The 57,671-nt window shown below is 57.4% G+C and carries 47 protein-coding genes (1 of these 47 running past the window's edge); 30 read left to right on the top strand and 17 right to left on the bottom strand.

What is annotated here, in order from left to right; translation table 11 throughout:
- Positions 1–155: 155 nt before the first annotated feature.
- Positions 156–1,415: a uracil-xanthine permease family protein gene (locus ACUZ79_RS08560; protein ID WP_192111980.1), complete on the bottom strand. Its 1,260-nt coding sequence runs from the start codon at positions 1,413–1,415 to the stop codon at positions 156–158.
- Between the two features lie 11 nt (positions 1,416–1,426).
- Positions 1,427–2,053 (bottom strand): uracil phosphoribosyltransferase, encoded by a 627-nt coding sequence (upp, locus tag ACUZ79_RS08555; protein WP_240824521.1) that lies wholly within the window; start codon positions 2,051–2,053, stop codon positions 1,427–1,429.
- Between the two features lie 215 nt (positions 2,054–2,268).
- Between upp and ACUZ79_RS08550 the strand changes: the two genes are divergently transcribed.
- The 4 genes from ACUZ79_RS08550 to ACUZ79_RS08535 all read left to right on the top strand — a co-directional run bounded on the left by ACUZ79_RS08550 (position 2,269) and on the right by ACUZ79_RS08535 (position 7,182).
- The gene (locus ACUZ79_RS08550) at positions 2,269–3,366 is read left to right on the top strand and encodes a DUF362 domain-containing protein (RefSeq protein WP_449251324.1); all 1,098 of its coding nucleotides are present in this window, start codon (positions 2,269–2,271) and stop codon (positions 3,364–3,366) included.
- Positions 3,367–4,116: 750 nt separating this feature from the next.
- On the top strand, positions 4,117–5,121 hold the full coding sequence (locus ACUZ79_RS08545; protein WP_449251323.1) for a TRAP transporter substrate-binding protein: 1,005 nt from the start codon (positions 4,117–4,119) through the stop codon (positions 5,119–5,121).
- Between the two features lie 201 nt (positions 5,122–5,322).
- Complete coding sequence (locus ACUZ79_RS08540) at positions 5,323–5,883, top strand: TRAP transporter small permease (protein ID WP_411330570.1); 561 nt, start codon at positions 5,323–5,325, stop codon at positions 5,881–5,883.
- Between the two features lie 9 nt (positions 5,884–5,892).
- Entirely contained in the window at positions 5,893–7,182 is a 1,290-nt protein-coding gene (locus ACUZ79_RS08535) for a TRAP transporter large permease (RefSeq protein ID WP_449251322.1), read from the top strand.
- A gap of 119 nt (positions 7,183–7,301) precedes the next feature.
- Here ACUZ79_RS08535 and ACUZ79_RS08530 read toward each other — a convergent pair whose 3' ends face one another.
- The gene (locus ACUZ79_RS08530) at positions 7,302–8,357 is read right to left on the bottom strand and encodes an NAD(P)-dependent alcohol dehydrogenase (RefSeq protein WP_240824526.1); all 1,056 of its coding nucleotides are present in this window, start codon (positions 8,355–8,357) and stop codon (positions 7,302–7,304) included.
- Positions 8,358–8,868: 511 nt separating this feature from the next.
- Here ACUZ79_RS08530 and ACUZ79_RS08525 point away from each other — a divergent pair.
- On the top strand, positions 8,869–10,677 hold the full coding sequence (locus tag ACUZ79_RS08525) for a methyl-accepting chemotaxis protein (RefSeq protein WP_449251321.1): 1,809 nt from the start codon (positions 8,869–8,871) through the stop codon (positions 10,675–10,677).
- A gap of 350 nt (positions 10,678–11,027) precedes the next feature.
- Entirely contained in the window at positions 11,028–12,785 is a 1,758-nt protein-coding gene (gene ggt, locus ACUZ79_RS08520) for a gamma-glutamyltransferase (RefSeq protein WP_240824528.1), read from the top strand.
- 129 nt (positions 12,786–12,914) lie between these two features.
- Here the strand turns inward: ggt and ACUZ79_RS08515 are convergent, their stop codons facing one another.
- Entirely contained in the window at positions 12,915–13,694 is a 780-nt protein-coding gene (locus ACUZ79_RS08515) for an HAD-IIA family hydrolase (RefSeq protein WP_449251320.1), read from the bottom strand.
- Between the two features lie 283 nt (positions 13,695–13,977).
- On the opposite strand from ACUZ79_RS08515, the gene glpA reads away from it, so the two are divergent.
- The 19 genes from glpA (at position 13,978) to ACUZ79_RS08420 (ending at position 36,483) form a co-directional block, all read left to right on the top strand.
- On the top strand, positions 13,978–15,585 hold the full coding sequence (gene glpA / locus ACUZ79_RS08510) for an anaerobic glycerol-3-phosphate dehydrogenase subunit GlpA (protein WP_240824530.1): 1,608 nt from the start codon (positions 13,978–13,980) through the stop codon (positions 15,583–15,585).
- Positions 15,569–16,858: an anaerobic glycerol-3-phosphate dehydrogenase subunit GlpB gene (gene glpB / locus ACUZ79_RS08505; protein ID WP_449251319.1), complete on the top strand. Its 1,290-nt coding sequence runs from the start codon at positions 15,569–15,571 to the stop codon at positions 16,856–16,858. The genes glpA and glpB overlap by 17 nt, the downstream gene beginning before the upstream one ends.
- On the top strand, positions 16,855–18,066 hold the full coding sequence (locus ACUZ79_RS08500; RefSeq protein ID WP_240824532.1) for an anaerobic glycerol-3-phosphate dehydrogenase subunit C: 1,212 nt from the start codon (positions 16,855–16,857) through the stop codon (positions 18,064–18,066). Before glpB ends, ACUZ79_RS08500 begins: the two co-directional genes overlap by 4 nt.
- Positions 18,067–18,274: 208 nt before the next feature.
- Positions 18,275–19,030, top strand: a complete 756-nt coding sequence (locus ACUZ79_RS08495) for a class I SAM-dependent methyltransferase (RefSeq protein ID WP_449251318.1) — start codon at positions 18,275–18,277, stop codon at positions 19,028–19,030.
- 801 nt (positions 19,031–19,831) lie between these two features.
- The gene (gene nifH, locus ACUZ79_RS08490; protein ID WP_240824534.1) at positions 19,832–20,653 is read left to right on the top strand and encodes a nitrogenase iron protein; all 822 of its coding nucleotides are present in this window, start codon (positions 19,832–19,834) and stop codon (positions 20,651–20,653) included.
- 27 nt (positions 20,654–20,680) lie between these two features.
- On the top strand, positions 20,681–21,004 hold the full coding sequence (locus tag ACUZ79_RS08485; RefSeq protein ID WP_240824535.1) for a P-II family nitrogen regulator: 324 nt from the start codon (positions 20,681–20,683) through the stop codon (positions 21,002–21,004).
- Positions 21,005–21,013: 9 nt separating this feature from the next.
- Positions 21,014–21,391 carry a P-II family nitrogen regulator gene (locus tag ACUZ79_RS08480; protein WP_449251317.1) on the top strand — a complete coding sequence of 126 codons (378 nt, stop codon included), beginning with the start codon at positions 21,014–21,016 and terminating at the stop codon, positions 21,389–21,391.
- A gap of 11 nt (positions 21,392–21,402) precedes the next feature.
- Positions 21,403–22,992, top strand: a complete 1,590-nt coding sequence (gene nifD / locus ACUZ79_RS08475) for a nitrogenase molybdenum-iron protein alpha chain (protein ID WP_240824537.1) — start codon at positions 21,403–21,405, stop codon at positions 22,990–22,992.
- 1 nt (position 22,993) lies between these two features.
- Positions 22,994–24,358: a nitrogenase component 1 gene (locus tag ACUZ79_RS08470; protein WP_449251316.1), complete on the top strand. Its 1,365-nt coding sequence runs from the start codon at positions 22,994–22,996 to the stop codon at positions 24,356–24,358.
- A gap of 63 nt (positions 24,359–24,421) precedes the next feature.
- Complete coding sequence (nifE, locus tag ACUZ79_RS08465; RefSeq protein ID WP_240824539.1) at positions 24,422–25,849, top strand: nitrogenase iron-molybdenum cofactor biosynthesis protein NifE; 1,428 nt, start codon at positions 24,422–24,424, stop codon at positions 25,847–25,849.
- Positions 25,850–25,923: 74 nt separating this feature from the next.
- A complete protein-coding gene (gene nifB, locus ACUZ79_RS08460) occupies positions 25,924–28,635 on the top strand; it encodes a nitrogenase cofactor biosynthesis protein NifB (RefSeq protein WP_449251315.1) in 2,712 nt (903 codons plus the stop codon).
- Positions 28,636–28,716: 81 nt separating this feature from the next.
- Positions 28,717–29,661 (top strand): homocitrate synthase/isopropylmalate synthase family protein, encoded by a 945-nt coding sequence (locus ACUZ79_RS08455; RefSeq protein ID WP_449251314.1) that lies wholly within the window; start codon positions 28,717–28,719, stop codon positions 29,659–29,661.
- A complete protein-coding gene (locus ACUZ79_RS08450; RefSeq protein WP_240824542.1) occupies positions 29,654–30,517 on the top strand; it encodes a hypothetical protein in 864 nt (287 codons plus the stop codon). The genes ACUZ79_RS08455 and ACUZ79_RS08450 overlap by 8 nt, the downstream gene beginning before the upstream one ends.
- 64 nt (positions 30,518–30,581) lie before the next feature.
- Positions 30,582–31,232 (top strand): Fe-only nitrogenase accessory AnfO family protein, encoded by a 651-nt coding sequence (locus ACUZ79_RS08445; protein ID WP_449251313.1) that lies wholly within the window; start codon positions 30,582–30,584, stop codon positions 31,230–31,232.
- A gap of 11 nt (positions 31,233–31,243) precedes the next feature.
- A complete protein-coding gene (locus ACUZ79_RS08440) occupies positions 31,244–32,185 on the top strand; it encodes a hypothetical protein (protein WP_449251312.1) in 942 nt (313 codons plus the stop codon).
- Positions 32,186–32,318: 133 nt separating this feature from the next.
- Positions 32,319–34,337, top strand: a complete 2,019-nt coding sequence (locus ACUZ79_RS08435) for a cation:proton antiporter domain-containing protein (protein WP_449251311.1) — start codon at positions 32,319–32,321, stop codon at positions 34,335–34,337.
- A 230-nt stretch (positions 34,338–34,567) separates the two neighbouring features.
- Positions 34,568–34,993: a CoA-binding protein gene (locus ACUZ79_RS08430; protein ID WP_449251310.1), complete on the top strand. Its 426-nt coding sequence runs from the start codon at positions 34,568–34,570 to the stop codon at positions 34,991–34,993.
- Positions 34,994–35,011: 18 nt separating this feature from the next.
- Entirely contained in the window at positions 35,012–35,464 is a 453-nt protein-coding gene (locus ACUZ79_RS08425) for a YkgJ family cysteine cluster protein (protein WP_449251309.1), read from the top strand.
- Between the two features lie 2 nt (positions 35,465–35,466).
- Positions 35,467–36,483 (top strand): J domain-containing protein, encoded by a 1,017-nt coding sequence (locus ACUZ79_RS08420; protein WP_449251308.1) that lies wholly within the window; start codon positions 35,467–35,469, stop codon positions 36,481–36,483.
- 112 nt (positions 36,484–36,595) lie between these two features.
- Here the strand turns inward: ACUZ79_RS08420 and panD are convergent, their stop codons facing one another.
- Together panD and ACUZ79_RS08410 are read right to left on the bottom strand one after the other, a co-directional pair.
- The gene (panD, locus tag ACUZ79_RS08415) at positions 36,596–37,009 is read right to left on the bottom strand and encodes an aspartate 1-decarboxylase (protein ID WP_022659245.1); all 414 of its coding nucleotides are present in this window, start codon (positions 37,007–37,009) and stop codon (positions 36,596–36,598) included.
- 263 nt (positions 37,010–37,272) lie between these two features.
- Positions 37,273–37,695, bottom strand: coding sequence for a hypothetical protein (locus tag ACUZ79_RS08410; protein WP_027180902.1), 423 nt, complete (start codon positions 37,693–37,695; stop codon positions 37,273–37,275).
- Positions 37,696–37,956: 261 nt separating this feature from the next.
- Between ACUZ79_RS08410 and ACUZ79_RS08405 the strand changes: the two genes are divergently transcribed.
- Both ACUZ79_RS08405 and ACUZ79_RS08400 read left to right on the top strand, forming a co-directional pair.
- Positions 37,957–38,877, top strand: a complete 921-nt coding sequence (locus tag ACUZ79_RS08405; protein WP_449251307.1) for a DMT family transporter — start codon at positions 37,957–37,959, stop codon at positions 38,875–38,877.
- Positions 38,878–39,131: 254 nt separating this feature from the next.
- Positions 39,132–41,447, top strand: a complete 2,316-nt coding sequence (locus ACUZ79_RS08400; protein ID WP_449251306.1) for a methyl-accepting chemotaxis protein — start codon at positions 39,132–39,134, stop codon at positions 41,445–41,447.
- Positions 41,448–41,698: 251 nt separating this feature from the next.
- On the opposite strand, the gene dapB is transcribed toward ACUZ79_RS08400, so the two are convergent.
- From dapB to uvrB, 3 genes are all read right to left on the bottom strand, one after another.
- Entirely contained in the window at positions 41,699–42,487 is a 789-nt protein-coding gene (dapB, locus tag ACUZ79_RS08395; RefSeq protein ID WP_449251305.1) for a 4-hydroxy-tetrahydrodipicolinate reductase, read from the bottom strand.
- A gap of 16 nt (positions 42,488–42,503) precedes the next feature.
- Positions 42,504–44,633 (bottom strand): NAD-dependent DNA ligase LigA, encoded by a 2,130-nt coding sequence (ligA, locus tag ACUZ79_RS08390; RefSeq protein ID WP_449251304.1) that lies wholly within the window; start codon positions 44,631–44,633, stop codon positions 42,504–42,506.
- Positions 44,634–44,722: 89 nt separating this feature from the next.
- Positions 44,723–46,753, bottom strand: coding sequence for an excinuclease ABC subunit UvrB (uvrB, locus tag ACUZ79_RS08385; protein ID WP_449251303.1), 2,031 nt, complete (start codon positions 46,751–46,753; stop codon positions 44,723–44,725).
- 57 nt (positions 46,754–46,810) lie between these two features.
- Here uvrB and ACUZ79_RS08380 point away from each other — a divergent pair, with 57 nt between their 5' ends.
- Positions 46,811–47,302 (top strand): hypothetical protein, encoded by a 492-nt coding sequence (locus ACUZ79_RS08380; protein ID WP_022659238.1) that lies wholly within the window; start codon positions 46,811–46,813, stop codon positions 47,300–47,302.
- Here ACUZ79_RS08380 and aat read toward each other — a convergent pair.
- The 7 genes from aat to ACUZ79_RS08345 all read right to left on the bottom strand — a co-directional run bounded on the left by aat (position 47,266) and on the right by ACUZ79_RS08345 (position 54,848).
- Positions 47,266–48,045 carry a leucyl/phenylalanyl-tRNA--protein transferase gene (aat, locus tag ACUZ79_RS08375; protein ID WP_449251302.1) on the bottom strand — a complete coding sequence of 260 codons (780 nt, stop codon included), beginning with the start codon at positions 48,043–48,045 and terminating at the stop codon, positions 47,266–47,268. The two genes, ACUZ79_RS08380 and aat, sit on opposite strands and share 37 nt — an antisense overlap.
- Before the next feature lie 132 nt (positions 48,046–48,177).
- Positions 48,178–50,490: an ATP-dependent Clp protease ATP-binding subunit ClpA gene (gene clpA / locus ACUZ79_RS08370; protein WP_449251301.1), complete on the bottom strand. Its 2,313-nt coding sequence runs from the start codon at positions 50,488–50,490 to the stop codon at positions 48,178–48,180.
- 9 nt (positions 50,491–50,499) lie between these two features.
- The gene (gene clpS, locus ACUZ79_RS08365; protein ID WP_022659235.1) at positions 50,500–50,820 is read right to left on the bottom strand and encodes an ATP-dependent Clp protease adapter ClpS; all 321 of its coding nucleotides are present in this window, start codon (positions 50,818–50,820) and stop codon (positions 50,500–50,502) included.
- A 19-nt stretch (positions 50,821–50,839) separates the two neighbouring features.
- The gene (locus ACUZ79_RS08360) at positions 50,840–51,481 is read right to left on the bottom strand and encodes a class IV adenylate cyclase (protein ID WP_240824558.1); all 642 of its coding nucleotides are present in this window, start codon (positions 51,479–51,481) and stop codon (positions 50,840–50,842) included.
- A gap of 11 nt (positions 51,482–51,492) precedes the next feature.
- A complete protein-coding gene (radA, locus tag ACUZ79_RS08355) occupies positions 51,493–52,836 on the bottom strand; it encodes a DNA repair protein RadA (protein WP_192112012.1) in 1,344 nt (447 codons plus the stop codon).
- 286 nt (positions 52,837–53,122) lie between these two features.
- Positions 53,123–53,428, bottom strand: a complete 306-nt coding sequence (locus ACUZ79_RS08350; protein WP_449251300.1) for a hypothetical protein — start codon at positions 53,426–53,428, stop codon at positions 53,123–53,125.
- Between the two features lie 217 nt (positions 53,429–53,645).
- Positions 53,646–54,848: a sensor domain-containing diguanylate cyclase gene (locus ACUZ79_RS08345; protein WP_449251299.1), complete on the bottom strand. Its 1,203-nt coding sequence runs from the start codon at positions 54,846–54,848 to the stop codon at positions 53,646–53,648.
- Between the two features lie 136 nt (positions 54,849–54,984).
- On the opposite strand from ACUZ79_RS08345, the gene ACUZ79_RS08340 reads away from it, so the two are divergent.
- Positions 54,985–55,380 carry a hypothetical protein gene (locus ACUZ79_RS08340; RefSeq protein ID WP_449251298.1) on the top strand — a complete coding sequence of 132 codons (396 nt, stop codon included), beginning with the start codon at positions 54,985–54,987 and terminating at the stop codon, positions 55,378–55,380.
- A 238-nt stretch (positions 55,381–55,618) separates the two neighbouring features.
- Here the strand turns inward: ACUZ79_RS08340 and ACUZ79_RS08335 are convergent, their stop codons facing one another.
- Positions 55,619–55,882, bottom strand: a complete 264-nt coding sequence (locus ACUZ79_RS08335; RefSeq protein WP_449251297.1) for a hypothetical protein — start codon at positions 55,880–55,882, stop codon at positions 55,619–55,621.
- A gap of 226 nt (positions 55,883–56,108) precedes the next feature.
- On the opposite strand from ACUZ79_RS08335, the gene ACUZ79_RS08330 reads away from it, so the two are divergent.
- Positions 56,109–57,671, top strand: the 5' portion of a protein-coding gene (locus tag ACUZ79_RS08330) for a hypothetical protein (protein WP_449251296.1). Its footprint extends 1,515 nt past the window's final position; the window shows 1,563 of its 3,078 coding nt (coding positions 1–1,563); its start codon is at positions 56,109–56,111; the stop codon falls past the right edge of the window.

Genomic DNA, 57,671 nt, shown 5'->3' with positions numbered 1-57,671 from the left:
CAAAAAAACAGGGCGGCACGACGAAGTACGCCATGCCGCCCGCAACGGACAAAATCCATCAGCCAAATTGCATAGAAAAGGAATCAGGCAAAATCAGCCATATGCCGCGCCAGATCAGCGCGAACCTTACAAAAATCCGCGCTGAAGATTCTGATCTAGGTGCGGCTTCTGGGCAGCAGCAGGTTGAGCAACACGCCCGTAACTGCCGCAAGGCCGATGCCGCCAAGCTTGAACGAACCGATGCTGAACTGCATGCCGCCCACGCCAAAGATGATGATAAGCGCAACAATGATCATGTTGCGCGGCTCCATCAGATCCTTGCCAGCCCGCACCAGCGTGTTCAGGCCCACAACCATGATCGCGCCGAACAGCAGAATCATGATGCCGCCCATGACAGGCACGGGAATGGAGCCAAGGAACGCGCCGATTTTAGCCACAAACGACAGCAAAATTGAACACATGGCAGCCCAGGTCATCACGGCGGGGTTGAACACCCGCGTAAGGCTCACCGCGCCGATAACCTCGGCATAGGTGGTGCAGGGCGGGCCGCCCACAAAACCGGCAGCCATGGTGGCAACACCATCGCCAAACATGGTGGCGTGAACGCCGGGGTCTTTCAGGTAGTCGCGCCCGGTAATGGAGCTGATGGCCACAACGTCGCCAAAATGCTCAATGGCCGGGGCAAGCGTAATAGGCATGATGAAAAGTATCGGCTCCCAGGCAAACTCTGGGAAGGTGAACGAGGGCATCTGCAACCAGGGTGTTGCGGCAACCTTTGTCCAATCGCCCACACCGAAAAACATCGAAACAATAAAGCCAGCTGCAATGCCGCACAAAATGGGCATGAGGCGCAAAAAGCCCTTGCCGAGGAGCGACACCAGCACGGTAACGGCCAGCGAAGTCATGGAAATCCACAGGGCCGTATTTTCAGGCACCAGCACAACCGCGCCGTCGCCTGTTTTGCCCAGGGCCATGTGCACTGCCACCGGGGCAAGAATAAGGCCGATAACCATAATGACCGGGCCGGTCACAATGGGCGGCAGCACACGCAGCACCACATCCGTGCCGCGCCAGCGGATAAGCCCGCTCAAAAGAAAATACACCAGACCGGAGCAAACAAGCCCGCCAAGGGTTTGCGCCATGCCCCAGGTCTGAACGCCGTAAATGATGGGCGCAATGAAGGCAAAAGACGAAGCAAGAAAAATGGGAACCTTGCCCCGCGTGCAAACCTGAAACAGCAAGGTGCCCACACCAGCGGTAAAAAGAGCCACGTTGCTGTCAAGCCCGGTCAACAGGGGAACAAGAACCAGAGCGCCAAAGGCCACAAAGAGCATCTGCGCGCCTATAAGACAATCCCTGAAGCGAAAATTATAGTCAGTGGGTGCAATCTCGCGCCGCGTACTGGCTGTGCTCATGGGGCCCCTCGCTACTTGGTTCCGAAGATACGGTCGCCGGCATCGCCGAGACCAGGAATGATATAGCCGTTTTCGTTCAGATGGTCGTCAATGGCGGCGGTGTAGATGTCCACATCCGGATGGGCGGCCTTGACCTTGGCAATCCCTTCGGGCGCGCACACAAGGTTGAGGCTGCAAATCTGCTTGCAACCGTGGCGCTTCAGCAGGCTGATGGCGGCAATAAGCGAGCCGCCGGTTGCCAGCATGGGGTCAAGGATGATGGCAAGCCGCTGGTCCATGTCGTTGGCAAGCTTTACGTAATATTCAACAGGTTCAAGGGTTTCTTCGTTGCGGTAGAGGCCCACAACGCTGATCTTGGCGCCGGGTATCATGTCCAGCACGCCATCCATGAGGCCAAGGCCAGCGCGAAGAATGGGAACAACCGTCACCATCTTGCCGGAAATGACCTCAATTTCCACAGGCCCGGCCCAACCCTCAACAGTGTGCTTTTCTGTACGAAAGCCCTTGGTGGCTTCGTAAATGAGCAGACTCGCGATTTCGTTGGAAACAGAACGGAATTCGCGCGTGGAGGTGGCCCCCATGCGCAAAATGCCCAACTTGTGGCGCACAAGAGGATGATCGACGACATAAACGGCCATAACGCCTCCTTAGCTATGCATAACTGGCTGAGTGGAAAAAATTAAAACCGGAATACGCTATTCTTAATGGCGGCTCGTGTCAACGATACTTGCGGACAGCCTTATTGCCTTGGCTGCGCGGCATGAGCTAGTATTTTGAAGCTTTGCACAGGACAGAACCGTGCCGGATTCCCTGCCCTGCCGCACCCTAAACATCCTCACATGGAGGCCACGCCATGCCCGCCACAGTTTATTATGCAGATATGCACTGCCGGTCGCACGAGGACAGCAAAATCTCCAAGGTAGCGCGCCTCTGCGATGCGCTCAATCTGAAAAAAATCATCAAGAAAAAAGAACTTGCCGCCATCAAGCTGCATTTTGGCGAATACGGCAACGACACGCACCTCAACCCCACTCTGGTGCGCCAGGTTGTAAACAAGATCATGGAGGCAGGCGGCAAACCATTTCTGACAGATACAACAACCCTGTATTCAGGCAGCCGCCACAATGCCGTTGACCACATGCAAACGGCATACGCCCACGGCTTTGCGCCTTCGGTGGTGCATGCCCCCATCATTCTGGCCGATGGCCTGTATGGCGAAAATGACGTACCCGTGCGCATCAACGGCAAGCATTTCAAAGACGTGCATATCGCCACAGAGATACGGCGCGCTCCGGCAATGGTGGTGCTGTCGCACTTTAAGGGGCATGAAATGGCGGGATTTGGCGGCGCGATCAAGAATCTCGCCATGGGCGGCGCTGCCGTGCGCGGAAAAAAAGAACAGCACGCCACCCACGTGTCTGTCAGCGAAAAAAAATGCGTTGGCTGCGCCAAGTGCGTCAAGGTGTGTCCTCAGCACGCGCTCAGCATGAAAAGCAAAAAAAGCGTTGTGGACATTGAAAAATGCATAGGCTGCTTTGAATGCATTACTGTTTGCCCCGAAAAAGCAATTAGCATAGACTGGGAAACAGAGATGCAGCCATTTATTGAGCGCATGACAGAATATGCATATGGGGCAATAAAAGGCCGCAAAAAGAGTGTTTGCTACATAAACTTTGTACTCAACGTAACACCTGACTGCGACTGCGCCCCCTGGAGCGACATGCCGCTGGTGCCGGATGTGGGCATTCTGGCCTCTACCGACCCGGTAGCGCTGGATCAAGCCTGTTTTGACCTTGTTTCAAAAGCGCCCTCGCTTGGGCAGGAGGCCTCGCCCCAAACGGTTGCAGACAAATTTTCCGCCCGCTGGCCGCATACCTGCGGACAGGTGCAACTAAGTTATGGCGAATCGCTGGGCCTTGGAAGCCGCGAATACAAGCTCAAAAAAATCTAGCACCCTGCGCATTGCAACATCAGGGCACATGCCGCCCCTGTCAGGCGCCTTGGTGTTGCAATGCGTAGTTGCTGACCAGGATTCTCACTGCCTGCCCGGCTGCCAGTTGCACATAAGCAGATGGCGGGGAGGCCGCCGAAAAACTGAGCCATCAAATTGTCACAAACTTGTAATATATTTGTCACAATAATCACGATTAAGTATGTTATGTTAAATTTTTTATTTATTATTTATACATCAACAATATTTTTTAGTTTATCTTAAAAAATAAAAATAAATTTTTTCCGCAAAAATAATTTGAGACAGGAATTTTTTTCAAAAACTACATCATATTTTTTTGTTTATAATTTTTATGTCCAGTATTTAATAAATTTCAAATAATGTTTTTATATACTATCTAACTTTTATGTAAAAAATTTTTTCATATTTATAAATCAACTGTAGCAGTTGCCATGTTTTCAGCAAAAACAGCAATATTTCAATTTTCTACATTTTTGCAGAAAATAATCATTTCGGCGTGGATTCAGGATATAAGGGCTTCTTCAACTTTTTTTTGCAAATAACAGTTGAATTTTAGGTAGATCGTCACTTAAGTTTGCCTCAGCTTTTGACCCGTCAGAGTCTGACACACCAGAACGTTGAGGGAAACGTGGGCGCGTCAGCTGGTCATAATTGCCCCCCTGCTGTGGACAGGGATAAGTTTTCATTGTCAAACGGCATCTAAGTTTTACTAGCGAGGAGGTTTACAGGATGAAACGTATCGTAGCTCTGCTTGTTGCTCTGGGCCTTGTTTGCGGCATGACCCTTGGTTTTGCCCAGGCTGCCGAAGCCAAGACCATCATCAAGATCGCTGGCATGAAGCCCGAGGGCGAGCCGGAAACCATCGGTATGCACCTTTTCGGCAAGTATCTTGCCGAACTTTCCAATGGCAAATATGAAGTGCAGGTCTTCCCCAACAGCCAGCTTGGCAAGGAAGACGCATACATTGCCGCCACCCGCAAGGGCATCATCCAGATGTGCGCCACCGGCACGCAGACCTCTGCCCTGCACCCTGCCATGGCCATGCTTGAAACGCCCATGCTCTTCGACGATCTGGATCACGCCCGCCGCGCCATGGAAGGCAAGACTTTTGACCTTATCAACGAGGGCTTCACCGAAAAGTCCGGCCTGCGTACCATGAACGCCTTCCCCTTGGGCTTCCGCCACTTCTACACCAAGAAGCCCATTGTCACGGTGGAAGACGTTAAGGGCCTGCGCATGCGCGTACCCAACATTCCCCTGTACACCAACTTTGCCAAGGAATGCGGCATCAGCGGCCAGCCCATGCCCTTTGCCGAAGTGCCCGGTGCGCTTGATCAGGGCGTCATCGACGGCGGCGACAGCCCCCTGGCCGACATCGTCAGCCTCAAGATGTACGAAATCACGCCCCAGATCACCCTTACCGGCCACATTCTCGTGATCCACTCCCTCTACATCAACGACAAGTTCTATCAGTCGCTGCCTGACGAGGACAAAAAGTGGTTTGACGAAGCCGCCAAGCGCTCCGCCAACGACGTGTGGCTCATGGTCAAGGAAGGCGATGAAAAAGCCAAGGCGACCATCCTTGCCAACAAGGGCAGCATAAATACCCCCAGCAAGGAATTCCACGACTACATGGCTGAAGCCGGCAAGCGCAGCTGGAAGCTCTTTTACGACACGGTGCCCAACTGCCAGGCCATTCTGGACAGCGCCGCCAGCTACCGCGAATCCAAATAATTGTTCCCCGCTTTACAGGCCGGAAAAGTATAGGCTTTTCCGGCCTGTGCAGTTCATGGACAAAACCCCCGTGGCCTTTTCAGGTCGCGGGGGTTGCAACAATTCTTCACGCAGCCATCTGCGGCGGCACAAACAGGCTTGCTAGCATCAGCACGGCACTGCGTAGCCAGCGATTGGGGCAGCGTTTTCCAGAGGTTCGTTATGAGCGACGACATTTCCAAAAATTTTCCGCCGGACCATGCGCCGGGCGTGCATGCCCTGCTTGAACCGGAACAGGAACCCAAGCACGAAACCATGGGGCAATTGCTGTTTGAAGTATTTTGCGCCGTCATCTTTCTGGGCATGATCGGTCTTGTGTTTTACAATGCCCTGCTGCGCTACATTTTTTCTTCCAGCTACCCGCCGAGCGAAGAATGGGCGCGCTTTCTCTTCATGTACATCACGTTTTTCGGCGCCATTGAGGCCTTTATCTGCAAGAAGCACATTGCCGTTGATCTGCTTGTGACAACGCTGGAAGGCACAAAGCGTAAAGCTGTGGATGTTCTGGCGTCGGTATGCAGCCTTTTTGCCCTTGGCCTGCTGTTTTACGGCGGCGTGGTCAACGTGCTGCAAACGCTTGATACCTACTCCGTGGCGACAAACGTCAACATGGCCTTTATCAACGGCACCTTGCCCATCATGGCGCTTGTTGGCTTGATTGTAGAACTGCGCTCCCTCGTGAGCCTGGTTCGCAGACCTGCATCCACCTTCCAAAAGGGCTAGGAGAGAAGAATGGAACTCTTTATTTTCCTTGGCTCCCTCTTCTTCTTCATGCTCATTGGCGTCCCGTTGGCCATTGTGCTTGTGTTGTGCTCCATTGTGCTCATGTGGCACTCGGGCATGTGGGATGCCATGATTATTCCCGGCAGCATGCTGGACGGCGCCAACAACTACCCCTTGATGGCCATTCCCTTCTTTGTGTTCGCTGGTGAAATCATGGCGGAGGGCGGCCTTTCCAAGCGCGTGGTGCAGCTTGCCCAGCTCATGATTGGTCGGGTGCGCGGCGGCCTTGGCTATGCGGCCATTATCGCCAGTATCATCTTTGCTGGCCTGATGGGCAGCTCCGTGGGTGAAGCCGCCGCTCTTGGCGGCCTGCTGCTGCCCATGATGAAGCAGGTGGGCTACCACCCTGGCCGCGCGGGCGCGGTTATCGCCTCCGGCGCTATTCTTGGCCCCATCATCCCGCCCAGCACCAACTTTATTCTGCTTGGCGCTACGGTCAGCGGGCTTTCCATCACCAAGCTGTTCATGATCGGCCTGGTGCCTGGTATCATGATCGGTCTGGCCCTCATGGTGGTGTGGTTCTTTGTGGTGCGCAAGGATGGCTATAATGAAACCATCCGCTTCACCAAAAAAGAAGCCATCAAGATTCTTATCGACTCCACGCCTGCCTTCATGATGCCTGTGCTGCTGCTTGGCGGCATTCGCTTTGGTATTTTTACACCTACTGAAGGCGGCGCGTTTGCAGCCATTTACGCCATCCTTGTGTGCGTGCTGTACTATCGCGAGCTTACCTTCCGCGATCTGCTGCGGGTAAGCGCCCGTGCGGCCCGCACCACCTCGGTGGTTATGCTGATTGTGGCCACGGCGACGGCCGTTGGCTGGTTCATCACCATTGCGCAGATTCCCAACCAGATGACCGCGCTCTTCTCGCCGCTTATTGACAGCCCCATATTGCTGCTCATCAGCATCAATATTTTCCTGTTCCTTATCGGCATGGTCATGGACCTCACGCCCAACATCCTGATCTTTGCGCCGGTGTTCTACCCGCTGATCCAGCAGGCAGGCATTGACCCGTATTACTTCGGCCTGCTCTTTGTGCTCAACCTGGGCATCGGCGTTATTACGCCCCCGGTGGGCACGGTGCTGTACGTTGTGTGCGGCATCGGGCACATCAAGTTTGCCGACCTCATCGTCAAACTTGTGCCGTTCATTCTTGTGGAAGTGATCATGCTCTTCCTGCTGCTGTTCTTCCCCAGCCTTTCGATTGTTCCCATGAACTGGCTGATGGGCGGCAACTAGCAACTCATTGCACATAGATAACAAAACCTCCCGGCATGCCACTGGTATGCCGGGAGGTTTTTATTTGGCGACTGCCGGGGCTTATTGTTTTGCCCGACAAGATGCATCACCGTTGCGTGCTAGACCACCACAACGGGCTTGATGAGGTCGCGCGGCTTGTCCTTCATCATCAAGAGGGCGCTTTCAATATTTTCAAAACCCTTGAATCTGTGGGTCAGCAGGGGCGCAACGCTCAACCGCCCGTGAACCAGCAGGCTTGCCAGCTTTTCCATGCGCAGCCTGCCCCCGGGCATCAGGCCGCCCGCCACGATCTTGTGCCCCATGCCGCAACCCCACTCGATGCGAGGGATTTTAACGGCATCGCCAGAACCCAGATAGTTCACGTTGCCGATGCGTCCGCCGGGTTTGAGCACGCGTATGACCTCCGCAAAGGTATCCACATCACCCCCGGCGATGATGGCCTTGTCCACGCCCTTGCCCTTGGTGCGGTCCATCACCTGGCTGACAATGTCGCCATCGCGGTAATTGATGATAGCTGTGGCGCCGTATTCACGGGCAACCTCTGCGCAGAGAGGCCGGGAGCCAACAGCAAAAATTTCGCCAGCGCCGCGCAGGGCCGCGCCTGCAACCGCCATCAGGCCTACAGGGCCAATGCCCACCACCAGCACGGAGTCACCGTACTGCACGTCTGCCAGTTCCGCGCCATGAAAGCCCGTGGGAACCATGTCGCTCAGCATCACGGCCTCGGCGGGGTCAATGGAGGGCGGCAGCAGGGCCAGGTTGCCGTCCGCATCGTTCACGTGAAAAAGCTCGCCAAACACGCCGTCCTTGAAATTGGAAAACTTCCAGCCCGCGAGCATGCCACCGGAATGCATGGAATACCCGGCCTGCGCCTCAAGGGAATTCCAGTCAGGCGTAATCGCGGGCACGATAACCTTGTCCCCAGGTTTAAAGCAGCGCACCAGGGAGCCAACTTCCACAACTTTACCAACTGCCTCGTGTCCCAGAATCATGTCGTGCCGGTCGCCCAGCGCGCCCTCCCAAACCGTGTGGACATCTGAAGTGCAAGGAGCTACCGCCACGGGTTGAACAAGGGCATCCAGCGGACCGCACTGGGGCTTTTCTTTTTCTATCCAGCCGATCTTGTTCAGGCCAAGCATTGCAAAACCTTTCATTTCTTTTCTCCTGTCTTTTGGGTAACTGCGACAGCCAGTACAACTGGTTGTGCATTCACACTAGGATGTACCAGAGCAGGAGTAAAGTGATTTTTTTTCACAAAATAATATTATGCAAATATAGTTTTTTTACTCGACAATACGGTCCGCCATTGTCCATACTTTCTGGCCGACAGCACCGCTGTTGTCGTCATCTAAAAAAAAATCGCCAGCAAATCACTCTTCTGTCAAAATTAACAAATGGTTATTTCCCTTACCGCTTTGCCATCATCTTTTTTGAACAATTCAATAGGCATGCATCAAAATACTTCCAGCCGATAAAAAATCATCGTTTTCTCGTAACAAAGGATTTTTATTCAAAGCATAAAGTTATATATACAACGAACGATACGCTAATTAGTATCCATGTGAAAATGCAGCAGGAATTTTTATCTGCAGACTGAATCATAAGGCCAATCCAAGGGTTGGCGCCGCTGATTTGCTTCAACAGTAAATGGCACAGGAGGTATGCATGTTCAGGATGTTTACGATCTCGTATCGTATGTTCATGATCTTGATTTTTACCCTGATTATTGTTGGCGGGCTGGTATACTCCCTGATCCACATTTCCAATTCTGCCACCGAACTTTCCGCCCAGAAAGTGGGCGAAATGTTCTATGAAGGCCAAAAGCAACGTATCCGCGATCTCTCGACCACCATGGCAAACAGCATTGGCGAGCAGATCAGCGGCATTACCGACATTGCCAAGCGCAATGCCATTATTACCAGCGCCATAAAAAAAGCCCGTTACGAAAAAGACAGCTCCGGCTACTTCTTTGTATACGACGGCGGCATTGTTGTTGCCCACGTTTTCCCTGATCTGGTAGGCAAGGATCTTGGCAATTCCGTGGATAAAAACGGCGTCCGCTTCAATGCGGAGCTTGCCAAGAAAGCCTCTGAAGGCGGCGGTTTTGTGACGTTTGTCTTCAACAAGCCCGGCGGCGGCACCCAGTCCAAAATCGCCTATGGCGCGCAGGTGCCCGGCACGAGCCTGTGGGTTGGCGCTGGCGTCTATATCGATAACGTGGAGCAGGTCAAAAATGAAATCGCGGGCCAGATCAGCGATGCCATTTACGCCAATCTCAAAAAAATCCTTATTGGGGTGGCCTGCTGCATAGTACTTTTGTACATACCGCTCATGCTGCTGATTACCCGCTCCATCCTGACGCCCATCAAGGCCGCCCGCGAGGCTGCTCAGCGCATATCCAACGGCGACATGGACGTGCAGATCGTTGCCTCGGGCAAGGACGAAGTCACAGTTCTGGAACGCTGCATGTCGGAAATGACAGCCAACGTAAAAAAATCGCTGGCAATTTCTGAAGAAAAAACCCGCGAGGCCGAGCAGAGCGCGGCAAAGGCGCTTGAAGCCGTTGCCGAAGCTGAACGCCTGACCGAAGAAGCGCGAAGCGCCCGCAGCGAAGGCATGTTGAGCGCCGCCAAGCATCTGGAACAGGTGGTAACGGCCATAACCAGCATCTCTGCCGAAATTTCCGGCAATATAGAACAGGCCGAGCAAGGGGCCACCACGCAGGCCGCACGCACCACTGAGGCCGCTACGGCGGTTGAACAGATGAACTGCACGGTCATAGAGGTTGCCAAAAACGCCTCGGCCACGGCGGATCTTTCCACCAGCATGCGCCAGCGCGCTGCGGAAGGCGCGGAAGTTGTGTTCCAGTCCGTGCAGGCCATTGGCAATGTGCAAAAGGATGCCCTTGTGCTCAAAGACGAAATGACCAAGCTTGCCGAGCATGCGGGGGCCATTTCGCAGATCATGGGCGTTATTTCCGATATTGCAGACCAGACGAACCTGCTGGCCCTTAACGCCGCCATTGAAGCGGCGCGCGCCGGCGAAGCCGGACGCGGCTTTGCCGTTGTGGCCGATGAAGTGCGCAAACTGGCGGAGAAAACCATGAGCTCCACCAGTGATGTGGGCAATGCCATAGGCGCAATCCAGAAGAGCGTGGATTCCAGCATCCGCCAGGTTGACGTGACGGCTGGCAATGTGGAAAGCGCCACCACGCTTTCGCAAAAATCCGGCGAAGCCCTGCGCGAAATCGTGGGTATGGTGGATCAGACCGTTGATCAGGTGCGCGGCATTGCCACTTCGTCAGAAGAACAGTCCGCCGCGACCGAATCCATCACGCAGACCGTGACCCAGGTCAGCTCCATCGCGGCAGAAACCGCCACCATCATGCACACGTCGGCCCGAGCGGTTGCCGCCCTTGCCGATGAGGCCAAAAAACTCAACAACATGGTCACTGAACTAAAAAATACCAAATAATGCGGCAAGTTCAGGGCGCTTCGCCAAGGTGAAGCGCCCTGCTGCACCGCGCCATCATTCCTCCAGAGTTTGATAAACAAATACGCAGCGACAGCGTGAAAATTTCCGCAACGCCTGCTGTACAGACAGATTGTCGCCCGCGATTGTCGGGGGCGGGTCTATGGTTTTGCCGCGCAGTCTGCAACTTGTTACAAAATTGGCCCAGCAAGCCGAGAATCAAACAAAAATGTTCCAGATTGCACTCATTAAAAAATTCAATACATTTAAATAGTTTATCTTTCTCTTTGGAACAGATGGTGCATATACATGGCCGGTTTCATTGCCTTTAGCATTTCTGAAAGGAGAATCTGATGTCCATGAATTTTCTCTCTCTGGTCAGCCGCAAAACCCTGCCTGTTCTCATGGCATGCGGCCTGCTACTGCCCACCACGACAGTCAAGGCGCAGGATGAGCCCCAGTACACGGCGACTATTTCTGCCGCAACCAACCCCCTGAGCACCAGGGGCGTTGTCACCAGCCCCAACTATCTGGCCTCGCAGGCCGGGCTGGACGTGCTGCGGCGCGGCGGCACGGCTGTGGACGCGGCCATTGCCACCGCCTCTACCCTTGCGGTTGTTTACCCGCAGATGTGCACTCTGGGTGGCGACAACTTCTGGCTCATTTACAATGCCAAAACCGGCGAGCTGAAGGCGCTCAACGCCAGCGGCCGCTCGGGCGAAATGGCAACCATTGATTTTTATGCCTCCAAAGGGCTGAAAAAAATTCCCTCCCGAGGCTATATTGCGGCCAATACTGTGCCCGGCGTAGTTTCCGGCTGGGATGCGGCCTATGCCTACAGCAAGCAGAGCATGGGCAGCAAGATGAAGTGGAAGGAGCTGCTCGCTTCCGCCACAGATTATGCCGCCAACGGCTTTCCCGTGAGCACCTCGCTGGCTTACTGGAGCAAGATCAACACCAATCCCAATGATTCAGAATTCCGCAACCTGCAACGTTTTGATGCCTTCCGCAAAGCCTATCTGCATGCGGACGGCAGCCCCTACACCGTGGGTCAGGTCATGCGCCTGCCCGATCTGGCAGCCACGTTGAACCAGCTTGCGGACAAGGGCGCGCAGGTCTTCTATAAGGGCGACATCGCCAAGCGCATTGTGGCCGACCTGCAAGCCAACGGCGGCCTGCTGACCCTCAACGACTTTGCCAACCACAAGGCCGATTGGGTTGACCCCATTTCCGTCAATTACCGGGGCTACAAGGCCGTGAACTTCCCGCCCAACACGCAGGGCATGGCCTCCCTTGAAATTCTGAACATCCTCAACAACTTCAACATCAAGGCCATGGGCGAAGGCACGGCGGATTACTACCACGCGCTGATCGAAGCCACCAAGGAAGCCTTTGTCGACCGCGACAAGTACCTCTCTGACCCTGATTTTGTAAAAATTCCGCTCGACTACCTGCTTTCTGCCAAGCATGGCAAGGATCAGGCCGCGCGCATCAGCATGAGCAAGGCTGCCACAAACCTTACGCCCCTTGATCCCAAGGGCGACACCATCTGGCTTGGCGTTGTGGATGCGCAGGGCAACGCGGTTTCGCTTATCCAGAGTATTTATCACGATTTTGGTTCCGGCATCGTGGCGGGCGGCACCGGCGTACTGCTGCAAAACCGGGGCAGCTTCTTCTCCCTTGATCCCAAGCACGTGAACCATCTTGAGCCGCGCAAGCGCACCTTCCACACGCTGAACCCGGCCATGCTGCTCAAAGACGGCAAGCCCTACCTTGTGTACGGCACCATGGGCGGCGAAGGCCAGCCCCAGACCCAGGCCGCCATCGTTACCCGCGTGGTGGACTTTGGCATGACCCCGCAGGAGGCCATTGCCGCTCCCCGCTGGCTTTATGGCCGCACCTGGGGCGCTTCTTCCAACGACCTCAAGCTTGAAGGCCGTATTCCCCAAAAGGTGGCGGACGAACTCAAGCGGCGCGGGCATCCCGTGCGCCTGATTGAAAACTACACCGACACCATGGGCCATGCGGGCGCAATCCTTGTGGATCAGGCCACCGGCGTGCGTCAGGGCGGTACGGATCCGCGCGGCGACGGCGCGGCTGTGGCCTACTAGACTGATATTAAAACAAGCTTCAGCCCAGCAGCATGTTGGGCCGAAGGCTTTGACACAATAAAAAACCCCGCGCTGGTCTTTCTCGGCCAGAGCGGGGTTTTTTATTGTCGGCAACGAGCAGACGGGGCTTTATGCCCAGTCTTTATCGGCATGGCCCAGGTCTTCAAGCACCAGAGTGGGCTGATGCCTCTCCCTGGCAAGATCGGCGCGCGTGGCTTCACCGCTGAGCACCAGAATGGAATCAATGCCAGCATTGCGCGCAAGCTGCATATCCGTACTCAGGCGGTCGCCAACCATGACCATTTCTTCCTTGCGGTAGCGCGCCAGCAGAGGCGCGAGCACGGCTGGGTCGGGCTTGCCGAAAATATGCTGCGGCTTTCTGCCAGTGGCAGTGGCGTAGAGGCTGATGAAACTGCCCACATCAGGCAGCGGGCCTTCGGGCGAGGGGCATACCAGATCGGGGTGCGTGGCGAGAAAGAGCACAGAACTGTCCTGCAACAGTACGGCAGAACGGGCAAGCTTGTGGTAGGTGAGCTCCGTATCGTAGGCCAGCACCACGGCCTGCGCGCCTTCTTCAACCAGTTGCAACTCGGGCATGCGCTTGAGCAGGTCATGCTGAAAATCGGCATTGCCCACGGGGAATACACGCAAAATGCCGTTGGCGCGCAAAAAATCCACCAGTGGCGTCACGGGTGAGAGAAGCAGATCTTCACGCGCGGCAATACCCATTCCGTTGAGTTTATCCACATAGGTGACGGGCGACTTGGAAGTATTATTGCTCAGAAAATAAAAATCCAGACTGTTCCAGTGCCGCTGAATAAATCCCACGGCCCCATCAATGGGGATATGACCGAGGTAGACGGTGCCGTCCATATCAAGCACAACGCAACGCTTTTTTGACCAATCCATATATGCAATCCTCAAGTTTTTTGCTTTCATTATGCGGCATTGCCCACTCTGGCAAGCGCTACCGCAACATTCTCCTGCATTCAATCTTGACGCAACTACACAAATTGATAACCATACGGTATCAACAATCATCCTGAGCATAACCGCAGCAATTATCCAACCGATCTGGCCCTTCAATCTTGTTGCGTAGATGCGCCGTTGTTTTTCGGCCCCGCAGGCGCGGCATCTAACAGCGTCTGCATGCTTCAGGACGATTCCGACAATTTGCTCCACTGGAGAAACCATGCTTGAAACTACTGTTGTCGTCATCGGCGGCGGCGCAACAGGCATAGGAACCCTGCGCGATCTTTGCATGCGCGGCGTTCCTGCCATATTGCTCGAACAGGGCGGCCTGGCCCACGGCACAAGCTCGCGCTTTCACGGCCTGCTGCACAGCGGTGGCCGTTACGCTGTGGGGGACAATGAATCCGCGCGTGAATGTATTGAAGAAAACACGATCGTGCGGCGCATTGGCAGGCAGTGCGTGGAACAAACCGAAGGTTTTTTTGCGCTCACGCCTGAAGACGACCCCGCCTACGTGGATCGGTGGGTTGAGGCCTGTGCCCGAGCGGGCATTGATGCCCCTGAAATTGACGTCAAAGAAGCCCTGCGCCTTGAACCCAACATGTCGCCCGAGGTCAAACGCGTTTTCCGCGTGCCTGACTCCTGCGTGGACGGCTTCCGGCTGGTGCTGCACAACGCCATGTCGGCCAGGCGCCACGGCGGGCAGATGCTCACCTATCATGAAGTGACCGGCATCTGTCAGAAGAACGGCAAGGTCTGCGGCGTTACGGCCATCAACAAAAATACGGGCGAAACCATTGAGATTGCCTGTTCTGTTGTTGTCAACGCCGCTGGTTCGTGGTCTGGCCGCATTGCGGCCCTTGCGGGGCTGGATGTGGCGGTTTCACCCGATCGCGGTACGCTTGTGGTTTTTAACCACCGCTTCACTTCGCGCGTGGTCAACCGCCTGCACCCCGGCTCGGACGGCGACATTTTTGTGCCGCACGGCTCCATCACCATTCTTGGCACCACGTCCATACCCACAGACAGGCCGGACGACACTACCCCCACCAGCGAGGAAGTGCTGCGCCTGCTCAAAATCGGCGAACCGCTGTTCCCCGATGTGCGCAGCTACCGCATTTTGCGAGCCTTTGCGGGCACACGCCCCCTCTACACGCCGGGCAATGCCGCCGGGCGCAAGGCCAGCCGCAACTTCCATGTTATGGACCACGCCGAGCAGGGCCTTGACGGCATGGTTTCCATTTTCGGCGGCAAGCTGACCACCTACCGCCTCATGGGCGAACGCACCGCAGACAAGGTTTGCGCCAAGCTTGGCGTTACCGCCCCCTGCCGCACCGCAGAAGAAGCCATTGTGCCGGATCCGGACGAAGCAACGCTTTCCCGCGCCGCCAAGTACTTTCCGGTGCAGGGCATCCAGCTTATGGCCGACCGCATGGGCGATGACCTGACCCCTGTGATCGAACGCGCGGAAAAGGCCGATTCCAACCCCCTGCTCTGCGAATGCGAAATGGTCAGCATGGCCGAGATTGAATGCGTGGCACGTGATGCCTCCACCCATTCGCTGACGGATATCCGCCTGCGCACACGTCTGGGCATGGGCACCTGCCAGGGAACGTTCTGCTCCTTGCGGGCAGTGGCCGCACTTTCCGAACACGACATTCCCCTTGAATTTTCAGCTACCGACAACGTGCGGCGCTTCCTTCAGGAGCGCTGGGGCGGTCTGCGCCCTGCCCTGTGGGGCATGCAGGCGCGTGAAATGGAACTTGGCCGCGCCGTATACGCGGGAACACTCAATCTTGATGGAGCCGCCCATGAGCAGGATTGTTGACGTACTGGTGGTCGGCTCCGGCATGGCGGGCCTTGTGGCCGCCCTTGCCGCAGCGGATCAGGGCCGCAGCGTACGGCTGCTCACCACGGGCATGGGTTCGCTGGCTATCAGCGGCGGTTCGGTGGATTTTCTTGGCTACGCTGACGGCAGGTTTGCCGCCGACCCGTGGCAGGGTCTGGCCATGCTGCCTGAAGACCATCCCTACAGCCTGCTTGGGGCAGAAAGCGTCCGCTCGGCCTTTCAGTTCTTTGCAGATGTGATGGAAGGCCAGCACTGGCCCATGCGCCCCGCTCTCTCCCAGGAGGGCACGCCGCGCAACACCCAGCTGCCCACCATCATGGGGACGCTCAAGCCCACCTATTTGCTGCCTGCCAGCCTGCACACCGAGGCGCTCGCCAGCGCCAAAAAGGTGCTGGTGCTGAGCGTTCAGGGCTTGCGCGACTGCCGCCCCTCCCTGGTGGTCAGCCAGTTGCGGCGCTACAAAAGCTGGGCCGACAAGGAATTCACGCAGGGGCTTTTGCCCTCGCCCTTTGGCGAAACCCACCGCGCCATATCGGCGCTTGATCTGGCCCGCATGGCGGACAAGCCGCACAGCCGCCGCTGGCTGCTGGATGCGCTTGCCCCGCATGCCGGAAAGTACGACCTCATACTTATTCCGCCGCTCTGCGGCAGCAAGGCCAACCCGGAAGTCTGGCAGGCGGTCAATGCCGCCGCTGGCTGCCCGGTGGTGGAAATGTTGTCCATCCCTCCGGGGGTTGGCGGTCTGCGCCTGCGTGACGCCCTGTTGCAGGCCCTGCACAAGCACAACTTTGAACTGGTGGAAAACACCACGGTTCTGCGCGCTGAAACGATTGGCAAAACCTGCACCGCCCTGGTGGCCGAGGCCTCCGGGCAGGAACGCCACCACGCCGCCCGCGCCTTTGTAACCGCCACCGGCGGCATCCTTGGCGGCGGCATGACGCTTGAACCCGGCCAGTGCTGGGATTCCGTGTTCGGCATCGACATTACCGTGCCGCAGGATGTATCGCAGTGGTCAGAGCCGAAAATTTTCGGCAACCATCTGTTCTCGCGCATGGGTGTTCGCGTTGACCGAACCATGCGGCCTGTGGACGATGCCGCCGTGGTACGCTGGCAAAACGTCTTTTTCGCCGGGCGCAGCCTTGGCGGATATGATTACGCAACAGAAAAAAGCGGTCACGGCGTTGCCATCGCCACGGGCTGGCAGGCGGGCCTCATGGCCGCCGCAGCCGCCGCTTCCGGGGAAAACCAATGAGCGTGCGCATCAATCCAGATAAATGCATAGCCTGCACCACCTGCGTGGTGCACTGCCCCGTGGCGGATGCGACCCCCAAGTTTCTGGGGCCGCGCATGATAGGCCCTGCCTATGAGCGTTTTCGCCTGCTGGGCCTGACGGAAGACCCCTCGCTGCACTACTGCGCCAACTGCAAAAACTGCGACATCTCGTGCCCGCACGGCGTACCGGTTTCCAGCCTCAACATGATGGCAAGGGCCGACCAGTTCAAAAAGCACTCCCCCGGTCTGCGCGACTGGGTGCTTGGTCACGGCGAGCTCATGGCCAAGTGGTTGCGGCTCATCCCGGCGGCGCTCAAGAACTTCGGCATGCTCAATCCCGTTACCCGCACGGTGCTGGATGCCTTGGGCATCGACAAACGCGCGCCCCTGCCCGCCTTTGCGCCCCAGACCTTCCGCCAGCTCATGCGCCATGTGCACCAGCCCGACCACAAGCGCAGCGTGGTTTTCTACCCCGGCTGCTACGTGGACGTGTACGACCCGCGCACCGGCCTTGATATGGTGTGGGCCATGAACCGCGCGGGCTACAAGGTCATTGTGCCCGAGGAACTTGTGTGTTGCGGCCTGCCCATGGTTGCCAACGGCTTCTGGCAGCATGCCCGCTCCAATGCGGAACATAACCTGAAAGCTCTGGGCCAGTGGCGCGATGCAGGGCTACCTGTGGTGACGGGCTGCCCCAGTTGCGCCCTCATGTTCCGGGTGGATCTGCCGGAATACTTCCCCGATGTGGCGGAAAAGTACGGCGCATGCAGCCTCGCGGACGCGCAGGAATTTCTGCTGGATGCTGTGGACAGCGGAGACCTCTCGCTGAAGGCCGATGGCAAACAGCAAATCCTGCCCGACCTCAAGCTGATCTACCACGCGCCCTGCCATCTGCGGGCGCAGGGCAACGGCCTGCCGGGGCTGGAACTGCTGCGCCGCCTTGACGGCGTGACCGTGGAAAATGCTGATGCAGGCTGCTGCGGCATTTCCGGCAGTTATGGCTTTAAAAAGGAAAAATACGACATTGCCCAGACTGTAGGCTCGGAACTTTTCGCCAAGGTACGCGAAAGCGGCGCTCAGGCGGCGGTTTCTGAATGCGGCACCTGCCGCGTGCAGATCACGCATGGTTCCGGCAAGTTCAGCCTGCACCCTGTCACAATTCTGCGGCAGCGGCTTGAAGCCCGCTAGGTTTTGGATTGCGGCAACTATGCCGCGCAGTTAAGCGCTTACAACCCCCACTTGGCAGACGGTTCACCGACTGCCAAGTGGGGGTTTGCAAAGTCTACACCTCAGAAAATCAGAAACAGGCTGCAACATTGCCGCGCCGTCTGACGCATATTTTCCGTGCATTGCTCCAGTTGTCCAGACGGTTTGTCACCAACCCAAAGGATACGCCATGACAGCCCAAAACAGCACCAGAGCATTCTGGAACAGCAGAGCCGAATCCTTTCCCCGTTATGAAGCCGGGGCCGACACCTACGAGGCCCGCATGCTCCAGCTGGCGCGCGATAATGGCTTGGATTTTCTGGACAAAACTGTTCTGGATGTGGGCTGCGGCAGCGGCATGTACACCATCCGGCTTGCGCAGGAGGCCACATCTGTCACGGCAGTTGATATATCTGACGAAATGCTCCGTATCCTTATGCAGGATGCCGCCGCGCAGGGCCTTGCCAACATCCGCCCCGTGCTTTCCGACTGGGAGCACTTTGCCCTTGAGGAACGCTTTCAGATTGTTTTCGCTTCCATGACCCCGGCCCTGAGCGATGACGCCGCCCGCGAAAAATTGCAGCACTATGCTCTGGAGCAGGTGGTCTTTATGGGCTTTACCGAACGCAAAACCTCGGATGTCATGGCCGGGCTGTACACGCACTACGGTATCACGCCGCCGCAATTTGCCGATGCCCCCGACATGCGCGCATGGCTTGAAGGCCGCCGCATTCAGTACACCGCGCTGCCTGTTGACGGCCAGTGGGTTGTGCCGCACACCCGCGATAAGCTGCTGGGAGCCTGCGCAGCCAACCTGCGCGCCCGTGGCGCTGAGCCGGACATGCCCCACCTGACCGCGCATCTTGAGGGATTTCGCAACCAGAACGGGGAATATGTGGAACGCACGGAATATTCCCTTGAAATGCTTATCTGGCGTACATCCTGACCACGGCGCTCATCCGCCGGATACTTCAAGAACTTCTGGCTGAGCGTAAAACTACCATCCCCACCGCCGAACCACTGCCTGCATTTCTGCCGCATATGCCGCGCATAAGCCGTGCGCCCGATCTTGCCCGCTGTATCTCTTACGCGGGTTGGCGTGTTCACGCTTTGCAGTTTTTACACTACCGTTCCTATTTTGATACAATTTTGAATCAAACTCTCCCGGCACCGCCATACATATCTTTGCGGCACGCAGGGCTGAGCATGCTTGAAGAATAAGCCCTTTTGCCTCCCCCACTGGCTGAACCGCCCGAGCAGATGCATTCTTGCCTGAACCGCCACCATCCTCCCCCACACTGCTCTCAATTCGCCCCTTTTTTTGTGATTAATCCCTACCCCCGCCCCATTTACCTGATGGGCCGGGCTTTCGCATTCATGGGCAGTCAGTGCTGACCTGCCTGCTTTCCTCTGCCGCGTCCATCACAGAGCGCCCCAAATGCAGCCCAGTCTGCCCCCGCATATTCACGCTTGGTGATTTCTCTGCAACACGTTCCCAATTTCAAACAAATTTGTATCGCCGATTCACGACCAAAATTTTTCTTCAAATAAAAACCTATTATTAAAGAAACTTACAGAGAACAGAGTTTTTTCTGCACCGTGGGCCATCTTAACAATTTTGTATTGATTGTGCATGCAGATCATAAAATTAAGTAATAATATTGGATAGTTAATCTAACGGCACGGTTTCTGCAGAAAGAGGGACAAGCGCAACGAGCGCGGGAACATCAAACCCAGAGGGAATCTCATGCGTCAGGTAGCTATTTACGGCAAGGGCGGCATCGGCAAGTCCACCACCACACAGAACCTTAACGCCGGTCTTGGCGAAATGGGCAAGAACATCATGATCGTGGGTTGCGACCCCAAGGCCGACTCCACGCGCCTTATCCTGGGCGGCCTTGCCCAGCAGAGCGTGCTCGATACCCTGCGCGAAGAGGGTGAAGACATCGAGCTGGATCTGGTGCTCAAAAATGGCTTCAAGGGCATCCGCTGCGTGGAATCCGGCGGCCCCGAACCGGGCGTTGGCTGTGCCGGGCGCGGCATCATCACCTCCATTGGTCTGCTGGAACGCCTTGGCGCCTACACCGAAGACCTCGACTACGTGTTCTATGACGTTTTGGGCGACGTTGTGTGCGGCGGTTTCGCCATGCCCATCCGTGAAGGCAAGGCCCAGGAAATCTACATTGTGGCTTCGGGCGAAATGATGGCCCTCTACGCCGCCAACAACATCTGCAAGGGTATCAAGAAGTACGCCAACACCGGCGGCGTGCGCCTTGGCGGCATCATCTGCAACAGCCGCAAGGTTGATGGCGAAGCCGAGCTTGTCTCTGCCGTTGCCAAGGAAATCGGCACCCAGATGATCCACTTCGTGCCGCGCGACAACATGGTGCAGCGCGCCGAAATCAACAAGCAGACCGTTATCGAATTCGACCCCACCTGCGGACAGGCCGACGAATACCGCTCCCTGGCCCAGAAGATCGATGGCAACGACATGTTTGTCATTCCCAAGCCCCTCTCCCAGGAACGGCTCGAAGAGCTGCTCATGGAACACGGCTTGATGGACGCCTAATCACCCAGCACGAAACGGAGAACAGCTATGCAGATGATTCGCACGATTATCCGGCCCGAAAAAACCACCGAGGTTCTCTCCGAGCTGCTGGCAGCGGGTTTTCCCGCCGTTACCAAGCTTGATGTGGTGGGGCGCGGCAAGCAGAAAGGCATCATGGTGGGCGATATCCAGTATGATGAAATTCCCAAGCAGATGCTCATGCTTGTGGTCAGCGACGAAGACAAGGACGATGCCATCCGCGTTATCCTGCGCGTGGCAAAAACGGGCGATGGTCACTTTGGCGATGGCAGAATCTTTGTTTCAAGCGTCAGCGAGGCCTGGACCATCAGCAGCGGCAAGTCCGGCCTGTAGGAGGCTCCCATGCAGGAAATAGTTGCAATGGTTCGAGCCAACATGGTGGCGGCGACAAAGAACGCCCTGTCCAAGGCCGGATGCCCCTCATTCTCATGCACCAAGTGCCTGGGACGCGGCAAAAAAGGCATGGATCCCGCCACCCTGCGCATGGTTATGGAAAGCGGCGAGCTGCCGCGCACTCCGGCGGGCGAATCCCTGACCGAAGTGGGCAGGCTGATCCCTAAGCGGTTGTTCAATATCTGCGTTCCCGATGAAAAGGTCGAAGCTGTGGTCAAGGCCATTATGGAGGCCAACAGCACCGGCCACCCCGGCGATGGAAAGATCTTTGTGATGCCGGTGGAAGAATCCTATGTGGTTCGCACGGGCGAGCGCGCTGACGCATAAGGAAGGTATGTATGAGTATTGACGCCAACGCAGTAGTGCTTGAGCGCTACAACGCCAAGGTCTTCAAGAACCGCAAGGAGCACATGCTCAAGGTCAATCCTGCGGAAGACCAGATTATTATCGCCAACACGCGTGCCATTCCCGGCATCATGACCAACCGGGGCTGCTGTTACGCTGGCTGCAAGGGCGTTGTGCTCGGTCCCATCAAGGACATGGTTACGATCACTCACGGCCCTGTGGGCTGCGGCTTCTACAGCTGGGGCACGCGCCGCAACAAGGCCAAGGCAGAAGGGGACGCCCCCAACTACATCCAGTACTGCTTTACCACGGACATGCAGGAACCGGACATCGTCTTTGGCGGCACCAAAAAGCTCAAGAAGGCCATTGATGAAATCATGGAGCTTATGCACCCCAAGACCATCATGATCGCCGCCACCTGCCCTGTGGGCCTGATCGGCGACGACATCCAGGCCGTGGCCGCAGAAGCTGAAAAGGAATACGGCATCCGCTGCGTAGCATACAGCTGCGAAGGTTATAAGGGCGTAAGCCAATCGGCGGGCCACCACATCGCCAACAACGGCCTTATGAAGCGCGTTATTGGTACTGGCGATTATGAACCCGCCACCAAGTATTCGGTCAACATCCTTGGCGAATACAACATCGGCGGCGACGGATGGGAGCAGGAACGCATCCTTAAAAAGATCGGTTACGAAGTGGTTTCGGTGTTCACCGGCGATGGTGAAGTGGAACGCATCGCCAGCTCGCACAAGGCCAACCTGAACCTCGTGCAGTGCCACCGCTCCATCAACTACATCGCCGAAATGATGAAGACCAAGTACGGCGTGGACTGGCTCAAGGTCAACTTTATCGGTCTGGAAGGAACAGTTCAGAGCCTGCGCGACATGGCAGCCTACTTTGGCGACCCCGAGCTTGCGCAGCGCACCGAACAAGTCATCGCCGAAGAACTGGCCGAGGTGCAGGATCAGATGGCGGCCTACAAGGCCCGCCTCAACGGCAAGACCGCAGCCCTTTTTGTGGGCGGCAGCCGTTCGCACCACTATCAGGGTCTGTTGCAGGACCTGGGCATCAAGACCGTGCTTGCCGGGTACGAATTCGGCCACCGCGACGACTACGAAGGCCGGGAAATCATCCCCAACATCAAGGACGACGCGGACAGCAAGAACATCGAACACATCACGGTGGAAAAGGACGAAAAGAAGTATCACGCCTACCTTACCCAGGAACAGTACGACAAGCTGGCCGCCGAGATCCCGCTTGAAAAGTACCACGGCATGATACGCGACATGGACGAGGGCACCTACGTGGTTGACGACCTCAACATGTACGAAGCTGAAAAATTTATGGAAATCCTCAAGCCCGACATGTTCTTCTCCGGCATCAAGGACAAGTACGCGCTGCAAAAGGCCGGGACCCTCTCGCGCCAGCTGCACAGCTACGATTACAGCGGGCCTTACGCGGGTTTCAAGGGCGCAACGCAGTTCGGTTACGACCTCTGCATGGGTTACTTCACCCCCGCGTGGCACATGGTAACCCCGCCCTGGAAGAACCGCGCCACCCTGCAAGGAACTGTGGGAGAATAGTATGCTTGACCTCACCCCAAAGACACATGTGAACAGATCGGGCGTTCTTATCAACCCGTGCAAGACCTGTCAGCCTGTTGGCGCATTGTTTGCCGCCCTGGGCGTGCGTAATTGCATGCCGTACAGCCACGGATCGCAGGGTTGCGCTTCTTACCACCGCACCTACCTTACGCGTCACTTTAAGGAACCCGCCATTGCCGTCACCAGCTCCTTTACCGAAGGCGCGTGCGTGTTCGGCGGCGGCCCCAACATCCGCCAGGGCGTCAAGACGGCCTTTGAAGTCTACAATCCGGACATCATTGCCGTGCATACCACCTGTCTTTCTGAAACCATCGGCGATGACCTCAAGACCTACATCGACGACATGGAAATTCCGGACGACAAGATCGTGGTGCACTGCAACACGCCGAGCTATGTTGGCTCGCACGTGACGGGTTTTGGCAACATGATGGCAGGGTTCATCAAATACCTTGCCGCCAAGGGCAAGACCACGGAAACCGTGGCGGTGTTCCCCGGTTTCGTGAACCCCGGCGACATCCGCGAGTACAAGCACCTTGTGAACCTGATGAAGCTCAAGTCCATCATGTTCCCCGATTGCAGCAACGTCATGGATGCGCCCATGACCGGCGAATACAAGATGTATCCCGATGGCGGCACCACGGTTGAAGAAATCCGCGACCTCGGCTCGTGCCGCAAGGTTCTGGCTCTTGGCCGCCTGACCAGCGAGGAACCCGCAGCCCAGCTCAAGCGCAAGTGCGGCGTGGATTACGACCTGCTGCCCCTGCCCATCGGCCTGGCGGATACCGATGCCTTTGTCATGGCCATGGCAAACCTCAACGGCGGCGAAGTTGACCCGCTCATCGATGAAGAACGCGGCCGCCTGCTCGACCTCATGCTGGACGCAAACCCGTACTTCTACGGCAAAAAGGTTGCCGTGTACGGCGACCCCGACACAGTGCTTGGCATGACCCGCTTCTGCCTCGAACTGGGCATGATCCCCAAGTACGTGCTCACCGGTACGCCCGGCGAAACCTTCGTCAAACTGTCCAAGGCCATGTTCAAGGAATACGGCAAGGAAGAAGAGTGTCAGGCCTTTGCCGCCAAGGACCTCTTTGACCTGCACCAGTTCATCAAGGAAGAACCCGTTGATCTCTTGCTCGGCAACTCTCACGGCAAGCAGATCGCCAAGGCCGAGGGCATTCCCCTGGTTCGCGCCGGTTTCCCGGTGCTTGACCGCTACGGACACGCCTCGCTGCCCATGGTCGGCTACCGTGGCGCGTTCCAGCTCGCCACCAGGATAGCAGATACGCTCATGGAAGAGTTTGACCGCAATTGCGCCGACGAAGACATGGATCTGATTATGTAAGACGGCTCAAAGCCGCAATAGGGCCGGGGGGGGGCACCCCCCCGCCCTTGCAAGGGGGTTCCCATGGCTATGGAAATACTTGAAGAACGCCGTACGTCCATCAAGGAAAAGGGAAACAAGGGCGGGGGCTGCTGTAGCGGCGACGGCCTGCGTTGCGATACGGCCAGCGTGGCCGGTTCCGTGAGCCAGCGGGCCTGCGTGTACTGCGGTGCGCGCGTGGTGTTAAACCCCATTACTGACGCCTTTCATATCGTGCACGGCCCCATCGGCTGCGCCAGCTACACCTGGGACATTCGCGGCAGCCTCACCAGCGGGTCGGAACTGTTCCGCAACAGTTTTTCCACTGACTTGCAGGAAAAGGACATCGTCTTTGGCGGCGCGGAAAAGCTCACCCGCGCCATTGACGAGGCCATAGCCAACTATTCGCCCAAGCTCATCTTTGTGTACGCCACCTGCATCGTGGGCGTTATCGGCGACGATGTGGAAGCCGTGTGCCGCAATGCGGAAAAAAAGCACGGCATCCGGGTGATCGCGGTCAAGGCTCCGGGCTTTTCGGGCACCAAGTCCACGGGCTACCGCATGGCCTGCAACGCCCTTGTGCAGCTTATGGAGCCGCATAAGGAACAGCCAAAGATCAAGGGCGTCAACATTCTTGGCGACTACAACCTTGCAGGCGAAATGTGGATCATCCGCAACTACCTGCGCGAGATGGGCATTCCCATTGTCGCCACGCTCACGGGCGATGCCGCGTACGAAACGCTCATCAAGGCCCCGGCTGCCCAGCTCAATATCGTGCAGTGCGCTGGCTCCATGATGTATCTGGCCCACCGCATGGAAGACGAAATGGGCGTCCCATGGATGCGCGCCAGCTTCTTTGGGGTGGAAGACACATCCACCGCCCTGCGGCAGGTGGCCGAGCGCCTCAATGACGACTACGCAAAGCGCAAGGCTGAAGCCCTTATCTCTGAACGCGGCACAAAGGCGGAAGCTTTTCTTGAACAGTACAAGCCGCACTTTGTGGGCAAAAAGGCCGCCATCTTTGTGGGCGGCGGCTTCAAGGCCATATCGCTCATCCGTCAGTTTAACGAAATGGGCATTGAAACCGTAGTGGTCGGCACCCAGACCGGCAAGCCTGAAGATTATGAAATCATTTCAAGCCTCGTTAACCCCGGCACCGTCATTCTGGACGATGCCAACCCCGCAGAGCTTGAAACCTTCATGAAGCAGAAAGGCGCGGATATTCTGGTTGGCGGCGTCAAGGAACGCCCCCTCGCCTACAAGCTCGGCATTGCCTTTTGCGACCACAACCACGAGCGCAAGCACGCTCTGGGCGGTTTTGAAGGCGTGGAAAACTTCACCCGCGAGGTGAACCTTTCCATCAACAGCCCTGTGTGGCAGTTCACGCGCAGCTCTGCCTCATTTGCCGAGGCAACGCAGGCGCAGGCCAGTCTGGTGCGTGAAGCACTGGCAGCAAGAGCAGCACATTTCTAGCACAGCGTAATCGGCTTGCACGCAGTTTGCCCGCCGCTGCGGCCCAAAGGCCGCCTGGAACAAAGGAGAAGACAATGAGCGCCAATCTTGTCAACCTGAATACAAATCCCTGCAAGATGTGCATGCCCATGGGTTCGGTAAGCGCCTTTTACGGCATCAGCAAGAGCATGAGCATTCTGCACGGTTCGCAGGGGTGCAGCACCTATATTCGGCGGCACATGGCAACCCATTACAATGAGCCGGTGGATATCGCCTCCTCTTCGCTTACGGAAGAAGGCACGGTCTTCGGCGGCACCAAGAATCTGCTCAAGGGGCTTGAAAACCTCATCAAGCTCTACAATCCCGAGGTGATCGGCGTTTCCACCACCTGCCTTGCCGAAACCATCGGCGAGGACGTGCCCGCCATCATCAAGCAGTTCAAGGACGAACACCCGGAAGTGACGGCCACCATCATTCCCGTGGCCTCGCCGGGCTACAGCGGCTCTCAGTACGAAGGATTTTTCCGCGCATTGCACGCCATTGTGCGCCACGTGCCCATGAGCGCCGCGCCCAATAACGTGGTCAACATCATCACCGGGCACCTCTCTGCGGCGGATACCAGAGCCCTCAAGCTGCTGCTCGACGCCAGCGGCCTCGAATACGTGCTGCTGCCCGACCTTTCGCAGAATCTTGATGGCGGGCATGAAGACGACTATAACAGGCTGCCCCAGTATGGCACCACGCTTGCCCGCATCGGCCTCATGGCTGGCGCGCGCATGACTCTTGAACTTGCGCCCTTCTGCCCCGAGGGTTATTCCCCCGGCGCGTACCTGCGCGATACTTACGGCGTGCCGCTGCTGCGCATGAACCTACCCGTGGGCCTGCGTGATACCGACGCCTTTGTAGCCACGCTTGAAGCCCTTGGCGGAACCATCCCCGCCACTGTACGTGAAGAGCGCGCCCGCTACCTTGACGCCATGATCGATGCGCACAAGTATAACGCCCAGAGCCGCGTTGCCGTATTTGGCGAGCCGGACATGGTGCTGGCCCTTGTGCGCGCCTCGTGCGAAAATGGGGCTGTCCCCGTGGTGGCCGCCACCGGCAGCCGCTGCGCCGCCTTTGAAAAAATGCTTGCGCCCGACATGGCTCAGGCTACGGAAACCCAGTTCAGCGGCGATTACGACATTCTGAATTTTGCAGACTTTGCCGCCATTGAAAACGCCATGCTGGCGCGCAAGGCCAACCTCATGCTGGGTAATTCCGATGGCCGCCGCATTGAGGAGCGCCACCACGTTCCGCTGCTGCGCTACGGCTTTCCCATCCACGACAGGGTCGGCGGCCAGCGCACACGCATGCTCTTCTATGATGGCTCGCTCAGCCTCATGGAAGCCACGGCAAACGCCATGTTGCAGTTCACCGAGGGCAGCTTCCGCGAGGAGCTTCTCAACAAATACTTCAAGGATGAAGCCGTCATGGAAGCTGATGCCTCCCGCATAGAAGTTGCGGCCCCGGTCATAGAGCCTCTTGTGCCTGTAACAGCCCCTTCAGCCGTCCATGCCGCTGGCAGCGCCGCCTCCGTCAATGCCGAGCGCACCAAGTCCCACCCATGTTTTTCCTGTGGGGCCTGTGCCACCTCGGCGCGCCTGCACCTGCCCATCGCGCCCAAGTGCAACCTGAGCTGCAACTACTGCCTGCGCAAGTACGACTGCGTTAACGAAAGCCGCCCCGGCGTCACCACCGCCGTACTCACGCCCGCACAGGCTTTTGACCACTTTATGAAGGTTAAGCGCGACATGCCCAACCTTACGGTTGTGGGCATCGCCGGCCCCGGCGACACGCTGGCCAATCCCGAGGAAACCTTCCGCACGCTGGAGATGATCCGCAAGGAAGACCCCAATATCACCTTCTGCATGTCCACCAACGGTCTGGCCCTGCCGGAATACGTGGAAGACATGAAGCGCGTGGGCGTGAGCCACGCCACCGTGACCATCAACGCCGTTGACCCCGCCATTGGCGCGCAGATTTACAAGTTCGCCATGTACAGGGGCAAGCGCTACACGGGCGAAACCGCAGCCGCCCTCCTGCTGGCAAACCAGATGGCGGGCCTGCGCGCCCTCTCCCAGGCTGGCATAGTGAGCAAGGTCAACACGGTACTGCTCAAGGGCATCAACGACGGGCACATCCCGCAGGTAGTGGAAACCGCGCGCGAGCTGGGCGCTGTGATGACCAACATCATGCAGCTCATCCCGGTCAAGGGCAGCGTTTTTGAAAACATGCCCCTTGTGAGCAACAAGGAGCTCATGGACATGCGCCGCAGCTGCGAGCCCACGCTCAAGCAGATGTACCATTGCAAGCAGTGCCGCGCCGATGCCGTGGGCCTGCTGGGCGACGACAAGTCCATTGAGTACCGCCCGCCCGTGGCCGAAAAGGCCCCCGCTGCGGAAGAAACCAAGCCCGCCGTGGCCCGCAAGATACGCATCGCCGTGGCTTCCAAGACAGGCATGACCGTTGATCAGCACTTTGGTCAGGCCGAACAGTTCTACATCTACGAAAGCGATGGCGACGCCGCCAGCTACGTGGAAACTCGCAGCGTCTCCAAATACTGCAACGGCATGGACGACTGCGGCGAAAAGGCCGGGCGCATGGCTGGCATTCTGGCCGCCGTGGACGACTGCAAGGGCGTGCTGGCCCTGCGCATAGGCGAAAGCCCGCTGAAAAAGCTTGAGACCAAGGGAATACGCGTGTTCACCCTCTATGAAAATGTGGACAAGGCCGTGAATGACGCCGCCAGGGCGCTCTGCGGATAATTCCGGCCCAATCCTACGGCCTGACCGGAGGCAAACCGGTCAGGCCGGGGCACACGCCATCTTTGCCAAGAGGTTATTTCCATGCCGCAACTGGTGGACAGAACGCTCTGCCTGCTCTACCGGGTGCTGCCAGCCGCGCACTCGCAAGAGGAAAGGCAGACCGCAGACGCATTTGCGCTCTGGGCCGGGGAATGGATCGACCTCATGCACCACATGGGCTTTGTGGTCGAAATTCCCCCAGACCTGCAATTTGCAGCAGCCAGCACCAAGGCCCGCCGCACGGGCAAACGCCCGAACCTTAACGGGCCGTGGTCGCGCCTGAGCGGTTGCTGTGACGCTCTCTATACCTTTGAAACGGAACTCTGGCCGCGCTTTGCCGCCATCAAGGATACAGTGGAGTTCTGCCCGGGCGACCACGCGGGCTGCGCCACGGCACTTGCCGTGCTGTGGCTGCTCAAGGGCGGCCTCCGGGTGGCGGGCTGCATTGGCGGCTCTGCCCTGCACGGCCCCGATGCCGGGCCTGCCCTGGAAGAAGTGGCCCTGAGCCTGTACGCCCAGGGTCTGGAGACAGGCCTGACGCATCTGGACAAACTGCCTGAAGCAACAGCTCTGCTCAGGGAGGCAGGCCAGGAAGTTTCCCACCACAAGGCCGTGCTGGGCGCGGATATCTTTGCTGTAGAATCCGGCATCCATGTGGACGGCATTGTCAAAAAGCCCTTTCTGTACGAGCCATATGCCCCAGCCACTGTGGGGCTTGAACGCCAGATTGTGGTAGGCAAGCACTCAGGGCGTGTTTCGTTGCGCATCAAGGCCCGCCAGCTTGGTTTGAGCTTGCCGCGCACGGCGGAAGAACATATGCTGGAACTGGTTCAGCAGCATGCCGAGCGCCAGCAATGCAGCCTGACCGATGCCCAGTTTCTCGACCTGTGTCACACATGCCATCCCCCCGAATCCTTGTCTTCTGCCCGAACGGACTGTTGCGGTCTTTCGGGCGCAACGGTTTCTGTGGAGGTGGGCCATGCCTGAGATCATTATTGTCGACACCACACTGCGCGACGGCGAGCAGGCTCCCGGTTTTGCATTTCCCCCTGCCCTGAAAATCCGCCTTGCCGCCATGATGGACGAAGCTGGCGTGGACCAGATCGAGGCGGGCGTCCCCGCCATGGGTGAAAACGAAAAGGCCACCATCCGCTCCATCCGCGAGGCCTGTTCCAATGCCCGCGTTTCCACCTGGAACCGCCTGCGCGAAAGCGATGTGCGCCACTCCTTTGACTGCTCCCCGCATATCATTCATCTGTGCTGCCCGGTTTCTGACCGGCAGATCAAGGACAAGCTCAAAACCACCCGCGCCGAGGTAATGGCCTCCCTTGCCAAGTGCGCGGCACTCGCCGCAAGCCGTGGCGCGGAAGTGACAGTTGGCTTTGAAGATGCCTCCCACGCCTCGCCCGACCAGTTGCGCGAAGCGGCAAAGGCGGCGCGTCAGTGCGGCGTGGTGCGGGTGCGGCTCAGCGATACCGTGGGCTGTTACACGCCAGACAAGGTCTGGCGGGCCGTGCGCATGCTGCGCGAGACAGGCGTGGATGTGGAAATCCACGCGCACAACGACTTTGGCATGGCTGTTGCCAATTCACTCATGGCTGTGAACGCCGGGGCGCGCTACGTCAATACAACGTTGTGGGGCATTGGCGAGCGGGCTGGCAACTGTGGGCTTGCCACCTTTACGGCGGCGGCTGCGCGGCTTGGCAATACATCCTGCGCGGTGGACGCGCGCAAGGCACTTGAACTGGAACGCCTTGCGGCCACGCTTTTGCCGCAAAAATCCATGAACGGCTGGGGCAAGCATTTGGGGTACAGCTACGGCACACGTCCTTTTGGCTTGTAGAGACACACGAGCCTTTTGCGCCAGTATACTCACGGACACCTTCCCCAAGCATATGGAGATCGCCATGAAATGCGACTGCATTGCAGTATTGGAAAATACAGATAATTCAATCACCTCAATGGAAAACTGCACCCACCTTTCCGTCTGGCAGCGCGACTGGAGCACGGGTAAGGGCTGGCATGCCTGTGATCCCGTGCCCTTTTCTCTTGAAGGCTGCGGCACCCTGCCCCAGATGCGCGATCGGCTGCGCCAACTGGCCCTTCTGCTGCCCGCAGGGGCGGCCATAGCCGGGGCCAGTATTTCCGGTCTTGCCTACAACGAACTCAGCCGCATGGGCTTTTGCCTGTGCGAGCTGGACGCATTCTCGCCCGATATTCTGGATGCCCTGGCCAGCGAGATTCTGGCTTCCGCCCAAGGGGAGGTGCAGGTTCCCACCGCGCCCACGCCCACAGATACGCCCGGCGTATACAGCATCAATCTTATGGAAGTGCAGGCCGCGCACCCGGAAATTACATCAAAAAAAGCCCTGCGTCCCTTTTTTGCGTCCACGCCCTTTGTGGAACTGGAAATCATCTGCGGGCACATGCCCCCCTGGCTTGAGGAGCACATGCGCCAGCAGCGCCTGACATGCGCCCTCACCCGGCAGGATGACGGAACCGTCCGCGCCCGTATTTCGCATGCGCTTTGCGGTGAAACTGCGTCCAATGGACGTTAGGAGTCTATGTTATGGGTACCGCCCTGCAACTTGAAACTGTGGCCACGCCCTACGGCACCATCACAAACGTGCATGTACTCTCCCGCTGGCCCGGCGGCGCGCCGCAGGATTGCCGCCTGCTGGCAGAAGATACCGTACCCACGCCCCACGGTTGGCTCAGGCCCCACTATGACCCGGAAGACGTACGCCGCAGCGGCGTCAAGAGCTTCAGCCTCTACCCCAACGGCATGTGGCGTAGTCTGGAACTGCAAGATCAAACAAGCATAAGCACCCCCCTTGGCGACATGCCCGCCGAATGGCTGGCATGGCACGGAAACGGGGCGCTCAAGCGTATTTTGCTGCGCAAAGGCAAGCTCAGCGGCTACTGGACAGAACAGGACGAGCGCAAACTGGCAAGCCAGATATCCCTTTCTCTACACGGGCAGGAAGTGAGCGCAAAAGTTCAGGGCCTGCGTTTCTACCCTTCAGGCGTGCTGGAAAGCGTCACCTTCTGGCCCGGCGAAACAATCCTGCTTGCCACCCCGCTTGGCCCCATGCCCGTGAGGTACGGCTGCGCCTTTTATGAGAGCGGCGCGCTGCGGAGCTGCGAACCGGCGCGGCCTGTGCATGTGCCGACCTCCACTGGGCAGATTGCTGCTTACGACCCCGCAGCCTCGGCCATCTGCGGCGACGTCAATTCCCTGTGCTTTGGTGAAGATGGCACGGTTTCCGGCCTTGTCACCGCCGCCTGCTCCCTGCGCTGGCAGCAAGGCGCGGAGCAGAAATGCATGTCGCCGCGCCTGGAAAAAGATCAGCTCACCATGCTGCGCACCGTGGTTGTTCCCTTGCGGGTGGAATTTCTGCCCAATGGGCTGGTGCGCATGGACGATGGCAAGCAGATCATGCAGGCCCCGGCGCAGGGCATAACTGTCGGGCCTTTTGTGGCTCTGCCCGACATGCGCGAGAGCAGCTGAGGTTTTGCGCAACAGCAGCAATCCTGTTATAATTACAATCAGTTGGGCGGGTCTCCTGCTGCCGCAAACATTGTTGCGGCAGTGCGTCTTGCGCTGTATATGGTCACAGTGCTAGATTGCCGCAGGAGGCCGCATGGAAGTTCCTTTGCTCTATGAAATCGTCATTATTTTTCTTCTTTCAATTTTCGTCACCATCGTCTGTAACAAAATAAAACTGCCCGCCACCGTGGGCTTTCTGCTTACAGGCGTTTTGTGCGGCCCGTCCCTGCTGGGTATCGTCAAAGACATGCAGGCCATTGACCATATTGCTGAACTCGGCGTTGCCATGCTGCTGTTCACAATAGGCATGGAACTTTCCGGCGAGGCCCTCAATCGGCTGAAACGGCCCGTTTTTCTGGGCGGCAGCCTGCAAATCGGCCTGACGGTTCTTGCTGTGGCAGGTATTGCCATGCTGCTGCGCGATGCCACCTACCAGAAAGGCCTTTTCTGGGGCTGTCTGGTGGCGCTTTCGTCCTCGGCCATCGTGCTGCGCATTTTGCAGGAGCGCGGGGCCACCAACACGCCCACGGGCCGCCTTTCCCTCGCCATCCTTGTTTTTCAGGACATTATGGTAGCGCCCATGCTGCTGGCGGTGCCACTGCTTGCGGGCACGCTCGAGCTTTCGCTCCAGGGCGCGGTGTTCTCCACCCTGCGTGTGGTGGCGGTGCTGGGCGGCGTGCTGCTGTTTGCCCGCTTTGGCCTCAACAGGCTTATGGAAGCCGTGGTGCGCACCCGCACGAGGGAAATACTGCTGCTCTCCACCCTTGGCCTGTGCCTCGGCATGGCCATGCTGACCAATCATCTGGGCCTTTCGCTCTCGCTCGGAGCTTTTTTGGCCGGTTTGATGCTCGCCCGCTCGGAATACAGCATGAGCGTTATTTCGGGTATTTTGCCCTACCGCGACGTTTTCATGAGCCTGTTTTTCATCTCGGTAGGCATGATGCTGAATCTGGAGTTTTTTTTACAGCACTTTGTCGCCATTATTGTTCTGACAGTGCTGTTCATCGTCATAAAATCCCTGCTCACCCTGCCTTCGGTGCTGGTGCAGGGCTATCCCCTGCGCGCTGCCATTGTTACGTCCCTTTCCCTGGCGCAGGTGGGCGAATTTGCCTTTGTTCTGGCGGCATCTGGTCTGGCTGCCGGGCTGTTCGACATGAACGCCTACCAGACATTCCTTGATGTCAGCGTGCTCACCATGATGCTGACCCCCGGCCTTATGGCTGTGGCCCCGCTTCTCGCCGACAAGGTTGCAGGCAAACGCAACGAACGGATGCTCGCCAAAGCCGAAGATCACGAAGGCGCCTGCGCCATGGAAGACCACCTGATCATTGTGGGCTTTGGCATCAGCGGCAAACACCTGGCCCATGTGGCCCGTGAATCCGGCGTATGTTATACCATCCTTGAAATGAACCCCGAAACCGTTACCCGCTACCGGCACAAGGAACCCATTTCGCACGGCGACGCTTCGCAGCCAATCGTTCTGGAGCATCTGGGCGTCACCAAGGCGCGTGTGCTCGCCATCGTCATTTCGGACCCGGCTGCTGTGCGCTCCATTGTTATTGAAGCCCGGCGGTTCAACCCCAACCTCCACATCATTGCGCGCACCCGCTTTGTGAGCGAGGTGGCCCCCCTGCGCGCGCTTGGCGCGGACGAAGTGATCGCGGAAGAATTTGAAACCTCCATTGAGGTTTTCAGCCGCGTGCTGACGCGCTATCTGGTTCCCCGTCAGGACATAGATTCCTTTGCCGCGCGTATCCGGCAGGAGAATTACCGCATGATCCGCCGCATGAGCGCATCGGTAAACTCGCTTGATTCCATGGTCAGCCGCCTGCCGGAAATGGGCGTTCAGGCCATGCGCCTTGCCGCCGCCTCGCCCCTTTGCGGCATCAGCCTTGCCCAAAGCCAGATGCGCCGCAAATACGGCGTAACGGTTATTGCCATTCTGCGTGACGGCGCAACCCAGGCATCGCCGGAACCCAACGACCAGTTCCAGGCCGATGACGTGGTGTACCTGTTTGGCAAAACAGATAAACTTCTGGCAATAGCCCCTCTCTTTTCCGGCCCATTGCGCGAATCCGGCAAGGAAACCAGCCCTCCGCCCAAGGCTGCCTAGCGCATTTCGCAATTGCTGCGACAAAGGAGGCGGGGCTTGCCCTGCCTCCTTTTAATTGCCAAACTCAGCAAGGTATTAGCGCTACTTGGGTAAAAGATTCTGCCAAACCGGGGCTGGGAACTTGCGCATTTTGCCATTGCCGTCTATTAAAACTGATTACAGATATACTAACGGGAGCAACCCAAAGGGCTGCCCGCTGATAATCCGCCCTCTTGCGGTATGGATGTACTATGCTTGACGACAGACTGATGCGCGCCATGTTTGGCGAATCACGCAGCATTGCCATTATCGGCGCCAAGGACAAAGCCGGACAGGCCGTGGACAGGGTCGGGCGCTATCTGCTGGAGCAGGGATACACGATTTTTCCTGTCCATCCCGTGCGCAAAACCGTTTGGGGGCTGCCTGCGGCAACCTGTCTTGCGGAACTGCCCGGGCCGGTGGATATCGTCAATCTGTTTCGCGCGCCGGAATACTGCCCCGCCCACGCGCAGGAAGTACTGGATCTGCCCTGGAAACCAAAAGTTTTCTGGATGCAGCTTGGCATACGCTCGATTGAGGCACGTCAGCTGTTAGCCCGTACAGGCATGACAGTGGTTGAAGATTCCTGCATCATGGTGGAACACGAGCGCCTCATGCGCCCCTCGCTCACTTTTTAAGGCCAAGGATTATAGCCCATGTCTGCCGCTCACGGAGAATCTGTTTTCAACTGCCGCATGTGCGGCCACTGCTGCGAAGGAAGAGGCGGCATTGTCGTTAGCCCCACAGACCTGATCCGGCTGGCAGCGCACATGCAGCAAGCGCCGGAAGCAGTGGCGGAGAACTATTGCGAGCGCATTGGCGGCAAGCTCAAAATTCGCTGCGGCGAAGACGGCTACTGCGTGTTTTTTCGCCAGGGCAGCGGCTGCGGCGTGCATGAGGGCAATCCTTCAATCTGCCGCGCATGGCCCTTTTTTCGCGGCAATATCGAAGACCCGGCCAGCCTTGCCATGGCCAAGGAATTCTGCCCCGGCATCGAAACTGGCGCGCTGCATGCGGATTTTGCGCGCGAAGGCCGCGACTATCTGCGCGAAAACGGCCTGCTTGCTTCCGATGCCACCTGTGAAGCCAATGCGCTTATCCTGAAGTAATCATGCGACGCCGCCCCCGCCAGATATCGTTGAAAGAATGCTACGACATTCTCAAGCTTAAAAAGGACGCCGATACGGCTGACCTCAAGCGGGCCTACCGGCGTCGCGCTTTTGAGCTGCACCCCGATCTCAACCCCGGCAACCCCGATGCCAGCCGGGAATTTCAGCTGCTCAACGAGGCCTATGTGGCCCTTTCCGCCATACTCAAACATGAGGACGGCGTACGGGCTTCAACCGAGGCCAGCAGGGCTGCGCAGGCAGAGAGCAAGGCGCGGGCCGCAAAGGAAGAACCCACTGACGACATGGCTGAGCAGAAGACCCAGGCTGAAAATGCCTCTCAGGGTAGTACCGGGCAGCAGGCGGACTCTGACGCACAAGAAGCCAGCTCTGGCGCGGCTGACGCTGCTGCCGGGGCGCAGGCCTCAGCCGAGGCCGGGAAGGCTCAAAAAGATCAGGAGCAAGAGCGGCAAGAAAGCAAAACCGCAGGCCCAAAAAACGCGCAGAACGGCTATTCAGAACATGACGTGCTGCGCGACCTGCTCACAGATCCCTTTGCCCGCCGCGTTTTTGAAGATATTTACAGCGAACTGAACCGTCAGCATCAGGAAGAAGCGCCCCCCCAGCAGGAAGCGCCTTACCAAAAAGAGGCGCCCTCTTTTGGCCAACCCAAGGAAAAACCGGCGGCGGAAAAGCGCAATGTAAAACTGCACAAGAGCAATCTGGCCTGGGGTACGCCCAAGTGGAACAAAGACTACAGCAAGGGCGTTACCGGCATGGTCAAGGGCTGGCTGCGCCGTCAGATTGATGAAGAACAAACCCTTGCACTGCCCTCGGCCAACCTTGCGCCCGGCAAACGCATTCGCCTGCAAATACGTCAGGCCCTTTCAGGCGAGCTGAAAACGGTCGAAGTCACCCTGCCGCCGGATTTTGCCGTGGGCAAACCCATTCGGTTGCGCGGGCTGGGCAAACGCGTGGGGCCGTGGCAAGGCGACTTGTACCTGATTATCACCAACGAATGATCGAGCGTTTTAATGCGCACCGCAAACGAAAAGAGACCCCGTGGGGTCTCTTTTCGTTTATACTAGTCTGCTCACCGCAAGAGCATTTTGCGCGTTCTGCCGAAGCCTGCGGCTATTCGGTTTCCACATGAAAGCCAAAGTCGCCATCTTCCTCGCCGTCAACCACGTAGCGCAGGCGCTCATGAATGCTGTTGTCCTCGTTAAAGGTCAGCACAACGGGTTTGCGGCTGTACAGATCCTGCGGGCCGTTCACATATTCGTAAGCACTGATGATGACTTCATCCCCACGCTGGCAGGCACGGGCCGCCGCACCATTGAGTATGCAGCAGCGCGACCCTGGCTCGCCGTAGATAACGTAGGTGGAAATGCGCTGTCCGTTGCTCTTGTTCCAGATATACACAAATTCCAGCGGGTAGATGCCCGCCTCGCGGCACTGCTCCGGGTCAAGCGTCACCGAACCGTGGTAGTTCAGTTCGCACCCGGTAACACGAATGCAATGCAGTTTTGCCCGCAGTATTTGCAGCATGACAAACTCTCTTGCGCGGTTGGACGCGCCTAAAAAAAGGTCGCACAAGCGACCATGAATGATGCCGAATCCGGCAGTTGCCCGCCCCGCAGGGGTTGCCAACACAGGGCAACCCCTCGCGCCGTCCGGTAGCGGCAAACGCATGAGCACGGTCTACAACAACTATGAAGCGCACCGCAAGCCTCACCGGGCGCGGCCCCGCCTTGGTCGCTATGCTCCGGGCCGCAAAAGCGGTGTGAACCTAAGCAGACGGTGCAAAAAAATCAATAGGCCTTGATGTACTCGTCCATATTTTCCGCAGAACAGTTGCGGCTGACCCAAAAAGCAGAGGCCCATACCATCAGGGCTGTGGCCTGCGTGTCGTCCAGGCTTTTGATCTTGGCCTCAAGGCTGGATTTGCTGGCCCCATGCCGCAGATGTACGCCGTTGATGTCGCAGGCATCCGTAACGCGCAGCAAAAGATACGAAAGCCGCGTATGGTCGGGCATGAGCTTCATATCCTTGTGGGCTTCCACAATGGTTTTCAGCTCCGCAGCACTAAAGATATGCTTGATGCCCGTGATTGCCCGAAAAAACGTGTCCACCGCCCAGGGAAGGATAAACTCCGCCCCCGCGCTCTTTGTGCGGAAATAGTCTTTGAGCCAGCGTTCCTGATCGTCGTTAATACGTGCTGCGACCTGCGGCATGATGCCCCCGATGTTGCGTGCGGCCTGGCGCAAGTTCGCCAAGCATCGTGTTACGCTATGTTTTCTTTTTGCGCTACACTACCTGCCCGTGAATTTCAAGATAAAATCTAGACTTTTTTCCAGAAACATTGTCTGGGCTTACCGCAGATCAGGCCGCGCTTATGGCAAATAGGCCAGATGCATGCTCCCTTGCCCCGCCCTGCTTGCCGCGCGCTGCCCTTGAATGTATCCATAACACACAGACAGAATAAAGGAGCTTACATGCAGGATGCCAGACAGGCTGCGCCTTCACAATTACAATCTACCACAGCACCCAAGAAGGACGCAATGCAGCAAAGCGCCGTGCGCGCAGCCCTGATCCGCATGCACGCAGCCACTGTTCTGTTTGGTATTTCTGGCATTTTTGGCAAATTGTGCCAGTGTTCCGCCATTGATCTTGTCTGGGGCAGGGCCGTGGTAGCAGTGGCCGCTCTTGGCTGCATCTGCCTTATCCGGCGTGATCCGCCATGGCATGGAATTACGGCACGCGACCTGACAGGCCTTGCCGTAAGCGGCATTTTGCTGACCCTCCATTTTGTTACATTTTTTATGGGCATAAAACTGGGCGGCATTGCGGTGGGCACGCTCGGTTTTGCGTGCTTTCCCGCTTTTACAGCCCTGTTTGAAGCCATAGCCTACCGCGAACGCCCAAGCGCCAGGGAATTGCAGTGCATTGGCATGGTGAGCATTGGGCTTGTGTGTCTGACGCCCTCGTTTTCGCTGGCTGATACTGCAACACACGGCCTGCTGTGGGGCATTGTTTCCGCTGCGGTTTACGGCCTGGTGGCCATAGCAAACAGGCACTTTGCCGGGGGAATGTCTGGCATGCAGACCTGCTGGTGGCAAAATACGGTAATAATCATCTGCCTTCTGCCCTTTGCAGCAGCGGATGTGCCGCACATCGCCGCGCTGGACTGGCTGTGGATTATCTGCCTGGGCCTGTTGTGCACCGCCCTCGCCTACAGCCTTTACGTAAGCAGCCTCACCGCCCTCAAGGCCCGGCAGGCAGCTGTTATCATCACGCTTGAGCCAGTCTACGCCATAATTGCGGCGTGGTTGCTCTTTAACGATGCTCCCGGTTTGGGAATTTTTGCAGGCGGCGTTCTCATTCTTGGCGCTGTATTCAGGCTCAGCAGGCGATGATATAAGCGATATCTTCGCTGCAATCAAAATTTTAAATTTAAATAATCACATGAATACATACTTTAATACTGCATGTTACATAAAATATTATTACAAATGATATAAAGTTTATATTGGATTTGACGATTTTTTAAACTAGTAAAAGTGATAATATTCTAGAGAGATGTGAAGTGTTAACGGAATGCTAATTTTTTTAGCACACGTTACCACCACATTATAATCACAATAGCATCACGAGTTCACGGGAGGTTACCATGCTGCGCCTGTCATTCAAGAGCGTGAATACTGTTATAGCTGCACTGATAAGTGTCATTCTGCTTATCGGCGTTTCCATTTTTGTTGTTTACGTTGGCAAATCTTCATACCACATTGTCAACAATACATCTGTTGGCGGCATGAAGATCATCAACAATGGTCTCATTGCCAACATCAACGACTTGATTGATGCAAACATGAGCATGATCAAGGTTCCGGCGCAGAGCGGTCAGGCTAGAAAAGCCATCGAGGGCGACAGCGCCGAGATGGACGCCCTGATCAAAGCCCTCATAAAAGAATACAAGGGCATCAATTCCATCTTTGTTCTAAATGCGCAGGGCGTTGCTGTTTCCGGAGCATCCTCCAATGGAGAAAATTTTATTGGCAATAACTACAGTGAAAGGGGCTATTTTAAAACTGCCATGCAGGGAAAGGATGCCATTGACCCCAACATCGTTATTGCAAAAACCACAAAAAAAGAAATATTTGCCATTGCTACCCCGGTTTTTAGCGGCACAGGTAAGCCCATTGGTGCAGTATGCGTGACCATAAACTGGCTTGATTATATTAAAAGCCATGTTTTTAACATAAAAGTTGCAGACCATGGTTATGCATTTATTATTGACGCCAACGGTCGCGTTATCGCTCACCCCAATGCTGAAACTCACATGAGCGATGTCAGCAAGCTGGAATTTGTAACCAAGGCGCTCAAAATCAAGAACGGCTCTTTTGATTACGAATTTCAGGGTGAGGAGAAGGTAATTGTTTTTCAAACCATTGAAAGAACAGGCTGGCTTGTCTGCACCTCCGCCTTTACAGACGATCTTGCAAAAGATGCTGTTGAACAACGCAACATTCTGATTGCCGTTGCCATTGGTATTTTTGTTGTATTGCTTGGCAGCATTGTATTTATGGTTCGCCGGGTCATCACCTCCCCGCTAAAGAACATCATGGATTACAGCGCGCAGATCGCGCACGGCGACTTCAAGGCCGCGCTCACGGGCAATTTCAGATTTGAACTTGCGGAACTGGCGGGCAATTTTCAAGACACCACAGCAGTGCTGAAGAACCGTCTGGGCTTTGCTGACGGCGTATTGCAGGGCATCACCTTCCCCACCCTCGTTGCAGATACTGACGTGCATATTACCTATGTAAATGACGCCATGATTAAACTTGTAGGGAAAACCGGTCAACTTAAAGATTACGTTGGCATGTCTGCCGCAGAATTTTTCTACGGGGATGCCAACAAACGCACCATCTGTCATAAATGTCTGAGCGAGGGAGTGAACGCACATGGCATTGAAGCTGCAATGACCTTTGCAGACGGCCAGCACAAAAACCTGCGCATTGATGCCTCGCTGATCCGCGATCTGGACGACAACATTGTGGGTGCCATGACGCTTGTGTTTGACCTGACGGAAATCAAAAAGCAGCAGGCCACCATCGAGCAACAGCGTGATGCCGTTGCCCAGGTGGCGCAGAACGCCAATGCCATCGCTGACAGGCTTTCCACAGCGACCGAAGAGCTTTCCACCCAGGTGGAACAGGCCAGCCGTGGCGCGGATCAGCAGACGCAGCGCGTTTCTGAAACTGCCACCGCCATGGAGCAGATGAATGCCTCGGTGCTTGAAGTTGCGCGCAATGCGGGCGGCGCGTCCGACACCACCATTAATGCCAAGCGCAAGGCGGAACACGGCGCAGAAGTGGTCAATAAGGTGGTGCAGGGCATCAACCAGTTGCACACGCAGGCTATGGGCCTTAAGACCGGTATGGCCTCGCTGGGCGATCAGGCCCAGAGTATCGGCCAGATCATGACCGTGATTTCAGACATTGCAGATCAGACCAACCTGCTGGCCCTTAACGCAGCTATTGAGGCGGCGCGCGCGGGCGAAGCCGGGCGCGGATTTGCAGTTGTGGCCGACGAGGTGCGCAAACTGGCGGAAAAGACCATGCAGGCAACCCGCGAGGTTGGTTCCGCCATTCAGGGCATCCAGAATGGCACCACGCAGAACATTGATCAGGTCAACCAGACTGTAGATACCATCGAGCAGACTACCGAACTTGCCGGAACCTCCGGCGAGGCGCTCTCAGAAATTGTGGTGCTGGTGGATCAGGCTGCGGATCAGGCGCATTCCATCGCCGCAGCCGCAGAAGAACAGTCGGCCACCAGCGACGAGATCAACCGCGCCGTGGAACAGATCAATACCATCAGCTCTGAGACGGCCTCCGCCATGTCGCAATCTGCCAACGCAGTGACGGAACTGGCAAAGCAGGCGCAGGAACTCAAAAAGCTCATTGCGCAGATGGTTTCCTAAAAACGCACAAAGGGGGCAGCGCGCAAGCCTGCCCTCCCCTGCAACAAACTCAAAGCCCCTGAATGGTCTACCATTCAGGGGCGTTATCGTGCTCTGGCCCATAAAACAGATCAGGCCCGCCTTCGTTCAATGCAGCACCTAACGTGCTGCCACTGGACGAAAACGGGCCTTTTTAAACCACCTGGCTTTGGTCTGTACAAAAAACATTCAAGACAGAAATTTCGTCCAGACAAAACAACCAGTGATGTGTACTAAATATCCTTGATCACATCCTGCATGCTGTAGAGCTTGCCGGGCTTCTGCCCTGCCATCCAGCCGGCGGCGCGGATAGCGCCACGCGCGAAATTCTCGCGCGAGTGGGCCTGATGGGTCACTTCAATGCGCTCCCCAGGTCCCATAAAGTACACGGTATGCACGCCCACCACATCGCCGCCGCGTATGGCCTGAATGCCGATCTGCTCCTTGGGGCGAGCGCCGATGATGCCGTCACGGGCGGAGCAGCGCACATCGTTGAGCTTCCAGTCGCGGGCCTCGGCAAGGCATTCACCAAGGGTCAGGGCCGTGCCGCTGGGGCTGTCCTTTTTGCGGTTGTGGTGCAGTTCCACCATTTCAATATCATAATCTTCGCCAAGGGCCTTGGTGAGCTGGGGCAGGATGTTGAGCAGAACGTTCACCCCGATGCTCATGTTCGAGGCCCAGAAAATCGGGGCCTTGGCGGCAAGGACGCGCAGCTCATCCTTTTCTTCATCGGTAAAACCCGTGGTGCCGATCACAAGGGCATTGCCGGTCTGCGCCACGGCCTTGGCCGATTGCAGGCTCACCGCAGGCGCGGTGAAATCAATGACCACTGCCCCCGGGAGCTTGGGCAAGAGGGCCGCCAAGCTGTCGGAAACAGGGCAGGCAGCGCCCGCAAGAGCGGCTATGCGCTCCGGGCTGTCCACCAGCCCCGCAAGGGTGAACTGCGGGTCGGCTTCCACAAGCCCGCTGATGGTTTTGCCCATGCGCCCGCTGGCCCCGACCACAATAATAGAAGTGCTCATAGCTTCTCCGTTTCCGTTATTCCGGCTCAATGCCGGATTCACGCAACAGGTTTTTGAATTCCGTTTCATCCAGCACGGTTACGCCAAGGAAGCGCGCCTTGTCCAGCTTGCTGCCCGCCTTTTCGCCCGCAACCAGATAGTCCAGCTTCTTGCTGACAGCACCAAGTGGAACAGCCCCGGCGGCCTCGGCCCACTTTTGCGCCGTGCCACGCGGCACGCTGATGGTGCCTGTAAAGAGAATGGTTTTGCCAGCCATCGGCCCTTCGGCAAGGGTTTGCGTGCCCTGAGCCGAATCCGCGCCCTTGGGCCACGGGCCGTTCTCCTTGAGCCGCGCAAGCTGCTCGCGGTTGGCTGGGCTGTCAAAGAAGTTGCGTATGGACGAAGCCACTTCCGGCCCCACATCGGGCAGGGCCAGCAGGCTTTCCACCGTGGTATTTTCCAGTTCGTCCAGATCGGCAAAGCGCGCCGCCAAGGTGCGGGCCGTCTGCTCGCCCACGTGGCGGATGCCAAGGGCGCTGATAAGCCTTTGCAGGGTCGCGGTGTGGCGGGCGTTTTCCAGCGAATCCACAAACTTCTGCGCCAGCACCTCGCCCATGCGTTCAAAGCCCAGCAGCTCCTGCACGGTGAGGCTGAACAGATCGGCTGGCGACTGTACGCGCCCGCTGGTCACAAGCTGCTCGATCCACTTTTGCCCCACGCCCTGAATATCAAGCCCGGCCTTGGAAACAAAGTGGGTTATGGAGCGCAGCCGGATGGCGGGGCAAGCCAGATTCTCGCACCGCCAGGCAGCCTCGCCTTCTTCGCGGTACACAGGTTGCCCACAGGCCGGGCATGTGCGGGGAAACTGATAAGGTTCAGCGCCTGCGGGCCGTTTATCCAGCACCGGGCCGACCACTTCGGGGATAACATCGCCCGCGCGCTGCACAATGACGGTATCGCCCACGCGCACGTCGCGCGCGCGGATTTCATCCTCATTATGCAGGGTTGCGCGCGAAACCATGACCCCGCCCACAGCCACAGGCGCAAGCATGGCCACAGGCGTAAGCGCCCCTGTGCGGCCCACCTGAATTTCTATGCCCTCAAGCAAGGTCTGCGCCTGCATGGCCGGAAACTTGAAGGCCACGGCAAAACGCGGCGCGCGCGCAGTAAAGCCGAGCGCCTCCTGGGCTTCAAGGTCGTTCTGCTTTGCCACGGCACCGTCAATTTCCATAGCAAATTCCGGCCTGTTCTCGCGCACCCAGTTCACATATTCTTCTACATCCTGCGGATTCGCACAGAGCTTGCCGTTTGGCGGCGTAAGAAAGCCGTATTCCCTAAGACGGGCCATCAGATCCGAATGCAGGCGGCAGGGCTGCGCCGGGACCCACTGCGCATCGCCAAGGCTGTAAGCAAGAAAACGCAGGGGGCGCGATTCCGTAACCGAGATATCAAGCTGACGCAGAGTCCCGGCGGCGGCATTGCGCGGATTGGCAAAGGTCTTTTGCCCCAGAGATTCCTGCCGGGCGTTGAGGGCGTCAAAATCCTTTTTAAACATCACCACTTCGCCGCGTACTTCAAGCCGCGCGGGAAACGGCCCTTCGCCCCTGAGATGCAGAGGCACGGTGCGGATGGTGCGCACGGCCTCGGTGACGACTTCACCCACTTCGCCATCGCCGCGCGTCAGAGCTTCCTGCAACACGCCATTCGCATAGATGATTTCCAGCGCGAGGCCGTCAAGCTTCGGGTCACACCAGAAGGCCTGCGGCAGGGGGCCGTTGACTTCCGTATCCCATGCGCGGCGCATACGCTCCACAAAATCGCGCCACTCTTCCACAGAAAAGACGTTGTCCAGACCGTACATCTGACGGCTGTGGCTTTTTTTGGCGAGGCCGTCCAGCAGCTTGCCGCCCACGCGCAGGGTGGGCGAATGGGCAGAACGCAGCTCGGGCCAGCGGTCTTCCAGCGCGGCAAGCTCATGGAACAGCGCGTCAAACTGGTCGTCCGAAATTTCCGGCGCATCCTGCGTGTGATACAGATAATTGTGGCGCTCCAGTTCGGCGGCCAGCCAGCGGGCGCGGTTGCGTTCCTCGTTGCTTGGGCCGCCAGCGGGGCCAGTGGCAAAGAGGCTGTTCTGCTCCTGCCTGCCATTGCGTGAATTCTGCGACATGAAAAAACCTTTTTTATGGTCAGCCGCCGTGTCCCTGTTTGGTTTACGGGCTTTGCGGCGGCACTGCTCACAGGGGCAAGCGCCCCTGTCTATTCGGGCATGGCGATAAGCCTGGCCCGCAAAATGCGGATGCGGTCACGCAGCTCTGCGGCCTGTTCAAATTCCAGATCGCGGGCCGCCTGACGCATTTCCTTTTCAAGCTTGGCAACAAGAACAGCAACATCCTCGGCTGTCAGCGGCACGGCATCTGCCTCGCGCTGTTTGCCCTTGCCCTTGCCGCGCCCGCGTCCGCCGCCATCTTCCACATACAGGCTATCCAGTGGCGATTCAAGCGATTTGCGGGTGCTCGTGGGCGTGATGCCGTGCTCTTCATTGTAGGCCGACTGCTTGGCGCGGCGGCGCTCGGTTTCGCCCATGGCGGCGCGCATGGAATCAGTGATCTTGTCCGCATACAGTATCACCTTGCCCTGCGCGTTGCGCGCGGCGCGGCCAAATGTCTGGATAAGCGAACCTGTGGAACGCAAAAAACCCTCCTTGTCCGCATCCAGAATGCACACAAGCGACACTTCGGGGATGTCCAGCCCCTCGCGCAGCAGGTTGATGCCCACCAGTACGTCAAATTCCCCAAGCCGCAGCGCGCGGATGATCTGCATGCGCTCAAGCGTATCAATATCCGAATGCAGGTAGCGCGCCCGCACGCCCATGTTGCAGCAGTATTCGGTGAGGTCTTCCGCCATGCGCTTGGTAAGGGTGGTGACCAGCACCCTCTCGCCCAGCGTGACCTTGCCCCGGCATTCGCCCAGCAGGTTTTCCATCTGGCCCTTGGTGGGGCGCACCTCCACCACCGGATCCACAAGGCCCGTGGGGCGGATGATCTGCTCCGCCACAATGCCCTGAGCCTGATCCAGCTCGTACTTGCCGGGCGTGGCCGACACGTAAACTACCTGATTGAGCAGGTTGGTGAACTCGTTGAACTGGAGGGGGCGGTTATCCAGCGCCGAGGGCAGGCGGAAACCGTAGTCCACAAGGGTCTGTTTGCGCGAGCGGTCGCCCTTGTACATGCCGCCCACCTGCGGAATGGTGATGTGCGATTCGTCCACAAAGAGCAGAAAATCTTCGGGAAAGTAATTGAGCAGACAGGACGGCGGCTCGCCCGGCTTGCGGCCGTCGAGGTGGCGGGTGTAGTTTTCAATGCCGTTGCAGTAGCCCAGTTCTTCAATCATTTCGAGGTCAAGCTGGGTGCGCTGCTCAATGCGCTGGGCCTCCACAAGCTGCCCATGCTCCTTGAAATACGTAAGACGCACCGCCAGCTCATCGCGTATGTCGCTGGCAGCTCGCTTGAGGTTGTCCTGCGCGGAAACAAAGTGGCTGGCAGGGTACAGCACGGTTTTGCTTACCTCGGCCAGCACCTCGCCCGTGAGGGGGTCAATCTCGCGCATGAGGTCGATGTCGTCGCCAAAAAATTCCAGCCGCAGCGCCCGCTCGTGATGGTAGGCGGGAATGATTTCAAGGGCATCGCCGCGCACGCGGAAGGTACCACGGTGGAAGTCGTAATCGTTGCGTTCGTAGTGCACTTCCACCAAACGGGTGATGAGCTTGTCCATGGGGAAGTGCTGTCCCACCTCAACGGGAATGACCATCTTGGCGTAATATTCCGGCGAGCCAAGGCCGTAAATGCACGAAACCGAAGCCACAATGATCACATCGCGCCGGGTCAGCAGGGCGTGAGTGGCGGCATGGCGCAGCTTGTCAATATTGTCGTTGATGGACGAATCTTTTTCAATATAGGTATCGGAAGCCGGAACATAGGCCTCCGGCTGGTAATAGTCGTAATAGCTGACAAAATATTCCACGGCATTGCGCGGAAACAGCCCCCGGAACTCGCCGTAAAGCTGTGCTGCCAGTGTTTTGTTGGGGGCCAGAACCAGCGCCGGGCGGTTGCAGCGGGCAATGACGTTGGCCATGGTAAAGGTTTTGCCGGAGCCTGTAACGCCCAGCAAAACCTGGGAGGGAACCCCGGCCTGAAGATTGTCCACCAGAGCGTCAATGGCCGTGGGCTGGTCGCCCGTAGGCGTGTATGCCGTTTCAAGGCTGAATGGGATAACCGGATTATCTTCCATAATATTATGTTTTGGAGTAAGAGGACAGGATTACATCAATAACGAACGGGAATTGCCATGGAAAAAATCTTCGTACCTTCTCAGATAGATCTGCCCATCGACCGGGTTTTCATTGTGGCCGCAACCCTCAGCACCTTCAAGGGCTGTCGCCATCTGGACGTGCAGATTTTCCGCCCCGGCGCAACTGATGCCGAAGTGGAAGCCATCAAGGGGCTTGGCCTTGTGGCCCCGGCTGACCCTTCCGTTCCGGCAGAAGTGCTGCAAGGCGCTACGGAAGAAGCCGCCCTGCGCTGCGTGCTTGAATCCTTCACTGCAGAAGAAAGCCACGCGCTGGTGGAATACCTTGAAAAGCGCTATGCCGACCAGATTGAAAAAATCACGGTCTGCCCGCTTGATCTGCCCGTGCCCATGGGCGTTGCGCCCTTGGCAGGCATTGGCGAAGGCAAGACCACGGGCTTCATCCGCTTTGACGCGGTGCGCGACTACCCGCTGCCCTTCCCGGCCTATGGTTTTTACGATCTGGCCGCCCAGAAGCCGTCCGGGGAATAGCTGTACGCAACTCCCCAGGGCAGCCACGGAAACGGCAGGCCGCTTCCAGCCATTTCAGGCGTTGCGCAACTTTGCGCAGCGCCTGTTTGCGTTTGCGAGGCAAGGGCGCGCTCAAGTTCGGCCTGAAAAACTGCGCGCGGGAGCATCACGCCGCCCATGCGCATGATGTGCGGCGTTTCCTGCTGGCAGTCAAGCAGGGTTGCTCCGCGCTGGCGCAGCAGGGCCACAAGCCCTGCCAGTGCGGCGCGCGAGGCTTCGGGCTGGGTGTGAAACATGGATTCGCCAAAAAAGGCCCGTCCAAGCGCCACGCCGTACAGACCGCCCACCAGTTCGCCATCGCGCCAGGCCTCAATGGAATGGGCATAGCCAAGGGCGTGCAGGTCTTCGTAAGCGCGCATCATGTCGTCAATAATCCAGGTGCCGCCCTCCTTGTCCCTTGGTGCTGCGCAGGCGCGGATAACCCGCCCGAAAGCGGCGTTGTGGGTCAGTTCAAAAGGATGCAGGCGCAGTTTGCGCGCGCTGCGCGCAGGCAAACGAAAGCCCTCAAGGGGCATGACGCAGCGGGGATCCGGCGACCACCAAAGGATGGGCATTCCCTTGGAGTACCAGGGAAAAATCCCACGGCTGTAGGCAGCAACCAGACGTTCTGGACGCAGATCGCCGCCCAGACACAGCAAGCCGTCTTCACGGGCTGATTCCGGCGGCGGAAATTGAGAGGCCAGTGCTGTAAATGCCCCGATCATAGCGTCCTTTGCCGACAGAGTACCATTTGAATATTTGGGGGATGGGGCGGATGCCCTTGAAAACAGCGTCAACGCAAACGGGCCGGGACTGCCGCATTCGGCAACAGCCCCGGCCCGCCTTTGTGCATATAATCAGGCGTCTACAGGCATCGGCTTACGGCTTTTTGCCGCGCTGCCCTCATGTTCAAGGGCCAGTTCTTCGCCCTTGACTGTCAGCTTTGCGCTGCCGCCCTTTTTGAGCGAACCAAAGAGCAGTTCGTGCGCTAGACGGTCTTCCAGCTCCGTGCGCAGCAGACGGCGCAGAGGCCGCGCCCCCATGGAGGGATCAAAACCCTTGCGGGCCAGCCACTTGCGGGCGGTCTCCGTAAGTGTAAGCGTTACGCCGCGCTGCTCAAGGCTGGTGCGGATTTCGCCCACAAACTTGTCCACAATGCGCAACATCATGGGTTCTGTGAGGCTGCCAAAGGGAACAAGCGCGTCCAGCCGGTTGCGGAATTCAGGGCTGAAGGTATTTTCCACAGCCTTGAGGCCCTTGTGCGCCGCATCCTGCGGGGCCGTGCCGCCAAAGCCCATGGCGGGCCGCGACATTTCAAAGGCCCCGGCATTGGAGGTCATGATAAGGATAACGTGCGAAAAGTCCGTCTTGCGCCCGGTGTTGTCCGTCAGCGTAGCGTAATCCATCACCTGGAGCAGCACGTTGAAGATATCCGGGTGTGCCTTTTCCACTTCGTCCAGCAGCACCACGGAATATGGAGCCTTGCGCACGGCCTCGGTCATGAGCCCGCCCTGATCAAAGCCCACATAGCCTGGAGGGGCGCCGATGAGCCGCGAAACAGAGTGCTTTTCCATGTATTCGCTCATGTCGTAGCGCAGAAACTCCACGCCCATGAGTTTGGCAAGGCTGCGGGCCACTTCCGTTTTACCCACGCCCGTAGGCCCGTAGAAAAGGAAGGCCCCAGCGGGGCGCTGCTCCTGCCCAAGCCCGGCGCGGGCGCGCAGAATGGCGCGCACGGTCAGCTCAATGGCTTTTTCCTGCCCGAACACAAGACTCTTGAGGTCTTTCTCAAGCGTTGCCAGCTTGTTGCGTTCCTTGCCGGAGACAGTGCGCACGGGTATTCCCGCCATGCGGGCCACAATGCGTTCCACATCGGGCACTCCTACCAGCGGGGCGTCCTTGCCGCTCTTTTTGGCAGGCTTTCCGGCAGGCGTTACGCCACGGCCCAGACGCACTGCTGCGCCAGTTTCGTCCAGCACGTCAATGGCCTTGTCGGGCAGCAGGCGGTCGCGCACATGGCGCGCGGTAAGATCCACCATGGCCTTGAGGGCCGCAGGGCTGTAACGCACGTGGTGATACTGCGCATAACGCGGCTCAAGCCCTTCAAGAATGCCAAGGCATTCTTCCGTGGTCGGCTCGGTAAGGTCAATGCGCTGGAACCGGCGGGCCAGCGCGCGGTCTTTTTCAAAATGGTTGCGGTATTCCTCGTAGGTGGTGGAACCAATGCAGCGGATTTCGCCATTGGCGAGCACGGGCTTGAGCAGGTTGGACGCATCAAGCGAGCCGCCAGAGGTGGAACCAGCCCCCACGATGGTGTGGATCTCGTCAATAAACAGGATGCAGTCGGGCTGCTCCTTGAGCTTTTGCACCACGGCCTTGAGGCGGCCTTCAAAGTCGCCCCGGTAGCGGGTGCCTGCAAGCAGAAGGCCCATATCAAGGGCATAGAGCTTTGTTTTGGCAAACATTTCAGGCACGTTGCCTTCCACAATGCGCAGGGCAAGGCCCTCGGCCAGGGCTGTTTTGCCAACGCCGGGGTCGCCCACAAAGAGGGGGTTGTTCTTGCGGCGGCGGCACAGAACTTCAACCGCGCGGTCAAGCTCCGCAGTGCGGCCCACGAGGGGGTCAATCTTGCCTTCCCTGGCACGGGCCGTAAGTTCAACGGTATACTGGGCCAGGGGGTCTGCCTTGGCTTCGCCGTCCCCGGCTTCGGCCCCGGCTTCCACGCCGCGCGAACCGGAACCTTCATCAAGCCCGTGCGAAATAAAAGTCAGCACGTCCAGCCGTTCAACGCCCTGTTTGCGCAGATAGAAGTGGGCGTAGCTTTCTTCCTCATCCATGATGGAAATGAGGAGGTCGCCAAGCTCCACAGCGTCGCGCCCGGATGAGCGGATATGCTCCAACGCGCGTTCAAGCACGCGCTGCACGCTGTCTGTCTGCGAGACTTCGTGCTTTTCCGCCAGGGAAACGGGTTCCAGTTCCTTGTTGAAAAATTCCTCAAGCTGCTCGCGCAGCACGGGCACGCTTGCCCCGCTGCCCTCAAGAATGATGCGCCCCTTCATGCTGTTGGTCAGCGCAAATAGCACATGCTCCACAGTCAACAGATCATGCCGTCGCCGGTGGGCTTCCATGAGGGCGTCCCGAATGACCAACTGAACATTTTTACTCAACATAGGCTTATCTCAATGGATTTTTTCCATGGTGCATTTAAGGGGATACCCAGCCGCCCGCGCCGTGTTGTGCACACGCCGAACCTTGGCCTCGGCTATTTCAAGGGTGTATATGCCGCACTGGCCTACCCCGCGCTGGTGTACCGCCAGCATGATGGCCGTGGCTTCTTCGGCGGTTTTGTGGAAAATGCCGCACAGTACCGACACCACAAACTCCATGCTTGTATAGTCGTCATTGTGCAGGAGCACCCGGTAGCGATCCGGTTCCTTGAGTTTTTTTTCCACGATTACGCGGCTGTCGCCGCTGGTTTGATTGTCGGGGATAAAAGACATGCATGGCTCCCAAGACGTTTCAGCTCTGCCGCGATGAATCCGTGTTGACATCGGCCTTGTCGGTCAGGCCCAGCACTGTGCGCCAGTGCGCCCTCTGCGCTTCGTCAAACACAAAGGAAAGCTGTTTCGGCTTGTTGTTTTGCCGCAACCATTCCTGATGCAGCTCATGATAACTTTTGATGCTTATTTCGGCATTGTCAAGGTTCAGACGCTTCTCGACCCTTGCAATATCCTGCGCCCGGCCTTCCAGTTCAACCACCTGGGCAAAGGGCAGCGCGTCCAGCTCCACTTCCACGGTGTCCATGCGCCATGGCTCGCGAACTTTTTCGTACCGGGCCGCCACCGTATAGCCCAGCCCTTCCAGAATACCCCGCAAGGCCGCGCCATCGACAACTTCCGTTTCGCGCTCCTCGCGCACCTTGAAGCCGCCGTCTTCCGTGGCGGGCAACTTGAGCGTGATCAGGTGGCGCGTTTTGTCCTGCCATTCCTGACTGCGCAAACGCAGCAGTTTGCCGCCTGTGACCAGCGCTCCCTGGGCAGTGTCAAACACCCAGTTGCACTCAAAATGCGCGCCAAGGCAGTGCGCCCCGCTGTCCACAAGCGCCTGCCGCAGGCTTTGCAGATTCACATGCAGATATTTGCGTTCAATCTCAAGGCCCATAACCGCCGCCTTTACTTGCGATGAAACAGTTTTTGCTGCAAGGCGGCTATGGTGCTGATGCCGCCTTGCTCAACAGCCGGGTGGACAATGGGATCAAAGCCCAGCCGCCGCGCCTGCGTAAGGCGCAAATCCTGCGCGGATACGGGCCGCACCTGCCCGTTGAGATCAACCTCGCCCCACAGCACGCTCTTTTCCGGCAGCGGAACATCATAATACGACGAAAGCACCGCAGCCACCAGCGCCAGATCAAGCCCCGGCTCGCTCAGCTTCATGCCGCCGCCCACCTTGGCGTAAATATCCACCTGACCAAAGTTGAGCTTGAGCCTTTTTTCCAGCACAGCCAGCAGCAAATGCAGGCGGGCCACGTCAAAACCAAGGGCCGCGCGACGCGGAATACTCAGAAAAGTGCGGGAAACAAGGGCCTGCACCTCCACTGCCAGCGGGCGCTGCCCGTCTACAGCCATGACCACGGCAGTACCGGATAGCGAAGGATCGCGCTGACCCAGAAAAAACGTGGAGGGATCGTCCACAATCTGCATGCCCGAGGCTTCCATGCGAAAAACCAACAGTTCCTCATTGGGGCCAAAGCGGTTTTTGAACACGCGCAACAGGCGGAACATCTGGCGGCGGTCGCCCTCAAGCGAAATAACGGTGTCCACCATGTGTTCCAGCAGGCGGGGGCCAGCCAGCACACCGTCCTTGGTCACGTGCCCCACCAGAATCAGGGTGCATGACAGGCGGCGGCAGGCCTCAAGCAGGGTGGTAGCCACGGCCCGCACCTGACTGACATTGCCCGGCAGGCCATCGGCCTCAAGACTTGTGAGGGTCTGCACCGAATCCACCACCAGCAGGGCTGGCGGCGCGGCATTGGCAGCTTCGAGCACGTCCTCCACGCGGGAGGTGGCGATGGCCATCAGATTATGATCCAGCATGCCAAGCCGCTCGGCCCGGCCCTTGATCTGCGGCAGGGATTCCTCGCCGCTGGCGTAGAGAACGCGCCTGCCCTGCGCCGCAACAAGCCCCGCCACCTGGAGCAGAAGGGTTGATTTGCCGATGCCCGGCTCGCCGCCCACAAGAATGGCCGCACCGGGCACAAGGCCCTTGCCCAGCACGCGGTCAAGGGCTTTCAGGCCGCTGCCGTAGGGCGCGTGCCCGGCATCTTCCACATCGCGCAACGCAATGGGTCGGCTGGAAGAATCCGTGGCAGCGCGGGGCCTGTTGCCACCGGGGGCGGATTTGGGCTGCACAGCCGCCTGAAGCGTATTCCACTCATGGCAGTTGGGGCATTGCCCACGCCACTGCATGGTTTGTGAGCCACAAGAAGAGCATATATAAATTTCACGTGTTTTCGACATGAATAAAGCCTACGGAAAAAGTACACAGGGCGCAAGGCATGAGCGCTCGGGCAATGCAGCCCCCTCTGCCCCTCCCCTGCAAGGCTGGCGCAATAAAAATTCCGGCGAGATTGAAGCAACAGCGCCCGTTGTTGAACGGAACCCTGTACGGGCAATCGTATCAACAACGGGCGCTGGTATACAGCCGTAAAATTTCGGCCTGTGGCGTCAACCTGAGCAGTCGGGCATTTTCAGCCACATCCTGTTCTGGAGTATGGATAGTTGCAAACTTGGCAGTTGCCCCAGCCTAGCCCTTGGAACCACGCTTGGAGGCCTTGAGGGGGTTGACCTTCTTGGAGGAGACGGTCTCCACCTGAATGCGGTGCTGGTTTGCGGTCACCAGAGCTTCCACATCCAGCCCGAGGGCGGCAAGCCTCTGCGGCACCTCGTTACGCACACCACTATAGCGGTTGCGGTCGGCAATGGGGCGTCCCACAAACTGGGCGGTGGTCAGATACAGGCCCCTGCTGTCGATGGCCAGCACGGCCTCCGTTCCATTTTCCTGAACGGTCTGGATCATCATTTCCTGCGTTGTTCCAAAACGGTTATACATTTTACCTGTTCTCCTGTATGCCTTTGCGGCGGTAAACAGTGAAGCCCGGTTGGGGCGACAGGCAGTATTTTATGAAATTGAAATTCAAAGTCAACATAAAAAAGAAGAACATTACACCGTTGCATCTAGCATGATTGCAACTATATGGATTATCAGCGTGAACCTGGAAACTTGAGCACGAAAAACTTCGTAATGGAGAGCGCATAAATGCGCTGTGTCAGGAATGAGGACGTATCAAACAGTCCTTATTCTCCTCAGCGCCGCAACTGCCTGCCAATACGCTTCGGTTACGCCCCTGAGCCTTGGCGCTGTATAATGCTTCGTCCGCCCTTTTGAACGCTTCGTCAAACGACATATCGCAACAGCCTCGCACCAGCAAGCCGCCCAAAGAGATGGTTACGACCTTGTCGGCCCCATCGGGATGCTGGAGGCGCATATCCTCCACTGTTTTTCGGATCTTTTCCATGAGGGAAACGATCTGCCGCTCCTCTGCCGCGCTGGCCAGCACGGCAAATTCCTCTCCACCAATGCGAAAAACCCTGTCGCCCCTGCGGGACAGGCGGATGCTCACACATCTGGCGATTTCGCGCAGAACATGGTCGCCGGCCTGATGCCCGAAAGCATCATTCAGCCGCTTGAAATGATCGATGTCAAACAGCACCAGCGAAAAAGGCACGCCAAGCCGTATTGTCTGGGCAAACCAGGCTTCGGCCATTTCATCAAACATCCTGCGGTTGAGCAGCCCTGTCAGGGAATCATGCTGCGCCTGAACCCGCAAGGTATCATTAAGTTTTTGCAAGGTTTTGCGCAGATATCTGTCGCGCAGCAGGTTCACGGTGGTACCTATTATGACCGCAAAACCAAGCACAAAAAAAATAAACGTGGTGGCAAGATGCATGCGGAAGTTTTCCGCAAGGTCAGCCAGCAGAGGTGCAAGGTTCTCAAAGCCGTACACGCTGAGCCCTTCTTTACTTATGCGTACCGTCTTGCACAAGTAGGGCGAGCCACCGGGGCTGAGCTCCCATGCATCGTAGCCGTCCACATCCACTTTACGCAGATACACGGGTTCAAGACTTTCTCGCTGATAGCGGAGCAGACTCTTGGCCGGGGCAAGCGAGGCGGCACTCTCGCCAGGCACTACGCGCAGCATGTTCCCCGGTGAATCGGAGAGCACCACCACGCCCGCCTTGTCCGTAACAAAACCCGTGGGCAGGTAAAGCTGCTGCGCAAGCGTGTCCGTATCAACCTTGAGCACAGCCACGCCAAGGTAGCCATCAGGCCCGCTGACAGGCGCGGAAAAATGAAAACCGGGAATTGTTGAAACCCGCCCTACAACAAACTGCACGGAACTTTCGCCAGCCATGGCCCGGATAAAATAATCACGGTCGGCAAGATTAACGCCAAGGAGATTTTTGGGCATCCCGGCATCGTTGGAAGCAACGCACACGCCGTTTTTGTCAAGCAGGAACGCACGGTGCAGCCGGAGAGTGTCCCCCACGCTCTGCAGGTAGCGGGTGCATTCCGCAAAATCCCCTTCTCCTTTCAGAGCGGCAATAATGCGTGAGTCTGTAGCCAGAAGTCCGGTGAGCTTTCTTATTGTATCAAATTTAAGGTCTGCCATTTCAGCAACGCGCTGGACTCGTTGCGACAGAGAATATTCTGCTTCATCAATTGCAACTGATAAACGCTCTGAACGCCAGTGCAATGCTACAAGCAATGAAAATAATGCAGCAACAGGAAGTGATAAAGACCAAAGCAAAAATATTGCTCGAGTTGGACGTTCTTCAATTTGCGTTCTGAGCAGTCCAAACAATGATTTCATATACAAAAAACCATATTCACAAGCCATATTCCCTTGCGTTTGCCGTAAAGAAAATTACCTCCAGCACCTTCATCAATTTATGCGCGTTTGGCAACCCCAAAATGTAACCATTGCACATAAAATTTTATAACCTCAGTAAAATAATTACATTTACTGTGTACGGTTTTACGTAACATTCTGAAATACTGCAACTGACATATCAATACAACCTGCACCATCAGTTTTCAGTAACGGATTAAAATTTGTTATCAACGAAACATTGCTGACTGCTGTCGGTAAACATCAGTGCAAACCACCTGAATTTTTTGATCATCTCCCGCGCTTTGCATTGCAATCACCGCAGCAGCCAGCAGTAAAAGAAAAGACAGCTATTCTTCCATCATAGTCTCGGCAAAGCGCTGCTCTGCCCACTGGGCGACACGCCGCTGCATGTCGCCCAGTTGCGCATCGTCGAGTTCAAGCCCGGCGGCAGCGGCATAGTTGACCACATAGGCGTAGGGATCAGCCTCAAACCGGTATTGATCCTTGTTATTCCAGATATTGTCAGTCATGGCCTTTTCAAGCCAGTCCATCATTTCCTGAGCCGAGGCGAACACATGCCCCCCGGCCAGTTCATTGGTTTGCTGGTACATATATCCTCCAAGGTAACGGGTTAGAGCGGGCATCCGTGCAGGAGACTGCTTTTTGCCATTTAACGGCAGTATGGCTTTTTTATCAATGCGCATGAGCGCATGCCCGCTGGCAGAAACATGACGCTGGACTTTCGCGCACTTGCACTGCATCATATCTTGATACGGTCAGCTTGCAGGGCATGCAGCCGCTGCAAATATCTTTAAGCACTTTTTCCCGACATTATACATGCTCAGTTCTACAAGTACCACTACCAACGGTTCCGCAACCGATGGGCGCGAACACGCGCACCGGAAGTTTTCTTCATTGCTGTTCGACAGGCAGGACCACAAGCTCATCCAGATGGTGAACGCCTTTGTGGACGCCCGCGCCCAGGATCACGCCCTGCGTCAGCCCGAACCGGGCCTGCACCCCCACGGCATTATTGAAATGACCTCTTCGCACGGCCTGCGCCTTGCCAGCGCCGTCATCGTGCTGCTGGAAAGCCTGGAGGCCGGCGGCCCCAGCGAGAGATTGCAGGCTCTGCGCCGCTTGCACGACGAGGTTCTGTACTCCACGCATTCTTCGCTGCAAAACAATACAGCGCGCGTGCTGGTGCAGATCATGAAAGACCTCGTGCGCTCACATAACGATGCCAGCCACCAGTTGCCCCTCGCGCACGAATTTCATCAGGCCGTGCGCGGCACGCCGCGCATTGTGCGGGCATTGCTGCGCAAATACCACCTGCTTGAAATGCCGGAGGAATGGAATCAGCACGCCTTTGACCACCACGTGCACGACGCCAACACCAAGGGGCGCAAAAATCCCACCCATCTGGTCATGGATGCGTGGATCAAGGGCATCCGCTTTTTGACGGTGATCTACTATAATACCGTTGACCCCGAAGCTGCCCAGGAACTGCTGCGCGCTGCGCGCATCATGGACATTACGGTGCGCATCGGCATTGAGTTCAAGGCCACGTTCCGCGACAAACTGGTGGAATTTACATGGTCGCCGCTCAATACCGAAACTTCCAGAGCTTTTGACAACCTGCTGCACCGCAAGGACATCACAGACGCGCTACGCAAGTACGCGCCCGTCAACGACTGGATGCGCGCCTACGTGCTCAAGCTCCTGCGGGCCTGGAACGAGAGGCACGCCGCCTCGCTGGCTGCCCGCTGGGATATGCCCGCGCCGGAGCCTATCAAGGAAGAGGCTTTTCTTGCCTATGTGGGTCAAAAGCAGCCGTCCTCGCTGCATCTTGCCGAATTTATTTATCATCATCTGGAGCCCATGCGGCAGTTGCGCGGCGAACGCCTGCGCGAGGCCCTGACTGCGGAAACAAACCCCGCACGGGCGGCCAAACTGCGCGAAAGTTTGACGGAACTGACCGACATGGTGCCCGACATGCTGCGCGATGACTGGCTCGGCCCGGAGGCCAACCCGGAGATCGTGTTCCCCTACAAGCCGCACAAGGATTTGCCCGCTATTTTGCAGCAGTCGCCGGAATTTCTGCTGGAAAACATCTATCCGCTGCATCCCTGCCAGATTGTACTCAACCTTGCCGGGCTGACGGAACAAGACGTGCTGGAACTGCTGTGGCTGGGCCGTGGGCGCATTACCCACCTTGAGCTTTTTAACCTGCGCGAGTGGACTGCCGGTCAGCTTGCTCACGTGGAAGAAATCAACACACTGCAAAGGGCCGTCAACGAGGGCAGCACCCCGAGGCTCAAGCAGGTCATCCGCAGCATTATCAGCAAGGAACCCAAAGATTCCCCGCGTATGCCTCTGTTTCAGGAGATACTGGGGCAT

Source organism: Desulfovibrio faecalis (genome assembly GCF_053570625.1).
This window is presented reverse-complemented; position numbering and strand designations above follow the sequence as displayed.

Excerpts from the sequence above, each read along its gene's own strand:
- glpA (WP_240824530.1), top strand. The coding sequence starts at position 13,978 with ATGCTTGAAACTACTGTTGTCGTCATCGGCGGCGGCGCAACAGGCATA.
- ACUZ79_RS08345 (WP_449251299.1), bottom strand. The coding sequence starts at position 54,848 with ATGCCCAAAAATCTCCTTGGCGTTAATCTTGCCGACCGTGATTATTTT.
- ACUZ79_RS08380 (WP_022659238.1), top strand. The coding sequence starts at position 46,811 with ATGGAAAAAATCTTCGTACCTTCTCAGATAGATCTGCCCATCGACCGG.
- ACUZ79_RS08515 (WP_449251320.1), bottom strand. The coding sequence starts at position 13,694 with ATGGATTGGTCAAAAAAGCGTTGCGTTGTGCTTGATATGGACGGCACC.
- ACUZ79_RS08340 (WP_449251298.1), top strand. The coding sequence starts at position 54,985 with ATGCGTGAGTCTGTAGCCAGAAGTCCGGTGAGCTTTCTTATTGTATCA.
- ACUZ79_RS08360 (WP_240824558.1), bottom strand. The coding sequence starts at position 51,481 with ATGGGCCTTGAGATTGAACGCAAATATCTGCATGTGAATCTGCAAAGC.
- ACUZ79_RS08470 (WP_449251316.1), top strand. The coding sequence starts at position 22,994 with ATGCTTGACCTCACCCCAAAGACACATGTGAACAGATCGGGCGTTCTT.
- panD (WP_022659245.1), bottom strand. The coding sequence starts at position 37,009 with ATGCTGCAAATACTGCGGGCAAAACTGCATTGCATTCGTGTTACCGGG.
- ACUZ79_RS08405 (WP_449251307.1), top strand. The coding sequence starts at position 37,957 with ATGCAGGATGCCAGACAGGCTGCGCCTTCACAATTACAATCTACCACA.
- ACUZ79_RS08535 (WP_449251322.1), top strand. The coding sequence starts at position 5,893 with ATGGAACTCTTTATTTTCCTTGGCTCCCTCTTCTTCTTCATGCTCATT.
- ACUZ79_RS08540 (WP_411330570.1), top strand. The coding sequence starts at position 5,323 with ATGAGCGACGACATTTCCAAAAATTTTCCGCCGGACCATGCGCCGGGC.
- nifB (WP_449251315.1), top strand. The coding sequence starts at position 25,924 with ATGAGCGCCAATCTTGTCAACCTGAATACAAATCCCTGCAAGATGTGC.
- ACUZ79_RS08545 (WP_449251323.1), top strand. The coding sequence starts at position 4,117 with ATGAAACGTATCGTAGCTCTGCTTGTTGCTCTGGGCCTTGTTTGCGGC.
- ACUZ79_RS08450 (WP_240824542.1), top strand. The coding sequence starts at position 29,654 with ATGCCTGAGATCATTATTGTCGACACCACACTGCGCGACGGCGAGCAG.
- ACUZ79_RS08500 (WP_240824532.1), top strand. The coding sequence starts at position 16,855 with ATGAGCGTGCGCATCAATCCAGATAAATGCATAGCCTGCACCACCTGC.
- ACUZ79_RS08400 (WP_449251306.1), top strand. The coding sequence starts at position 39,132 with ATGCTGCGCCTGTCATTCAAGAGCGTGAATACTGTTATAGCTGCACTG.
- uvrB (WP_449251303.1), bottom strand. The coding sequence starts at position 46,753 with ATGGAAGATAATCCGGTTATCCCATTCAGCCTTGAAACGGCATACACG.
- ligA (WP_449251304.1), bottom strand. The coding sequence starts at position 44,633 with ATGTCGCAGAATTCACGCAATGGCAGGCAGGAGCAGAACAGCCTCTTT.
- ACUZ79_RS08525 (WP_449251321.1), top strand. The coding sequence starts at position 8,869 with ATGTTCAGGATGTTTACGATCTCGTATCGTATGTTCATGATCTTGATT.
- ACUZ79_RS08435 (WP_449251311.1), top strand. The coding sequence starts at position 32,319 with ATGGAAGTTCCTTTGCTCTATGAAATCGTCATTATTTTTCTTCTTTCA.
- ACUZ79_RS08550 (WP_449251324.1), top strand. The coding sequence starts at position 2,269 with ATGCCCGCCACAGTTTATTATGCAGATATGCACTGCCGGTCGCACGAG.
- dapB (WP_449251305.1), bottom strand. The coding sequence starts at position 42,487 with ATGAGCACTTCTATTATTGTGGTCGGGGCCAGCGGGCGCATGGGCAAA.
- ACUZ79_RS08495 (WP_449251318.1), top strand. The coding sequence starts at position 18,275 with ATGACAGCCCAAAACAGCACCAGAGCATTCTGGAACAGCAGAGCCGAA.
- nifH (WP_240824534.1), top strand. The coding sequence starts at position 19,832 with ATGCGTCAGGTAGCTATTTACGGCAAGGGCGGCATCGGCAAGTCCACC.
- glpB (WP_449251319.1), top strand. The coding sequence starts at position 15,569 with ATGAGCAGGATTGTTGACGTACTGGTGGTCGGCTCCGGCATGGCGGGC.
- ACUZ79_RS08410 (WP_027180902.1), bottom strand. The coding sequence starts at position 37,695 with ATGCCGCAGGTCGCAGCACGTATTAACGACGATCAGGAACGCTGGCTC.
- ACUZ79_RS08440 (WP_449251312.1), top strand. The coding sequence starts at position 31,244 with ATGGGTACCGCCCTGCAACTTGAAACTGTGGCCACGCCCTACGGCACC.
- upp (WP_240824521.1), bottom strand. The coding sequence starts at position 2,053 with ATGGCCGTTTATGTCGTCGATCATCCTCTTGTGCGCCACAAGTTGGGC.
- ACUZ79_RS08420 (WP_449251308.1), top strand. The coding sequence starts at position 35,467 with ATGCGACGCCGCCCCCGCCAGATATCGTTGAAAGAATGCTACGACATT.
- ACUZ79_RS08530 (WP_240824526.1), bottom strand. The coding sequence starts at position 8,357 with ATGAAAGGTTTTGCAATGCTTGGCCTGAACAAGATCGGCTGGATAGAA.
- ACUZ79_RS08430 (WP_449251310.1), top strand. The coding sequence starts at position 34,568 with ATGCTTGACGACAGACTGATGCGCGCCATGTTTGGCGAATCACGCAGC.
- ACUZ79_RS08480 (WP_449251317.1), top strand. The coding sequence starts at position 21,014 with ATGCAGGAAATAGTTGCAATGGTTCGAGCCAACATGGTGGCGGCGACA.
- ACUZ79_RS08350 (WP_449251300.1), bottom strand. The coding sequence starts at position 53,428 with ATGTATAACCGTTTTGGAACAACGCAGGAAATGATGATCCAGACCGTT.
- ACUZ79_RS08560 (WP_192111980.1), bottom strand. The coding sequence starts at position 1,415 with ATGAGCACAGCCAGTACGCGGCGCGAGATTGCACCCACTGACTATAAT.
- ACUZ79_RS08455 (WP_449251314.1), top strand. The coding sequence starts at position 28,717 with ATGCCGCAACTGGTGGACAGAACGCTCTGCCTGCTCTACCGGGTGCTG.
- radA (WP_192112012.1), bottom strand. The coding sequence starts at position 52,836 with ATGTCGAAAACACGTGAAATTTATATATGCTCTTCTTGTGGCTCACAA.
- aat (WP_449251302.1), bottom strand. The coding sequence starts at position 48,045 with ATGATCGGGGCATTTACAGCACTGGCCTCTCAATTTCCGCCGCCGGAA.
- nifD (WP_240824537.1), top strand. The coding sequence starts at position 21,403 with ATGAGTATTGACGCCAACGCAGTAGTGCTTGAGCGCTACAACGCCAAG.
- ACUZ79_RS08335 (WP_449251297.1), bottom strand. The coding sequence starts at position 55,882 with ATGTACCAGCAAACCAATGAACTGGCCGGGGGGCATGTGTTCGCCTCG.
- clpS (WP_022659235.1), bottom strand. The coding sequence starts at position 50,820 with ATGTCTTTTATCCCCGACAATCAAACCAGCGGCGACAGCCGCGTAATC.
- clpA (WP_449251301.1), bottom strand. The coding sequence starts at position 50,490 with ATGTTGAGTAAAAATGTTCAGTTGGTCATTCGGGACGCCCTCATGGAA.
- ggt (WP_240824528.1), top strand. The coding sequence starts at position 11,028 with ATGTCCATGAATTTTCTCTCTCTGGTCAGCCGCAAAACCCTGCCTGTT.
- ACUZ79_RS08425 (WP_449251309.1), top strand. The coding sequence starts at position 35,012 with ATGTCTGCCGCTCACGGAGAATCTGTTTTCAACTGCCGCATGTGCGGC.
- ACUZ79_RS08445 (WP_449251313.1), top strand. The coding sequence starts at position 30,582 with ATGAAATGCGACTGCATTGCAGTATTGGAAAATACAGATAATTCAATC.
- ACUZ79_RS08485 (WP_240824535.1), top strand. The coding sequence starts at position 20,681 with ATGCAGATGATTCGCACGATTATCCGGCCCGAAAAAACCACCGAGGTT.
- nifE (WP_240824539.1), top strand. The coding sequence starts at position 24,422 with ATGGCTATGGAAATACTTGAAGAACGCCGTACGTCCATCAAGGAAAAG.